48 protein-coding genes and 1 riboswitch are annotated in these 47,258 nt (G+C 38.0%); of the genes, 14 read left to right on the top strand and 34 right to left on the bottom strand.

All coding sequences use genetic code 11. The annotated features are described in order from the left end of the window. Positions 1–155 precede the first annotated feature (155 nt). Positions 156–2,651, bottom strand: coding sequence for an ABC transporter permease (locus J4051_RS17445; RefSeq protein WP_208235167.1), 2,496 nt, complete (start codon positions 2,649–2,651; stop codon positions 156–158). A 47-nt stretch (positions 2,652–2,698) separates the two neighbouring features. Continuing rightward, the gene (locus tag J4051_RS17440; RefSeq protein WP_208235166.1) at positions 2,699–3,388 is read right to left on the bottom strand and encodes an ABC transporter ATP-binding protein; all 690 of its coding nucleotides are present in this window, start codon (positions 3,386–3,388) and stop codon (positions 2,699–2,701) included. 26 nt (positions 3,389–3,414) lie between these two features. Here J4051_RS17440 and J4051_RS17435 point away from each other — a divergent pair, with 26 nt between their 5' ends. After that, positions 3,415–4,161, top strand: a complete 747-nt coding sequence (locus J4051_RS17435) for an arylesterase (protein ID WP_208235165.1) — start codon at positions 3,415–3,417, stop codon at positions 4,159–4,161. Positions 4,162–4,332: 171 nt separating this feature from the next. Here the strand turns inward: J4051_RS17435 and J4051_RS17430 are convergent, their stop codons facing one another. From J4051_RS17430 to J4051_RS17415, 4 genes are all read right to left on the bottom strand, one after another. Beyond that, positions 4,333–5,718 carry an FAD-binding oxidoreductase gene (locus J4051_RS17430; RefSeq protein WP_208235164.1) on the bottom strand — a complete coding sequence of 462 codons (1,386 nt, stop codon included), beginning with the start codon at positions 5,716–5,718 and terminating at the stop codon, positions 4,333–4,335. A 52-nt stretch (positions 5,719–5,770) separates the two neighbouring features. Next, entirely contained in the window at positions 5,771–6,520 is a 750-nt protein-coding gene (gene mddA / locus J4051_RS17425) for a methanethiol S-methyltransferase (RefSeq protein ID WP_208235163.1), read from the bottom strand. A gap of 117 nt (positions 6,521–6,637) precedes the next feature. Beyond that, entirely contained in the window at positions 6,638–7,744 is a 1,107-nt protein-coding gene (locus J4051_RS17420; RefSeq protein ID WP_208235162.1) for a nickel-binding protein, read from the bottom strand. A gap of 155 nt (positions 7,745–7,899) precedes the next feature. Then, positions 7,900–9,090, bottom strand: a complete 1,191-nt coding sequence (locus tag J4051_RS17415; RefSeq protein WP_208235161.1) for a CynX/NimT family MFS transporter — start codon at positions 9,088–9,090, stop codon at positions 7,900–7,902. 113 nt (positions 9,091–9,203) lie between these two features. Here J4051_RS17415 and J4051_RS17410 point away from each other — a divergent pair, with 113 nt between their 5' ends. The 8 genes from J4051_RS17410 (at position 9,204) to J4051_RS17375 (ending at position 17,816) form a co-directional block, all read left to right on the top strand. Continuing rightward, positions 9,204–9,428 carry a hypothetical protein gene (locus J4051_RS17410; RefSeq protein ID WP_208235160.1) on the top strand — a complete coding sequence of 75 codons (225 nt, stop codon included), beginning with the start codon at positions 9,204–9,206 and terminating at the stop codon, positions 9,426–9,428. 107 nt (positions 9,429–9,535) lie between these two features. Beyond that, positions 9,536–10,096: a Crp/Fnr family transcriptional regulator gene (locus J4051_RS17405; RefSeq protein WP_208235159.1), complete on the top strand. Its 561-nt coding sequence runs from the start codon at positions 9,536–9,538 to the stop codon at positions 10,094–10,096. A 550-nt stretch (positions 10,097–10,646) separates the two neighbouring features. Continuing rightward, the gene (locus tag J4051_RS17400) at positions 10,647–12,017 is read left to right on the top strand and encodes a TolC family protein (RefSeq protein WP_208235158.1); all 1,371 of its coding nucleotides are present in this window, start codon (positions 10,647–10,649) and stop codon (positions 12,015–12,017) included. A 19-nt stretch (positions 12,018–12,036) separates the two neighbouring features. Continuing rightward, the gene (locus tag J4051_RS17395) at positions 12,037–12,996 is read left to right on the top strand and encodes an HlyD family secretion protein (RefSeq protein ID WP_208235157.1); all 960 of its coding nucleotides are present in this window, start codon (positions 12,037–12,039) and stop codon (positions 12,994–12,996) included. A 3-nt stretch (positions 12,997–12,999) separates the two neighbouring features. Next, positions 13,000–14,175 (top strand): ABC transporter permease, encoded by a 1,176-nt coding sequence (locus tag J4051_RS17390; protein ID WP_208235156.1) that lies wholly within the window; start codon positions 13,000–13,002, stop codon positions 14,173–14,175. Positions 14,176–14,378: 203 nt separating this feature from the next. Further along, entirely contained in the window at positions 14,379–14,936 is a 558-nt protein-coding gene (locus J4051_RS17385) for an REP-associated tyrosine transposase (RefSeq protein ID WP_208235155.1), read from the top strand. A 247-nt stretch (positions 14,937–15,183) separates the two neighbouring features. Beyond that, positions 15,184–15,873 carry a 2'-5' RNA ligase family protein gene (locus J4051_RS17380; RefSeq protein WP_208235154.1) on the top strand — a complete coding sequence of 230 codons (690 nt, stop codon included), beginning with the start codon at positions 15,184–15,186 and terminating at the stop codon, positions 15,871–15,873. 500 nt (positions 15,874–16,373) lie between these two features. Next, a riboswitch (SAM-I-IV-variant riboswitch) is annotated at positions 16,374–16,471 on the top strand. A 52-nt stretch (positions 16,472–16,523) separates the two neighbouring features. Continuing rightward, the gene (locus J4051_RS17375) at positions 16,524–17,816 is read left to right on the top strand and encodes a Na+/H+ antiporter NhaC family protein (protein WP_208235153.1); all 1,293 of its coding nucleotides are present in this window, start codon (positions 16,524–16,526) and stop codon (positions 17,814–17,816) included. A 60-nt stretch (positions 17,817–17,876) separates the two neighbouring features. Here the strand turns inward: J4051_RS17375 and J4051_RS17370 are convergent, their stop codons facing one another. Then, positions 17,877–18,803, bottom strand: a complete 927-nt coding sequence (locus tag J4051_RS17370; RefSeq protein WP_208235152.1) for a hypothetical protein — start codon at positions 18,801–18,803, stop codon at positions 17,877–17,879. 582 nt (positions 18,804–19,385) lie between these two features. Between J4051_RS17370 and J4051_RS17365 the strand changes: the two genes are divergently transcribed. Further along, complete coding sequence (locus J4051_RS17365) at positions 19,386–20,990, top strand: ATP-binding protein (protein WP_208235151.1); 1,605 nt, start codon at positions 19,386–19,388, stop codon at positions 20,988–20,990. Between the two features lie 69 nt (positions 20,991–21,059). Here the strand turns inward: J4051_RS17365 and J4051_RS17360 are convergent, their stop codons facing one another. The 11 genes from J4051_RS17360 to J4051_RS17310 all read right to left on the bottom strand — a co-directional run bounded on the left by J4051_RS17360 (position 21,060) and on the right by J4051_RS17310 (position 29,748). Then, the gene (locus J4051_RS17360; RefSeq protein ID WP_208235150.1) at positions 21,060–22,145 is read right to left on the bottom strand and encodes a DUF4932 domain-containing protein; all 1,086 of its coding nucleotides are present in this window, start codon (positions 22,143–22,145) and stop codon (positions 21,060–21,062) included. A gap of 316 nt (positions 22,146–22,461) precedes the next feature. Then, a complete protein-coding gene (locus J4051_RS17355) occupies positions 22,462–23,079 on the bottom strand; it encodes a hypothetical protein (RefSeq protein WP_208235149.1) in 618 nt (205 codons plus the stop codon). Positions 23,080–23,241: 162 nt separating this feature from the next. Then, entirely contained in the window at positions 23,242–23,634 is a 393-nt protein-coding gene (locus tag J4051_RS17350; protein WP_208235148.1) for a DUF1398 domain-containing protein, read from the bottom strand. 176 nt (positions 23,635–23,810) lie between these two features. Next, positions 23,811–24,479: a hypothetical protein gene (locus tag J4051_RS17345; RefSeq protein ID WP_208235147.1), complete on the bottom strand. Its 669-nt coding sequence runs from the start codon at positions 24,477–24,479 to the stop codon at positions 23,811–23,813. A 16-nt stretch (positions 24,480–24,495) separates the two neighbouring features. Next, positions 24,496–25,329, bottom strand: a complete 834-nt coding sequence (locus tag J4051_RS17340; protein ID WP_208235146.1) for a hypothetical protein — start codon at positions 25,327–25,329, stop codon at positions 24,496–24,498. Positions 25,330–25,357: 28 nt separating this feature from the next. Beyond that, positions 25,358–26,155: a haloacid dehalogenase type II gene (locus J4051_RS17335; protein ID WP_208235145.1), complete on the bottom strand. Its 798-nt coding sequence runs from the start codon at positions 26,153–26,155 to the stop codon at positions 25,358–25,360. Between the two features lie 36 nt (positions 26,156–26,191). Further along, a complete protein-coding gene (locus tag J4051_RS17330; RefSeq protein WP_208235144.1) occupies positions 26,192–26,851 on the bottom strand; it encodes a DsbA family oxidoreductase in 660 nt (219 codons plus the stop codon). A gap of 66 nt (positions 26,852–26,917) precedes the next feature. Continuing rightward, entirely contained in the window at positions 26,918–27,484 is a 567-nt protein-coding gene (locus tag J4051_RS17325; protein ID WP_208235143.1) for a carboxymuconolactone decarboxylase family protein, read from the bottom strand. A 64-nt stretch (positions 27,485–27,548) separates the two neighbouring features. Further along, positions 27,549–28,112 carry a TetR/AcrR family transcriptional regulator gene (locus tag J4051_RS17320; RefSeq protein ID WP_208235142.1) on the bottom strand — a complete coding sequence of 188 codons (564 nt, stop codon included), beginning with the start codon at positions 28,110–28,112 and terminating at the stop codon, positions 27,549–27,551. Between the two features lie 173 nt (positions 28,113–28,285). Then, positions 28,286–28,828 (bottom strand): carboxymuconolactone decarboxylase family protein, encoded by a 543-nt coding sequence (locus tag J4051_RS17315; protein ID WP_208235141.1) that lies wholly within the window; start codon positions 28,826–28,828, stop codon positions 28,286–28,288. 80 nt (positions 28,829–28,908) lie between these two features. Further along, a complete protein-coding gene (locus tag J4051_RS17310) occupies positions 28,909–29,748 on the bottom strand; it encodes a helix-turn-helix domain-containing protein (protein ID WP_208235140.1) in 840 nt (279 codons plus the stop codon). 90 nt (positions 29,749–29,838) lie between these two features. On the opposite strand from J4051_RS17310, the gene J4051_RS17305 reads away from it, so the two are divergent. Beyond that, complete coding sequence (locus J4051_RS17305) at positions 29,839–30,018, top strand: hypothetical protein (protein WP_208235139.1); 180 nt, start codon at positions 29,839–29,841, stop codon at positions 30,016–30,018. Between the two features lie 198 nt (positions 30,019–30,216). On the opposite strand, the gene J4051_RS17300 is transcribed toward J4051_RS17305, so the two are convergent. The 4 genes from J4051_RS17300 to J4051_RS17285 form a co-directional block, all read right to left on the bottom strand. After that, entirely contained in the window at positions 30,217–30,726 is a 510-nt protein-coding gene (locus tag J4051_RS17300; RefSeq protein ID WP_236027575.1) for a nucleoside deaminase, read from the bottom strand. 180 nt (positions 30,727–30,906) lie between these two features. After that, positions 30,907–32,328 carry an amidohydrolase family protein gene (locus tag J4051_RS17295; protein WP_208235137.1) on the bottom strand — a complete coding sequence of 474 codons (1,422 nt, stop codon included), beginning with the start codon at positions 32,326–32,328 and terminating at the stop codon, positions 30,907–30,909. A 14-nt stretch (positions 32,329–32,342) separates the two neighbouring features. Continuing rightward, positions 32,343–32,933, bottom strand: coding sequence for an ankyrin repeat domain-containing protein (locus J4051_RS17290; RefSeq protein ID WP_208235136.1), 591 nt, complete (start codon positions 32,931–32,933; stop codon positions 32,343–32,345). A 175-nt stretch (positions 32,934–33,108) separates the two neighbouring features. Beyond that, a complete protein-coding gene (locus J4051_RS17285) occupies positions 33,109–33,678 on the bottom strand; it encodes a Crp/Fnr family transcriptional regulator (RefSeq protein WP_208235135.1) in 570 nt (189 codons plus the stop codon). A 535-nt stretch (positions 33,679–34,213) separates the two neighbouring features. Here J4051_RS17285 and J4051_RS17280 point away from each other — a divergent pair. The 3 genes from J4051_RS17280 to J4051_RS17270 all read left to right on the top strand — a co-directional run bounded on the left by J4051_RS17280 (position 34,214) and on the right by J4051_RS17270 (position 37,408). After that, positions 34,214–35,278: a nickel-binding protein gene (locus tag J4051_RS17280; RefSeq protein ID WP_208235134.1), complete on the top strand. Its 1,065-nt coding sequence runs from the start codon at positions 34,214–34,216 to the stop codon at positions 35,276–35,278. A gap of 192 nt (positions 35,279–35,470) precedes the next feature. Continuing rightward, positions 35,471–35,977: a YybH family protein gene (locus J4051_RS17275; RefSeq protein WP_208235133.1), complete on the top strand. Its 507-nt coding sequence runs from the start codon at positions 35,471–35,473 to the stop codon at positions 35,975–35,977. A 57-nt stretch (positions 35,978–36,034) separates the two neighbouring features. After that, on the top strand, positions 36,035–37,408 hold the full coding sequence (locus tag J4051_RS17270) for an FAD-binding oxidoreductase (protein WP_208235132.1): 1,374 nt from the start codon (positions 36,035–36,037) through the stop codon (positions 37,406–37,408). A 264-nt stretch (positions 37,409–37,672) separates the two neighbouring features. Here J4051_RS17270 and J4051_RS17265 read toward each other — a convergent pair whose 3' ends face one another. From J4051_RS17265 to J4051_RS17210, 12 genes are all read right to left on the bottom strand, one after another. Next, on the bottom strand, positions 37,673–38,695 hold the full coding sequence (locus J4051_RS17265) for a serine hydrolase domain-containing protein (RefSeq protein ID WP_208235131.1): 1,023 nt from the start codon (positions 38,693–38,695) through the stop codon (positions 37,673–37,675). A gap of 212 nt (positions 38,696–38,907) precedes the next feature. Beyond that, positions 38,908–39,477, bottom strand: coding sequence for a transposase (locus J4051_RS17260; RefSeq protein WP_208235130.1), 570 nt, complete (start codon positions 39,475–39,477; stop codon positions 38,908–38,910). 15 nt (positions 39,478–39,492) lie between these two features. Further along, on the bottom strand, positions 39,493–40,332 hold the full coding sequence (locus J4051_RS17255) for a class I SAM-dependent methyltransferase (RefSeq protein WP_208235129.1): 840 nt from the start codon (positions 40,330–40,332) through the stop codon (positions 39,493–39,495). 271 nt (positions 40,333–40,603) lie between these two features. Beyond that, positions 40,604–41,035 carry a hypothetical protein gene (locus tag J4051_RS17250; RefSeq protein ID WP_208235128.1) on the bottom strand — a complete coding sequence of 144 codons (432 nt, stop codon included), beginning with the start codon at positions 41,033–41,035 and terminating at the stop codon, positions 40,604–40,606. A 12-nt stretch (positions 41,036–41,047) separates the two neighbouring features. Then, positions 41,048–41,515 (bottom strand): hypothetical protein, encoded by a 468-nt coding sequence (locus J4051_RS17245; protein ID WP_208235127.1) that lies wholly within the window; start codon positions 41,513–41,515, stop codon positions 41,048–41,050. Between the two features lie 145 nt (positions 41,516–41,660). Further along, positions 41,661–42,257 carry a hypothetical protein gene (locus J4051_RS17240; protein ID WP_208235126.1) on the bottom strand — a complete coding sequence of 199 codons (597 nt, stop codon included), beginning with the start codon at positions 42,255–42,257 and terminating at the stop codon, positions 41,661–41,663. Between the two features lie 234 nt (positions 42,258–42,491). Then, entirely contained in the window at positions 42,492–43,382 is an 891-nt protein-coding gene (locus tag J4051_RS17235) for a hypothetical protein (protein WP_208235125.1), read from the bottom strand. Positions 43,383–43,523: 141 nt separating this feature from the next. Continuing rightward, a complete protein-coding gene (locus tag J4051_RS17230) occupies positions 43,524–44,243 on the bottom strand; it encodes an Ig-like domain-containing protein (RefSeq protein ID WP_208235124.1) in 720 nt (239 codons plus the stop codon). A 378-nt stretch (positions 44,244–44,621) separates the two neighbouring features. After that, entirely contained in the window at positions 44,622–44,954 is a 333-nt protein-coding gene (locus J4051_RS17225) for a hypothetical protein (RefSeq protein WP_208235123.1), read from the bottom strand. A gap of 257 nt (positions 44,955–45,211) precedes the next feature. Then, complete coding sequence (locus J4051_RS17220; RefSeq protein WP_208235122.1) at positions 45,212–45,421, bottom strand: hypothetical protein; 210 nt, start codon at positions 45,419–45,421, stop codon at positions 45,212–45,214. A 53-nt stretch (positions 45,422–45,474) separates the two neighbouring features. Continuing rightward, positions 45,475–46,263: a hypothetical protein gene (locus tag J4051_RS17215; protein ID WP_208235121.1), complete on the bottom strand. Its 789-nt coding sequence runs from the start codon at positions 46,261–46,263 to the stop codon at positions 45,475–45,477. 141 nt (positions 46,264–46,404) lie between these two features. Further along, a complete protein-coding gene (locus tag J4051_RS17210) occupies positions 46,405–46,887 on the bottom strand; it encodes a PH domain-containing protein (RefSeq protein ID WP_208235120.1) in 483 nt (160 codons plus the stop codon). Positions 46,888–47,258 lie beyond the last annotated feature (371 nt).

The raw sequence follows: 47,258 nt of genomic DNA, 5'->3' as shown, positions 1-47,258 counted from the left end.
AAATAAGGTGAAGACATGACCAAGAGTTCCATCGGAACGGCATCTACCCCGCAAAAGAGAAAACAATCATTGTCAGCATAACAGTCCATCCCCATCAATCATAGCTTCATAAAGTCTGCTCGTCTTCCCGCAAGGATATTAAAGCGATTACATGACTAAACCTCACGTCGCAACACTTCCAAAGGCGAACTTTTTAACACCGTGCGGATATTGCTTAAGCCAATTGCTAAAACCAAAAGCGTGATCCCCGGAAGGAATACCACAAAAGGAATCAGCGAGGGCGCAAAAGGTTCTTTAAACACGAGCGAAGCCAAGCTCAAGCTGCTTACTAAGGCCAAGAGAATCCCGACCAGACTTCCCAACAATCCCAAAAACACATATTCAAAGGCTGAGATTTGCAAGATCTGTGAGTTTTTAGCTCCTAAGGTCCGCAGCAATACGCTTTCCTTGATCCGCTGATATTTACTGGTCCTTACGGAGCCAATCAAGACAATGATGCCAGTAAGGATACTGAAAAACGCCATAAAATTGATGACCCAAGATACTTTGTCCAAGATATCTTCCACGAGTGTAAACACCTGTCGCAAATCGATAATGGACAGGTTGGGGAACTTAGACACCAGGTCGCGCTGTAATGCTGCTGAACTCGACTCATCCTTGACGGTGGTGGTCAAAACGTTGAATTGTGGTGCTTCTTCGAGCACACCTGCGGGAAACACGATGGTAAAATTGAGCTGCATTTGCGCCCAATCCACTTTTCTGATACTGCCTACGGTGGTTTCCATGAGCACGCCCTGAACGTTAAAGACAATCGTATCGCCCACTGTGACCTTGGCATCGGCCGAGAGGTTATCCGAAATGGAGATGACCACTGGCTCGCCTGGTTGCAATCGCGAAATCCATTTACCTTCCTGCAATTCTTCAGAAGCGGTCAGCGTATCCCGATAGGTAGTCCTAAATTCGTGGTTCAAGATCCAAGACCGTACTTGATTCGTGGTGTCCTGACGGATGTCATTCACCAATCGGCCCTTGATGCTGTGCATCCGCATGGTCACCATCGGAATGTTATTGACCACGGGTAAGTCTTTGGTGATAATGCTTTGGGCTACGGCATCACGCTGTTCACTTTGTACATCGAGGATGATGATATTGGCGTTTTCCGAGGTCTGCCCTACTTCTGTTTTCGCCAGTAAAATGTCTTTGGTAAAATACAAGGTGCTGATCAAAAAAGTCCCCAAGCCAATGGCCACTACCAACACAACGGTTTGGTTGTTTGGTCGGAACAGGTTGAGCAAGCTTTGGCGTGCCGTAAAGCCCCAACGCTTTGGGAAAAATCGTTTAATGGTTTTGATAAAGAGTGCCGCAATTCCCGCTAAAATAGCAAAGGTAATGAGCGTTGCGCCCACAAACGCCAAGGCATAAAGCCAATTTTGGATGAGCCAGAGTGAGAATAAAAATAGAAACACCATAATGGCCGTGAATACAATGATCCGTACTTTCATGGGTTCTTGAACGGCCTCCTCGTCCACACGTAACACTTCTAACGGCGACACGTACCAGGTGCGTAATAAGGGCAAGAGCGCAAATAACACCGACATGAACAAGCCTAAAAATACTCCGATAACAATTGGTTGTGCCGATATGCTAATGTCCAGAGCAAAGGGTAAAAAGTCTTTTAAAAGGTACGGAAACAGGCCTTGCAGCCCAACGCCAATCAGCGATCCGATAAGGCCGCCAACAATTCCAATCCCTGCAATTTGAATGAGGAAGATCAAAAAGCTTTGGAGCCTGGACGCTCCCATACATTTGAGAACCGCAATGGCTCTGAGTTTTTCTTTGATATAGATATGTACGGAACTCGCAATCCCAATACAGCCCAACAATAAGGCGATAAACGCAGCCAGGTTCAAGAACTTCCCCACATTGTCATACCGTCTGCCCAAACGTTTGGTACTGCTGATATGGGTGCTTAAATCAGCATTCTCCGCTTCAAGCTTCGGTTCCAATTGGTCTTTGAGTTGTACTAAATCTAAAGTATCTGAAGTTTTGTAGAAATACTGGTATTCTTTCCTGCTTCCGAACTGCAACAGTTGGGTCGCTTCAACAAACCGGTACGGAATGATGACCGGTGGAGCTACGGAAGTGGAAATCGCCGAGCTCCCCGGGATCGAGTTTAAGGCACCTGCAATAGGCAATGTGAGTTCGCCCACTTTGATGGAATCACCGGGTTTGACGTCAAATTGAAGCATCAGAGTGGCGTCAACCAAAACTCCACCTGACTCTTGATAAGTATCTGCAACAGAGGCGGGTTGTGTTTCTATTTTTCCGTAAAAAGGAAAACCGCCTTCCATACCCCGGACCTGCACCAACTTGGTGCCACCATTCTTGGGAAAGGCAATCATGGATACAAACTTGACTTCTGATGCATTTGGTTTTAACGAGTCGATAATGGCTTGGGCACGCGCTGTTGGTTCTTGTCTGGAGTCGATAATAAAATCGGCTCCCATTAAGACTTTGGATTGGCTCTGGATATTGTCCTTCAGATTTGTGCTGAACAACTGAATGGACACCACGGCTGCAATCCCCAGGATAATGGACGCCATAAATAGGAACAAGCGCACTTTACTGGCTTTGGCATCACGCCAGGCCATTTTAAAAAGCCAAGAGGTTTGTAGGTTGGTTTTTAATGGAGAGTCGTTCACAGTACGGGAGTCAATTGGTTGGTTACTATTTTTCCGCCTTTAAGACGTAAGATTTGTTGGGTGCGGTTGGCTAATTCCAGATCGTGGGTAATGATGACCAAGGTGGTGCCATTTTCCTTATTGAGATCGAACAAGAGCTGGATCACCTTTTCACCGGTGTCGTCATCTAAATTTCCCGTAGGTTCATCGGCAAATAAGATGGAAGGCGCATTGGCAAAGGCTCGTGCCAAGGCCACCCGTTGCTGCTCCCCACCAGAAAGCTGTGAGGGATAATGGTGCACCCGATCGCCCAGGCCTACTTTTTCCAACAACACCTTGCTCTTTTTGACTGCGTCTTTATTGCCTTGCAATTCTAAGGGGACACTCACATTTTCGAGGGCCGTAAGGGTTGGCAATAATTGGAAGTTCTGAAAAATAAAACCGACTTCCTTGTTGCGCAATTGCGCGCGTTGATCTTCGTTTAAATCATTTAAATCTTGTCCGCAGAGTTCCACTCGCCCTGCATTGGGCTGATCCAAGCCTGCACACAAACCGAGTAAGGTGGTCTTCCCGCTTCCCGAAGGACCGACAATTGAAAAGGTTTGGCCTTTCTCCACCTCAAAAGAGATGTCGTGCAAGACCGTTAATTGTTTGTTACCACTGGTATATGTCTTTTCCAACCCGGTAATCTTTAATATCTTTGGCATATACATTTTAATTTAAATAGCGACTTATGTCCAAGGCTCAAAATAAACAAATGCATTCGATTCTACCAACCGTAATAGTTCACAAACTCATAAAGTTTTGTTATTTTATTCTGCCACTCCTGCTATTCTCCTGCGGCGATGGTAAAACGGAAAAAACAACGGACACCCAAAGCACTTCCGAACAAACCGAAGATCTTGTGACCAACGACAACAAAAACAAGACCATTCTGTGCTTTGGCGATAGCATCACCGCGGGCTACGGGCTGGACGATAGTAATGATGCCTATCCGGCGCTGTTGCAACAAAAGATTGATTCTTTGGGTCTGAATTATACGGTGATCAATTCGGGTGTTAGTGGCGAAACTACGGCAGGCGGTAGAAGCCGAATTGATTGGGTGATTAAGCAAAAGGTGGACCTGTTTCTATTGGAACTCGGCGCAAACGACGGATTGCGTGGGGTGGCCTTAACAGAAACGCGTGCCAATTTGCAAGCCATCATTGATGTGGTGAAGGAAAAAAGTCCGCAAACGACCATCATTCTTGCAGGCATGGAATTACCGCCAAATATGGGTCAGAATTACACCACCGAGTTCCGTCAACTTTACGCCGACTTGGCAGAACAGAATGACTTGGAGTTTATTCCATTTATTTTGAAGGATGTTGGAGGGATTGCTTCCCTAAACCAAAGCGATGGCATCCACCCCAATGTGGAAGGTCATAAGATACTGGCGAATACGGTTTGGGAAACTTTAATGCCTTTGGTAACGCCTTAGATTCATGATTATTAGATACGTTAGCTTAAATAATTAATTGAGTGTAGGCATGTAAAGTATTGTTGGTGGAAAACACCAATAATGGCGAAAAAAACAGTAGCCGTTGTTCGCGAAAAACACCAACAACGACTAAGTTTTTATAACGACAGTAGGTTAAAGCATTATGATTGATTAAGCTCTAATGTTTTGATTCACCCGAAATAAGTTCTCAGGATCATAAGCAGCTTTAATCTTTACCAATCTGTCGTAATTATGCTTATAGCTTGCTTTGACGCGGTCTTGCCCTTCATCCATCATGAAATTGGAATAGGCACCGCCGGCAGAATAAGGATGCAATGCATTATAGTAATCTTTACACCAATCGGTAATCTTATCTGCGTTTTTAGGATCAGGATCAATACCAACGATAACACCTGCATATTTCGCATCTCTATAAGCCCAAGGTGTGTCTTCAGCACCTACTCTGCTTGCAGCGCCACTAATATTATACAAATGCATTTGAGATAGTGGTGTTGGGATCTGTGAGCCGAACTTTAAATGTTGTGCCGTAATTTCTGGTGTTAAGGCATCGAAAAAATCTGCTCTCCAATACCATTGCATATCTTTAGGAAAGAAACCATCAAACATACTTTGTAAGGCAGGATAAGGCATTTCGCCAACATGAGCAAATACGGGATTAAGATCTAACACTGTTTTAAATAGAGCATTAAATTCATCAGCATCTCCTGTATAGCACCAAACAATAGCGCAAAACTGCTTGTTGTGTAATTCTGCTGGAAATGGCGATTCTGGAACCACCATAGTCGCTATAAATCCGCTTAATTCTTCTGGTGCATTTTGTATAAATCCATCATACCAAGCCATAATCTCCTCCACACGTTCTATTGGCCAAAAAGTAGGTCCAGCAATGACCGTTTTAAGAGGATGTGCCTGAAATGTAAAGGACGTCACCACTCCAAAATTTCCTCCACCGCCTCTAATGGCCCAGAACAAATCGGTATTCTCTTTAGCGTTTACGGTGACAAAGCTACCATCGGCTAAAACCATATCTGCTTCTAAGAGATTGTCTATGGTGAGGCCAAATTTCCGGCTTAAATAACCAACACCTCCACCAAGCGTTAAACCTCCGACCCCGGTTGAGGATACCATTCCAGAAGGTATGGCTAAACCAAATTCATGCGTAGCTTTATCAACCTCGCTCCAAATATTTCCTCCTCCTACTTTTACGGTGTTATTGGATGTATTTACCTGCACAAACTTAATTCCTGATAAATCTATGACAAGGCCGTCATTGCATATGCCTAAACCTCCGCCGTTATGGCCACCACCTCTAATGGCAACTAATAAATTATTGTCTCTTCCAAAATTGACAGAAGCGATAACATCATCCGCATTTTCACACATAGCGAATAATCCAGGACGCTTATCAATCATGGCATTATACACTTTTCGTGTGTCATTATAGCCATCATCTGATGGTGAAATAAGCTTGCCTTTTAATTGTGATGCGAAGGTTTTAATATGTTCGGGAGCGATGGTTTTGGCTGAATTTTTCATATTTTTATATATTAAAGTTTTAATTGTAATTTGCTGCATAATTCTATTATAATCAACGTTTTACATAATGAGTTGTTTTTAAAAAAGGAATAATCATTGGTACTCTTTGTTGGTAATCTGAATATGGTTTACCAAGTGCTTTACGCAAATCTTTTTCTTCCAAAAACTTCACTGCAATAAGAATATATAAAGTGGTAACAACTGCAAATAACAAATGTCCTGTGGTCATTACCGGTGTTGCCCAAAAAGCTATTATAAACCCAAGCATAAGCGGATGTCTTACTATGTTGTACAAAAAATTAGTTTGAAATGTTGGCGATGGTGTGGTCCTGTTTTTAAAATTGTTGACTATTTGTGTTAAGCCAAATAACTCAAAATGACTAATCATAAATGTAGAAAGCAAGACAATAATCCAGCCGAGAGCACAAATCCCTATCAAGAGCATGGCAATGGTTTTATTCTCTACTTGCCAAACGACTGTATTTATAGGTTGCCATTTCCAAAACAGTAATAGAAGTATTAAGCTTGAAAACAATATATACGTACTGCGTTCGGCAGGTTTTCCAATAATTTTTGTCCACCAAGCTTTAAAAGCTGGTCTTGCCATAATGCTATGTTGAATAGCAAATAAGCTTAATAATGTCAAATTAATTAATACTGCTGAGAACCCTATACTTTCAGTTTCGGAATTAATGGTTTTGGGTACTAAAAAATCACCGACAAATGCAATAGCATAAAGGAAGGAAATTAAGAAAACGACATACGCAAAAAGACCGTAAAATAGGATGATAAACTTTTTCATAATATTTGGTTATTAATGGTTTACATCAAAAGTAGAGTAGAAAATATTTCTATAATCCTACTTTTAGACCAAATAAATGTAATTTTAGATCAAAAGGCATTTAGGTATAACTACTTGTTATACAATGTTTTGATTGTTGGAAATAAAACTTGAAGGGAGGATTCCGTATTTTTTATGGAAACATTTCGTAAAGTAAGTGGGACTACTAAAACCAGTTTGATAAGCAACTTCAGAAATATTATGGTCTTGTTTTATTAATAATTCCAAAGCTTTATTTAAGCGATAATCTCTTAAAAACATATTTGGAGATTTGCCCACTAAACGCATCATGGTTCGGTATAATTTAGATTTACTATAGCCTAGGTTTTCTTCAAAATCATTAACACCTATAGCAGTGTGTGACCAAATTCCTTCTGTATAATGCATAAGATTCATAATAAAATCTTCTTCTTTATTAGTTAGAACGGTAATAGCAGTGTCTTTCGTTAAAGGTTTATTTTGGTTTTCTCCTTCATAAAGCCCCATGACTGCAGTTGTAATAGAAAAACTGCCTTTGGCGATATCACTTAAACAGTCTGAAGTTTTTATAGTGTCCTCAAAAAATCCGTCATTTTTAGTAATTGGAATGCCGGCACTGATGCCTATTTTAAATTCTAAATCAGGTGTAATAACACAATTATGTAGGTCTCTAATTTTTAGTCCACAATGTATCGTGTCAGTAACCGATGTAAATGACATTAAAAATGTAGCGGTTTCTTGTTTTACCAAACTTCCATTATAATTAGCCGTTAATGCCTTTATTGAAGTGGTATAGCCTCTAATTGCAGCTTTTAAAGTATTTATCTCGGTATTTCTTAGGGTTTTATGTTTAAGCTTAACGATCATAAGCGTTCTAAAAGCTGGATCGTTAATAATATTAAGACTCGCATCTTTCGATTTTATAGGATCTTCAATTCGACCTAAAAAAGATTCTACTATAGCCTCGTTGACTTCAAGAATTTGCTGTGGAATTGCACCATGAGCTTTTTGGTGTAAATCTATTACAGCTTGTTTATTGGGGGCTTCCATTAAACAGAAAGCTGTTTGTCGCTCCTCATCACACCAATACGTTAATCCACGACAATTATATTTATGCTCGATTTTTAAATCTTCTTGATGCATTTCAGCAATATCTTTTGCTGTAATACCATTTGGTAATTCATGCAAATCCATAAATATTGGCATAAGGCTATTTTTTAGTAAGATACTAATTTTTTAAAAAAAGATCCTATATTTTAGAGAATTAGATTTTTGATTGTTGACGATTTACGACATTATAACGCGTTGATTTTAATCATTTCCCAAAGAAAAATGGTGTGTATTTGACTTAATCTTGAGGCTTAGACCTTTTTGTTTTTCCCGACGTCAATGCCTAAAATCAGTTTGATAATTGCAATCGCCACCAACAGAACCAAAGCGTAGTTCCATACCTGTGTAAGATCATAAATGACCCCTACAATAAAGGGTCCTGTGGCCGCAATAAAATAGCCAATGGATTGAACAATTCCCGAAAGTTCGGCAGCCGTTTCTGCATCCTTGGATCTAAGAACGATCAGCAATAAGGCCAGACCAAATGTGCCGCCAAGCACCATTCCAATGAGGCCGACCCAAAGCTCAACCATGCCAATTCCCGGGATCATTAATCCAATCAAGGCGATAACTTCAACAATAATTAGGGAAACAATGACCAAGCGTTGGTCTTTTCTCGACCCCGCCCAAATAGGAATTACAATGGCGCCTATGATTCCAGTGGCCTGCGATAGGGAAAGCATCCAGCCGGCGTACGAATCATCATATCCCCGATCGATAAGTAAGGCTGGTAGCCACGCTAAGATCACATAAAACGCAAAAGATTGCAGCCCCATATACAGTGCCAATCTCCAAACCAACAACGAACCACTCAGTTTCTTCATGGCTTCTTTAAATCCTCTACTTGGCGGAGTGCGATTGATGCGTTTGATGTTGGGAATCCAAATGATCAATGCGAACACCGCCAATACGGCCCAAACGGCCAGCGAGCCTCGCCAACCCAAATTGAGTTCAACGGCCAATGGAACACTTAATCCTGCGGCAAAGGCAGCCCCAAGTGACATGATTCCTGAATATAAACTGGTAACAAATCCGGCTTTGTGGGGGAAGTTTCTTTTGATCAATGCGGGAATCAATACATTTCCGAAAGCAATCGCTATTCCCAATAAAATCGTTCCCAGATACAGTTCAAAGATACCTCCTACAGAACGGATGCTAATACCTGCAGTCAGTAGGATCAAGGCTCCTAAAATCGTATTGCCAATTCCAAAGCGCTTAGTGAACAAGGGTGTCATTGTTGAAACGACGCCAAAGGCAATTAACGGCAAGGTAGTGAGCAGCCCTAATAAGGTGTCTGAAAGTCCAACATCCTCACGAATCATGTCGATTAACGGGCCAATACTTGAAAGCGCGGGTCTTAAATTTATAGATACGAATAATATACCCACGAGCAATAATGTTCGTGAGGCTTTATTTAATCCGTTTTTATCTCGTGTTTCCATAAACCTTAAACCTTGGAGGTAGTCAAAAGTCTTTGATACCCATTCAATTCATTATTGCCCATTCGTTCATCTAAAAGAGAAAATGGCAGCAAAAAGACAGCAAAATTAGGCTTTTGTTTTCAGAAGAAGTATTGGATTTAATTGTTTATTATGGATTTGAATCTGATGTGGAGAAATTTGTCACTATTAGGGGCAGCAGGATTCAAACCTACTTCAAGGGGAACGCCGACGGAACGCATTTCATATTTTTGAGATGTTTATATTTGCTGAAGCATCTTGATTCTTTAGCGGTTCACAATGGCTATTATGGCAAGCAAAGTAATGTCGCACAAAAATAATAGATGTGCTTCACATCTTGAACATCATAATTTCATCATTTAGATGGCTTATTCTGTTTTGTATTTTACTTATCTTGTGCAATAATTCAGCCCGATTTACACTATATATGAACATCACCGACTTTTTAAGCACCATAGTTCCCTTTACTGATGATGAGTTGAAAGATATCGTCTCACATTTTAAGAAAGAGACGGTATTAAAAAATCAAACCCTTGTCCGCCAAGGTGAGGTTTGCAAAACCCTCTATTTTGTGGAAAAAGGAATGGGCCGTAGTTATTACCTCAACGAGAACGGAAAAGAAATCACCCAATGGTTTTTTGGAGTTGGGAAGTTCATGTCCAGCGTGGACAGCTTTTTTCAGCAAACTCCAAGTTTGTATTATTTAGAAGTATTGGAAGATGCCACACTTTATTGCATGTCCAAATCAGATATTGATCAGTTATTTGCCAAATATCACAAAATGGAAACCATGGGTCGCCTCGTCACCACAGAGATGCTCACTAAAATGGTCAACAAGCTCAACGCCATCCAATTCCAAACCGCCAGAGAGCGATACGACTATATGCTTGCGGAATTCCCTGATATCGCCTATCGAGTGCCTTTAGGCCATATTGCTTCATATTTGGGGATGACCCAAGAAACATTGAGCAGGATAAGAAAAGGGTGAATTAGTTTTATTAATTTCCCTCAGACCCGCCTACTGGACTTGCTTCACAGATGTTCGCAGAAAGCAGTTTCAATCAAACAATAACACTCTCTTCATAACTCTGTGCAACTCCGCGTTGTCTCCGTTAAACCCTGTTTTACAACTACTAATCTCCCGCAAAATTGTGCAGATATACTCAGATCGCCACTGCGTTCAAATCTCAGCATTCCCTTTGCGTAACTTTGTGCCTCCTTTGTGAAACTCTGTGTTGCGACTATTAATCTCCCGCGAATCCACCTGCCGGACGGGCAGGTTTCGCAGATATAAGCATAATCCTAAATTCATTCTACCTCTAACAGTCGATATCCACTACTGTCTATCCAACTAATCCCTAATCTACTAATCCCTCACCCGCCCGCACCTCGCCGGTATTCATTCGGAGAAGGAAAGATACCGAGCAAGTCCCCCACTACCCACGATCCACTACCCTCTACTCACTATTTGACCTATGTCAAAGGAATTCCCTCAAATTTTCCTCAACTTTGCCTTATATTTATAAAAACCATCAACAATGAACCAAAATACAATCGTCTTAAAGATGTTTCTGGTCCTAGCACTTGCACTGCCGTCGGTTATTACCGCACAGCAACTCGATCCGGTGCTGCAGGACTTAATCCATAAAGGATTGAATAAGAGCCATCAAATAAACTCCAATCGTATTGATGCCGAACAAGCGCAAGTCGATCAGCAGTTGGCCAAATCCGTATTCTTACCAAAAATCACCTTTAATGGGAGCTTTGTTCGATTGGACGATGACATTACTTTTGATGACAACACTCAAAACTTATTGATCGCCACCCAAAAATTGGTTATTAAAGATGCTGTTGGATTGCCGTTCAATTCGCCTTTTCCCGATAATATTCCATTGGAGGCGGTGCCAAACCTTCAAAACAAGAACATCTTAAAATCGTCCGTCGATTTGGATTGGGTGTTGTTTAGCGGGTTTGAGGCCAGTAATGCCCTTAAGGCGAGCAGACATAAGGAAACTTCATTGAATTATTTAGGATTGGCAGAGAGAGACAAAGTCGCCCTACAAATCATAGAAGCTTATGATAAATTGGCCCTTGTTAAAGCATCAAAAAAAGTATTGATTACTTCCGAAAAATATTTAAACGAGCAGATCTTTTATGTCAAAAAGGCCATAGAGAATGGCTTGACCACGCCACTCAGCCGAAAGAAATTAGAGCTTGCCCAACAGCAATTGGCAGCCAAACAATTGGAATTTGATCATAATAACATCATGCTGATTGAATTGCTCCATCAACTCACGGGGGAACCTAAAGCCAACTTGAGACTTCTGGAACCAGAGTTACAGGCGTTTGCTAATACCGACGCCACTACTACAGAAAAACGGAACGAGGTAAAAGCCTTGGAAGAAGCTGAAAAAGCAACGCTCTACCAAGCAAAAATGGCGAAAAGTAATTTCATTCCTAAAGTGGCTGTAAAAGGACATTACGAATTTATTGAGGATGACTTATCCTTATTGGATCCGAAATGGTTTATTGGAGCCGGCATTAAATGGAATGTCTTCGATGGGAACCAATCCCGATTGAAAAGTAAAAAGGCGACCTTAGAAAGTGAGCGCTATAGAGACCAAATTGAAGATGTTGAAGAAATGATTGCATTGAGCATCACCAAAGCAGAACTGAAGTATCAGTCAGCGTTGCAAAACACAAAAATTGTTGAAAAGGAAATTGAATTGGCCAATGATACTTATGAGATGGTCGATAAACAATACCGTAACAATTTAGCATCCATCAATGATGTGCTCGATGCTTTAAATGACGTTGAAAAAGCCAATTTCAAATTACAGGAATCCTATTTTAACGAAAGACGTGCAGTGGCTGAAATGCTTCATGCCAAAGGCGTACTCACTTATTAATCCAACACAAAATCAAACCATGAAAACATATACACACATTCTTATTAGCTTTTTGGCACTAATCACTTTAAATTCTTGTAAAAACGATCAGATCACTCCCAACCGAGGGAAAGTGAAATTTGAAACAATTTCAGTAAGCAGTAAAATTGCCGGTCGGATTGATAAAATTTACGTTAAGGAAGGACAAAAGGTCAAAAAGGGCGATACGCTTGCCTTGGTCAATATTCCTGAAGTGAGTGCGAAATTGATGCAAGCTGAAGGCGCCATTACTGCCGCCCAAGGCCAATTGAATTTGGCTTTTAATGGGGCAACTACAGAACAACTCAATCAGATTGAGGGCCAATTAAACTCAGGAAAAGCACAAATGGAGTTTGCCCAGGAATCGTATAACCGATTGCAAAATATGTATCAAGATTCTTTAGTGAGCCAACAGCAATTTGATGAAGTCAAGATGAAACTCCAAATGGCAAAGGCGCAAGTTGATGCTTTGGAAGCCAAACGCGACGAAATAAGAAAAGGGGCACGCTCAGAACAGATAGAACAAGCCCAAGGCCAATTGGACAGAGCACTCGGTGCCAAGAAGGAAGTCATGTCGGCATCTGATGAACAATACGTCATCGCCCCAGCTGACATGTCGGTTGAGACCATTAGTTTGGAGGAAGGCGAATTGCTGACTCCCGGTTATGCCTTGTTCAACGGCTACAAAACGGATGGTATGTATTTCCGATTCACGATTCCAGAATCACGGATTTATGATTATAAAGTAGGAAAGGAATTGACCTTGGTCAATCCTTATACCAAAGATGAAACAAGGGCCAAAATCGTCGCCATCAAACAGCTGGCGCAATATGCGGATATTACCAGCACCTCACCTTTATATGAGCTTTCAGAATCTATTTATGAACTGAAAGTGGTACCGACTTCAGACACGGGCGATCAACAATTTTATGTTAACGCCACCATTCTTATAAAACAATAACCGATGAAGACTTTTAAGAACTTACTTAAAGTAGAATTTAAGCGTATTTTCTCAAATGGTGTCTTGATGGCCATCTTTTTTGCTGCGCCAATAGGCTACGGGATTATTTTCGGTTATGTATATCAACAGGCAAAAGTCCTTGATTTACCGATTGTTATTGTCGATCAGGACCAAAGCCCAACCACAGACATGATCATTGATGCTTTTATGGATAACGAGGGGTTGTTGGTTAAGGATGTACGATCAACGCCAGGCAATCTATTGGAAGAAATGCCTATTGAGCAATATGCCGCCGTCGTAACCCTCCCTGTAGGGTTTGAAAAAGATGTGCTTCAAAAAAGGCATCCTGAAATTCGGGTGGACCTAAATATGGCCAACATCCTCAACGCCAATACGGCCAGCAACAATATCAATATGGTTTTGATGACTTTAAATGCAGGTATGGAAATCGAAGGTCTTAAAAAGCAAGGCATGCATCCAGACCAAGCCAAAGCTTCTTACGAAACGTTTAAGATCAATTTCAACAAACTCTATAACTCTGCCGGCAACTACGTCAACTTTATGCTCCCGGGCATCTTGGCAGCCATTATGCAACAAATCATTTTTTTAGCGGTGGCTTTAGCATTTTCGAGGGATTTTGAAGATGGTTATTTTGCCAGTTTAGTAGAAAAGAAGAAATCGGCGTTATATCTTATTTTATTAAAAGCAACGCCATTCTTGATCATGTTGCCATTTATTTGGTTCGTAGTTGCCATGTACTTTCCGTATTTCAAGATTACTGCAGATATTTTTAACTTCCCAATGTTGGTATTGACTGTACTGCTGACTTTAGCGTCAATGATGATCGGGATGTTGTTTTCGGTTGCCATTCCAAACCAATTAAAAGCTACCGAATTACTGATGGTCATCTCTACGCCTGCTTTTATATTGAGCGGATTCACTTGGCCTACAGAAGCCATTCCTGGATGGATTACGGGTGTGGCGCAATTCATTCCAGTGACCCAGTTTTTGAGCGGCTTTAGAAGAATTGCTTTTTATGGAGGTGATTTGGCATCCATTGCATCAGAGATCAGGATCTTGTCGCTCATTACGGTTGTTGCCTTTGTAGCGATGGTGTTATTGCTACAATTTAAAGTGAATAAAACGGCTAAGAAGCAAAGTTTGGTTGTGGAGGGATAGGTTTTGTAAGAATTGGTTTGTGTTAGATATAATAATGCTTTTTGCAAATTTAAAACCACCTCGCCTGCCCGACGGAGAGGCGGGCCTTCTGCTTCTCTCCGGAAGCAGAGGCTGGCGCGAGCGTCCCGCTCGTGCGCCTTCATAAGAATAAACCGAACTGAATTATCAGTAATTGTACTATCTTTATTTTTTACCATAATCTCATGAGTAGAAAATATAAATTCCACAATCCTTCGGCGGCATATTTTGTTTCCTTTGCCGTAGTTAATTGGGTCGATGTATTTACCCGTGAAGCATATTTCAAGGTCATTACGGATAGCTTAGACTTTTGCCGAAATAATAAAGGAATGGCCCTATTTGCTTATTGTATTATGCCAAATCATATTCATCTTTTGTTTCGGGATGACAACGAAAATCCTTCGGGATTGATAAGGGATTTCAAAGGTTTCACTTCCAAAAAGATGATTGCAAGCATTTTGGAACATCCCCAAGAGAGCAGGCGCGAATGGATGCTATGGGTGTGTAAAAGAGCAGGAGAAAAGAACAGTAATATAAAAGAATATCAGTTTTGGCAACAGAATAACCAGCCTATAGAGTTATGGAGCACTCATGTAATAAAGGAAAAATTTGATTATATCCATAACAATCCTGTAAAAGCAGGATTAGTTATCGAACCATGGGAATGGAAACACAGTAGCGCCCGTAATTATGCCGAACTCGACGCAGTCATCCCGATTGATAATATTGGATTTCTTGGATAATTTTTTTACGTATTTTAGATTTGATATAATTGTTATGAGAATGCCGGGACACGGGCGGGACGCCCGCGCCAGCAGATGAATCTTAATTCCGAAAAGTCATTCATCACAAAAACAAAATAGCTCTGACGTGTCCAGCCCATGCTAATCTGGCAAATATTAAATTTACCCATCTCAAATTGAGCATTCCATCTAATTCTTTACTAAATTCCCATCCTTTAAATCTCGAAACTCACTGATATCTTCAAAAATGAATAAATATTCCCTAATCATAACATTCTTAGTCATCACGCTAATCAGTTCCTGTGCTCAAAAGCAGGAAAAAACAATAGCCATCGGTGTGATGCTCACACTTCCTGAGGATATGTATCAACAATCCGTTCAACTAAATCGAGCGATATTGGAAAAGCACCCTGACAATATCTCTTTGGACGACCATCATATTCCACACATCACTTTATTGCAGTGTTATGTTAAAGAAAGTGATTTGTCCAAAATTGAGCAAGCATTAAACGGACTTTATAAAACCATAGAAAATGATAGTCTTTGGGCAGATGAGCTACAATATTCTAAAGATAAGACCGAGAGTTTCGCGTCCATTGGCATTAAAAGAAGTCCGTCACTAATGGCACTTCACGAACAAACCATCACGCTTTTAGAACCATATATGATTCCTGACGGCTCTCAAGTATCGTATGTGCAAACTGCAGATGGGACACCCATAGATGATTTTACTCTGGCCTATGTACCCAAATTTGTGAGTGCCCATAGCTATGAGCATTATAATCCACATATCAGCTTGGGCGTGGCTAAGACTACTTTATTGGATAGTTTGGCACAGAATCAATTCCAGTCTAAAAAGTTTCAGGCCGCAGCGATTGGGGTGTATCAATTGGGTGCTTTCGGAACGGCTCAAAAACGCATTTGGGAATCGGAGTAGGTATTTCATATTCAAAGGCATAAGTATAACTGGATTTACTGATAAATAATGATTTGATGTGAGTGGACACGAGCGGGACACTCGCGCCATATGAGATGGAATGGAAAAGAGCCCTTGCGCGGTTGAATAATGCTTTTATCACATTCCGAACCACCTCGCCATCTGCTTCTTTTCTGAAGCAGAAGCCACTCCTCCTTAAAAAGGAGGAGAATTTAGATCAGTTCGTAAATAATAAACCTCCAAATTATCAGAGAATTCCTGCCCTTAAATATTGAGCTTGTTGAAATCTAAATCCCCATAAGCTAATCCCATTCGTGAAATGAATAGTTATCATATAGGTAACAATTGAATTCGTGATAATCCGTGCAAGCCTTCTACATTCGTGAAATGAATAGTTCTTATTTAGTCTGTTTTCAGCAGACAAATGGATTCGTGACAATTCGTGAAATTCGTGTCTCAAAACTTTAGGTTTACCACTCATAAACTCCTATTTTTGCACACTTAATTATCAAGAATCTCAAACAAGAGGTAGCAACCTGCAATAACAAGCAAGGTGCTAAAGCGATAAGCCAAATACTTTGGAAAAAACGTTATCCTTCCTAATTATTTGCGGTCACTTCTTTATTGCGATTCTGAAAACATCAAGATTTATGACCACCATTAAGCCAAACTTTAAAGCATTAATCCCGTTTTTTGTATTTATCATCACCTTTTTGGGTGCGGGCATTGTTCAAGAGGATTTCTATGCGCTCCCCGCCCCTATTGCTGTAATAGCTGGAATTTTTGTCGCTTTTCTTCTATTTAAACAACCGATAAACTCTAAGATCAAAACATTGTTGGAAGGCTGTGGCGACCCTAAGATCCTTACCATGTGTTTGATCTATTTACTTGCTGGAGCCTTTGCCGCCGTCACGAATGCCACTGGAAGTGTCGATACCATTGTGCATTTAGGAATGGACCTCATCAATAACCAATACATTTATGTTGGCATCTTTGTAATTGCCGCATTCCTATCGGTATCAACCGGGACTTCTGTAGGATCCATTGTTGCCTTGGCGCCTATTGTGGTTGGATTTGCAGATACAGGCAGTTTCTCACTTGCCATTCTCTGTGGTGCTTTGCTGAGTGGTGCCATGTTTGGAGATAACCTTTCCATTATTTCAGATACGACCATTGCGGCCACCCAATCTTTGGGCGTTAAAATGAGCGACAAATTTAAAGCCAACATCAAAATAGCCATCCCTGCAGCGCTTGTGACCAGTGTCATCCTTATTTTTGAAGGCTTGCGCTTAGACGCCCATGTTGAAGAAACGGTCGATTATAGCTATTCTGTATTAAAAATAGCACCCTATCTTATTGTTATTGTATTGTCTGTTATCGGACTTGATGTTTTTGTCACCTTGGTTCTGGGCATCATCACAGCAGGGATTTTGGGCTTGTTTTATGCCGATTTCTCACTCATTGAGTTCACGCAATTAGTTTACGTAGGCTTTACGGACATGACCGAGATATTTCTGCTTTCCTTATTGACAGGAGGTTTGGCCGCGTTGGTGGCTTACAATGGCGGGATAGAATATATTTTGGTCAAAATAAAAGCCTTGATCAGAAGTAAGAAAACCGCCCAATTCGGGATTGGCGCTTTGGTATCGAGCATCAATATTGCCATTGCCAATAATACCGTGGCCATCATTATTTCAGGGTCTATCGCCAAAAACATCAACGACCAGTACGGCTTGGACAATAAACAAACCGCCTCCATTTTGGATATTTTCGCCTGTATCACACAGGGACTATTGCCTTACGGAGCGCAAGTATTGATGATCTTAAGTTTTGCTCAGGGCCAGATTTCCTATTTTGATTTGGTTACGAATTCTTGGTATCTGGGCTTGCTTTTAGTGTCTACTACCTTGTTTATTGGACTTAAGCGAGAAGTTAAAAGTTAAGCCGGCCGAACGGACGGGCAGATTAGGGAATAAAAAAACTCTTTAGGTTGAGGAATCTAATTAATCCAACCCAATCACTTCCGTTTCTAAAATCCACTTTCCATCAACTTGAGCACTTCGTGTGACAGTGATCTTATTGCGTCCCGATTTTTTAAAAACGTCGATTAGCTTAAGGTTTTTATGAAAGGCAGTATTGATTATAATAGGCTCAGTGAGTAATTTACCATTGGTGGGATCAAAAACATAGAGGGTTTTGGATGTGGGTTTAATATCCCAAAAGCCAATCTCGTCGGCACCATCGCTATTCAAATCTTTAAGATTCTCCAACTGCGATTGGTAGGCGCCTTCAATTACGATATCTTCTAACTCCCTGTTGTTAAACACAACTACACTGTTGCATCCGCCAACACATTCGACTGTTCCATTTACAGCAGAACTTATTTCTGGAGAGATGACCGTCGCATAGTCTGAAAGGCCATCGCCATCAAAATCGCCAAACAGTTGTCTCGTATTAGCGAGGATGCGAATGTTTTCGCGCGCCTTCGGGAAAATGGGAGCATCAAGATCTTTGGTGTTTTCGGCAACGCCTTCTCGCAGGATTCTAAACACACCATTTTTCATGGTCACAGTTAAATACGATTCGTAATCTGCTTCAATGCCGTCGTAGCTGACGTGTTTGATGAATGTCACAAGATATTTACCTGCATCTTTTGTAATGACAAGTTCATCGTTTAATATGCCTTGGGTATAATCTGGAAATTGTTCAAAAAGTAAAGTTTTGTCTTGCTGCACCTGCACCCTACTGCGCTGTTTTCCGTAGTAGTTGACCATGTCCATATAGTCGCGTGACAGGTAAGCCGACTTTAGTTGTGTATGAGATTCGTTCCATTGTTCTACGAATTTACGCACCGCTCTTTCATCTTTGGAATTGACCTCATTGCACCCAAATAATAGGACTACAAGCAGGCAGGACACAAAATACTTCATAAATCTAATGGGGTTTAGCTTAAATAAGGATTGTAAAGATACAAGATTTTTTATTGATTTTTGGTGCGATGGGCGGTTCTAAAATTGTAAATTTAAAGATAGCTTTATAATACTATATGGAAGACAAGACCTTTTTTAGGATGAGGTTGTGCATGATAATGAGCGATATGGCGACTCGCATATGATCATTTTTGTCATAATTCATGAGCATCTGATATGAGTCAAGGAAATTTTTATAGTCATCAATTAAAGTGGTGTATGTCATTTACTTTTGTAGAGCGATATCATCCACTTGATTTATCTTAAAACCATCGGTCAAAGATCACATAGGAACTTGGAAAGGCCATAAACCATCCATGATCGCGTTCCTGACTATTTTAAATAAATCGTCTTATATACGATATTTATTAATGTAAATATTTTTTCGGTTTATTCCTTTTTAGTCGTAAAAAAGAAAAACTATTTTATGGAAAACCGTCATTATTGTATCGTGTTTTACTTTTTTTATGAATTCCCTTAATACAGCGTTATAGATCACTTCACGTTATAACCTTATTAACCGTTTCAAACAGTACTATTACTATGAATAATCAGGGAAAGAATAAAGAAGAACTTCGCGAAGAGCTGCAGGAATTACAAGACGATTTTTTGAATTCCATAAAAGGTATTGATACCAATAAACGTAGGCAGCTTAATGAAGAATTAGAAAATGCCCTTCACAATATCAGCCTTGAAAACTTAGAAAAAGCAAAACGCGCATCCCAATTGATACTTGCCAATTTGGAGATTAAGTTTCTCAGTGAAGAAAAAGAAAAGTGTGCTGCCGATTTGGTTGCCGCAAATATTGAACTTGTCTACCAGAACAATGAGAAATCTAAGCGTGCCGCAGAATTGAGTATTGCCAATAAGGAACTGCTGTTTCAAAATGAAGAAAAAGAGAAAAGAGCCACCGAACTCATGAGGGCGAACCAAGAGCTTTTATTTCAAAATCGAGAAAAAGAGAAAAGAGCTATCGAATTGATTCAGGCTAAGCAAGTTGCAGAAGACAGTGAGCAACTTAAGTCGGCTTTTTTGGCGCATATGAGCCATGAAATACGCACTCCCATGAATGGCATTCTGGGTTTTTGCGATCTGTTGAAAGAACCGCAGCTTACAGGAGAAAAGCAGCAAGAGTATATTGAAATAATCAAAAAAAGCGGATTGCGAATGCTCAATATCATCAACGATATTATCAGCATGGCTAAGATAGAATCTGGGTTATTGGAGGCCCATTTGCAGGAGGTGAATATCAATTATAAAATTGACTTCATCTACAATTTTTTTAAACACGAGGCAGAGCTCAAAGGTTTAGGTTTTACCACGAAGAAACCGTTAGCAGATAAAGATGCCACTATTAACTCTGATGTCGAAAAGATCTATTCCATTCTTGGCAATCTGGTAAAGAATGCCATTAAGCATACAGCAACAGGAAATATTGAAATGGGATATGTAATCAAAACAGATCAGCAAACTTCTTTGGTCGAGTTCTATGTTAAAGATTCCGGATTTGGAATTCCACAAAACAAACATCTGTCCATATTTGAACGGTTCAGACAGATAAAGGTTTCAAATAATATGGACTTACAGGGCGCTGGTTTGGGCCTACCAATTTCTAAAGCCTATGTAGAATTGCTGGGAGGAAAAATTTGGATTGCTAGTGAAAAAGGCAAAGGTTCAATCTTTTATTTCACACTACCCTATCGCACAGAACAACGCGACAAAACTGGTGGTCAAAATAACGGTAGTTTTAAAAGAAAGCAACAAAGTGCCACTGTCGAAGATTTAAAATTAAAAACATTAATAGTTGAGGATGACGAAGTTTCGAGACTGCTCATCACCACCTACGTCAAAAAAGTGAGCAGTATGATCTTTGAAGCAAAAACGGGTCAGGAAGCTGTTCATGTTCTCAAAAACCACCCTGACATTGACTTAGTTCTAATGGACATCCAATTGCCAGTGATGGACGGCTTTGAAGCCACCCGACAAATACGTCAATTTAATGAAGAGGTGATCATTATTGCACAAACCGCCTCTGGACTTTCAGAAGATAAGGAAAAGACCATGGGAGTGGGCTGCAACGAATATATGTTAAAGCCGATTAAAAGAAGTACACTGCTGGCATTGGTTCAGAAGTACTTCAGCGCATAATGCACTTAAGAATGTTTCATTTTAGTGGTCTATCAGATTATTTAAAAATCAATAGTCTGTTCGCCGTCATTATTCTTCCGATGCCGATTGTTTTATCAAGTTCATACAGGCAATATAAGTCTGTGCAAATGGAATTCCATCTTGAGGTTGGTATGCGCTCAATTGTCTGTAAATATCTTTTCTGACGTCTTGACACTTATTGAGATAAAAATTGTGGCCATCGTCTTTTCCAAATGTTCTATATGAGATTAATTCTTGTAAAGGATAGACAATCAAATGGTCAATCTTATCCTTAATCTCCATGTCGCCACAATCTTCACACATGGACTTGTATTGATTTAAATCGCCAATATGATTTTCTAATAATTCAGTAGTAAACAGATGAGACGCTTCGTGATAAATTTGTCCGCGAATATGGTTTTCCAATTCCATTATTTCGTTATTTCCGGTTGGTTCACTTGGTAAGTCGCAAATGTTTGCCAAAATCATTGCTCTTCTCTTCGGATTATAGCCATCGTAGAAACTGACTGCTTTATTATTAGCGTTGTTTGTCAATTCAACGAAAACAATCAATTCTAAATCCTCCTGTCTTGATTGGTAAAAGTCAAGCACCTTGTCGAAAAGCTTTTCTTCTGAAACTTGACTTTCGAGTTTGGAAATTGCATTGGTGTAATAGTGTTCATTGCTTTTAAAAAACTTTTTAAATTCAGTTGTCGCATAAAAATCTTTCATCAGAGGTATAAGTGTATCAACTGTATTTCGTGTTAGTCCGTAAAATTTTAGTTCTTCAGAGTACCTTTCGTCAAATTCAAAATGCTCAAAATCTTTAAACATCAAGCCAATGGTAGAAAAATCAATTCCTATAGATTCATTATCGTAAATCCAATTGATTAAAGGGTGATTACGATGTTGAAGAAATTGTCCGTTAACTCTTTTTAAATAATCGGTTTCACATGCTTGCAAATCTTCAGGTAAATCATCTATAACTGCTAAATTAAATATGGTGCGTAAAAACTCTGTTCGTTCATCAATTTTAAAAATAACTTTACTCGCATTGTTACATTTAGAATCTAAATTCTCAACTATGTTTTTATCCTTACAGGAGGTTGCTGTCGTTAAAATAAACATGTTAAGTAAAAATAATACCTTTTTCATTGCTCAACTTTAATTTTAAAGATTGCACTTATTGACATATGATTCAGCTTTGGAAATATTGCATTTCATCTCGTTCTAATAGTTTAAACTGATCTAATGTCATGGACTGGATTAAATCTTCTCTCTTCTTGAACTCTTTGACAAGGAGTATCAGCTAAGATAGCAAATCGTTCCACATGACACAATTTAAAAATGGTAACTACTAAAAATCAAAGGGATAGAACTACTTAGGGGAAAACAAGTGGAGCACCAGCAAGGACATTTATAAATAAGCATTTACCAAGACGATAATTATATAAGCTATTCTATATGGATTTTATTCACAAAGAAGGTTATAGTCATCTACTAATTCAATCAGGTTGTTCTGACTGTAAAGCTCGTTATCCAAGTAATACACCATTTTTTCACAATCAGAGAAATATTCTTTGGCTTTGGAAATGAATGTCCCAAAACTATTTGGACCTGCAATTAATTTAGCAACTTCCTCATCTTTTCTTATCAAATAGTATTGGAAGTCATCATAGTAATAACCAGACCCTGTCATATTTGGGGCGCCTATAAATGTATTTTGGAATTTGGAAACAGTTCTTGCATATAGACTTACTTTTCCACTGATTACTTTTTCCAATAAGACATGCTTTTTTGCTTGAATAGGAACATATCCATAATGCACCGTTGCAAACTCCTCATCACCGAAGATTACCTCTTCGACAGTTTCGTAGCCATATCTTTCGGTTTTTCCTTTTTTCTTTAGCTTATATTTAAACTCTGTAGTGCCTATTGATATTAAACCTCCAGAATGTTTAGGGAATTTCACCAAACCTCGGAATGAGGTTCCGTTTTTTAAAATAACTTTTGCAGGAGTCCAATCATATTGCGCATGGACTGTTGAGAAGCATAAGATTGCAATAAGTAGCAGACTGTTTTTTATCACTGAATTTGGTCTTGAAATTGTTCGTATGCTGTTATAAAAATGATTTTAATTCAATCGAAACTCTAATACCATTCCAACTCCTTATGAGGTTAGGTCTTTGGCTACTATGGTTTCACTTTCCTCAATGAAGAACATTCCGCCACTGCTGGTAGTACGTTGTTTTTAAACTCTCGGTACATTTTCAATTAATACTTTGTTTTCAGCCTGGTCATAATAGGTACAAGTCATTTGATCGAGATTCACAACCCACTTTTCAATTCCCGTTTCAGCGCAATGTTTACAAAATGTAAAATAGTCTGTCTCCCCTTGTTGATGGTTTTTTAAGTAGTGACTGAACCTTTCTTTGTTACTCTTGTTGGCTATGGTCAAAACATCATATTGCGGTTTGGAAGTTGTATGAAATCCATTTTCGCCATAATAATTGGTATGACTGTCAGCTACCCAAGTTTCAAATGCAGTGACGCCAATGCCTTTAATTTCCTTGATGTATTTTGGAAAGTCTGCTCCTGATTTAATTTTGCTATGCGCCAATTCAATTGCTTCTATTGTAAACATCGTTCCTGTGATTTTAATCGTTTAATGTATTTTCGTTGATGATTGGCCATGGCTTAGGAATATAAATGTTGCAAAAATCGGAGTATCTAATTTAGCTAAAAAAAACTAAATAGAAGCCCGACAGTCAAGGTTTTTGACTTTAAGGGCTTCTAAATCGGACCTTTGTTCTCGAAAATTTATTTACTGACCACATCAGTTTTCATGAATGCCGCTTCGCTATTTTCATCTTCATCAATGAAGTCTCTATGCACCATATTTATGAGCATTGAGTTGACTATTCTACGCTTATTTGGATCTGGGTTAAGCATGGTTGCCTTATGAAAAACACCTAAGGTTTCTCGTTCTATTGTTGGATTACTATTATTGATCAATACAATGTTATAAGTATCTTTTTTAAAAGGTTCTATCTTGGTGATAAAGGATGAGAGCAACCTTTCGTCATCCTTAAATACAGGCGAGAAGTTTTCAAGATATTCTTTTGGGGCATCGTCACTTTCCTGTGCAAATTTATAATAGTCAGCTAAATACAGCTCACTTTTTATATTGCTCGGCTCGTAGCCTAACATTAAAAATGATTGATCACCTGCATTATCGACATGATACGGCGTGTTCACTTGCTGATCAAAACGTACAAGCCAATGATAGGCCAACTTTTTATTAAACGCCTTTGAAGTATGGTGAGATAGCTCATTCTTTAGGGCTACCATAATAGATCTCAGTTCAGAGGAGTCTATATCTTTTCCTAAGTCAATATGTGCAAAGCCAGGGTGCTCCGTATCGGTTCGAAAAACATTTTCGAAGCACTCTTTGGCGATCTTTTTTAGGTCTACTTCTGATATTTCCATGGCTGCTTTTATAATTCTATTTTTTGAAATCGTCCTTAGTTAAGCCATTGTCGAATGTAATACTAGACCAAGTCACCTCAATCCATGGACCGTCAAGCACTTCAGCATCCCAAGTGGATTTCTTATATTTTCTTTTTGATGGCAACAACATCCCATCAACATTTTCGTATTCGAGAACCATCAAATAAGGTTGCTCCATAACATTAAAATCGGCTACGGTGAATAAAAATTGATCCACTATGGAAGTGTTTTTGTTGATGAATAGCTGATAGGTATCGGTAGCTTCCTTTTCTGAGTCATCAAAAGTGACATTGACAATATCGTAGGCAATGTTATTGACTAAGCGTTCATCTAAATACTCATACTTCAAGCCCTCATCCAACAGTTTGGGCATCATGGTAAACCAATAGAAATTAGTTGGCCGATTGAACTTCACGCCTTTTAAAAGAGCGTCATCGCTTAAGACATCTTCATTGTGCTTTAGCCAAAACTCATGGCCGTCGTAGCCTTGTTCAACCAAGCCTTCAAGTTGAGGAAAAGTTCTTTCATGAATGTTATAAGCGCCATAGGACAACTCTCCGTTAAATAGATATTTTTCTGTAACCACATCCTTTTTGCCATCTGGAGTTTGATAGGTATAGGTGTAAACCACATCTTTTTTGGCAAGAAGTTGATTGTAATCGCCTACTTTATGTGCCATGGTATAGACCAGTTCATGGCCTTTATTTTGAAACTTTGGCACGGTTTCTTCTTGTGATGTGCTTGTGCTGTTAGTGTCAACTGTTTTTTTGTTATCGCCACAAGACAGTAAGAATAAATTTAAGATGATAGCTAATAATGAAATTTTCATGATGTTTTTTATTTAATGAATAGTGGTTTTATTTATAAATTAACAGGATATCTGCAACCTTTTTTATGTCTGATTCTACTATTTCTGATTTCGGTGCCAGAGGAAATTCTTGCTGTCCTGGTCTGCCAATAAATGCAGCGCGCCATCCCGCCCATAGTGCACCTGCAACGTCCCATCCGTGAGCGGCTACAAGCATACATTCTTCAGGCTTTACTTCCATTTTACGAGCAGCCCAGGCGTAAGTGTCAGAAAACGGCTTGAATTTCCCAATCTCTTCAACACTTAACATGTCGTCAAAGTATTTAGTCAATCCCGCATGCTCGAACTGGTTTTTAACGCCTTCATTGGAGGAATTAGTAAAAGACACCAATTTATAACCTGCTTCTTTTAACGACGTCAATGCAGCTTTAACTTCCGGATGTGCCGGTAAGGCTCTGAGCGACTTTAATATGGTTTGGCGCGCTTCTTTTTCTGAAATGGTGATTCCGTTATTTGCTGCCACCATTTGTAATGCCGCGGCGCCTATGTTGCCAAAATGTTCATACTGTCCGCTCGCAGTGGTCACTAAAGAGTATTGTAGCATCGTCGTAAACCATAAGGACAACAAGTCTTCCCTTCCGTTTAATGCTTCACCTACTACGGTTTTCATTTCAGTGAGGTCTAAAAGTGTTTCATTCACATCAAAGAATAAAACTTTTGGTCGTGATTTTTCTAACATATAGTTTTGATTTTCTTGAGTATTTCCGAGAATAATATTGGGCATCATAAGTCCCGTTGTTCCCAAAATGCCCAAGTTTTTAATAAATTTCCTTCTGTTGTTCTTCATTTTGTTGTCTTGACATTCAATTTAAAAATCGAAGGACTAACTGCCCTGTTTTGAAGATTCAAGAATCTCAGTTAACACTTGCTTAAACACCTCTACAGGTTGAGCACCGGTAATCGCACTTTTTCTGTTAAACACAATAGTTGGTACAGAGTTGACTCCTACACTTTGCCAATAAGCTTCCTGGCTTTTGACTTCGTTCCGCACCTTGGCATCGTCTATTTTTGTGAAAGCTTCTTCAGCATTTAAACCAACCTCCAATAATACTTCCTTGAGAACCTCTCTTTTTGACACATCCTTCCGGTCGCTAAAAAAGGCTTTTGTGAGGCCCATTTTTAATTCGGTTTGCTTACCAAAAGCTTTGGCATAGTCTAATAATACGTGGGCATCAAAAGTATTGGCCATGCGCATGTCATCAAAATAGTCGAATGTAAAACCGAGCGCTGCTCCCGCTTCGGCCATGTTTTGTTGTGAGGCCTTTTGTTGCTCTAAAGTAGACCCATATTTTTCTGCAATATGTTCCCTTAGATTTTGACCCTCGGCAGGCATATTCGGATTTAACTCAAAAGGTTGCCACTCAATTTCCACTTGATCCTGAATGCCAAGTTCGTTAATGGCTTTTTCTAAACGTTTGTAGCCTATGGTGCACCAAGGGCAAACCACATCTGAAACGATATCTATTTTTAATTTCTCTTTCATTGTTGTGTATTTGTTGATTGCTGAGCCTTCCACAACGAAGCGGAAGACTTAAAGCAAGTGTTAGTATTATTTGGAAACCACATCGTCCTTAGACCAGGCATATTTTTGGAAAGGCGCATCTACAGGTGTATTTGCAATATGGTTGGTATAGTTACTGATTATTTTTTGAGACAAGCCTAATATGATTTCCAAGACCTGTCTTTCGCCATAACCAACAGCATAAAACGCCTCTAAGTCTTTTTGGGTCACATGTCCTCTATTGCGAACAATAGTTAATGTCAAGGTTCGTAATGCTTCTAATTTCGCATTTTTAAGTGGTGTTCCATTCCGTAAGGCGTCCGTAATAGCATCATCAACCTTCATCATTTTCGCGATTCCTGTATGTGCTGGAACGCAATAGTGACAGGCATGTTCTACGTTTATCGTTTGCCATACCACAGTCAATTCTTCATTGTTAAAAGAAGAATCAATGAACAATTTATGTAGGGCTTGGTAGGCCTCAAGAATACCTGGTGATCCAGCCAATACACCGTGCAATCCTGGGATCATACCGTTTGCTTTTTGAGATTGTTCTAATAATGTTTTGCTTTCAGTTGGAGCAGTTTCTATGTTGTGAATTTTTAAACTTGTCATAATTGTGAATTTTTAATTGTTAAAAAATAACTAAACACTCGTTTAGTTTTGGGATAAAAAAATATTAGAGATTCTTAAATGTATGTTCTATATAGTTTTCTAATTGGATTGCAGTGAATACTCTACTTGCTGATGAAAGACCATACATAGCAATAAGTAAATAGTCGGCTTGTGCTTCAACTATTAATTCATTTTTCTCGGAATCTTGTTTTAAAATAGTGGTAAACAATTGTTTAACGCCATTGGTAAACTGGACTAAAGCTTCTTGAATTTCTACATCTGGAGTTTCACCCAATTCGTTAGCTGCATTCGTAACCAAACATCCTTTGCTAAGTTCATTGTCCTTCGAAAACTCGAGAAAATCATAAAAGTAGTGTTTGATGCTTAGTAGTCCGTCGGAGGAGTTCTCCAACTTGCTCATCAAAGTTGATAGCCTTTGCTTGTAGCATTTAAGACTTTCCAGAAATAAGCCATTCTTACTGCCAAAACTCGAATAAATGGAAAACTTATTAATCCCCATTTCCTTTTCGAGCATTTGCATGGAGGTGTTTTCATAACCATTGCGCCAAAATAGCTCCATTGCTTTTTCGACGACCTCCTCTTCATTATATTCCTTTTTTCTTGCCATTAGTTCTAATTATAGTGCAAAACTAAACAAGCGTTTAGAAACAAGAAAGCGTTTAACATTTATTTCTCATTTAAAATAATAACGGCTCTTTTCTACAAGGAGCCGTTATTCTACTTATCCTGGATGTTAATTCAAGTTTTGTGTTTATGCAATATATTATAGGGCCTATATTTTTAGTTGGTTACCAAAGGGAAATCAACATCAACTTTAGTAAGCGCATAGGCATAATTTGTAAAAGTAATGGCGGTTACTACAGCAAGGAAGTCCATCATAGCCTTTGCATCATAGTCTTGATCGAAAAAAGCTTCTCTCACATCAGCATCAATATATCCTGCTTTCTCAGCCACTTGTTTCGCCATGGTGGTAAGCACTTTTAACTTTGGGTCTGCAATGGTGGCGTTTCTTAACTGGACGGTTTCTTCGTCCGAAAATCCGTGGGATTTAGCAATAGCCGAATGGGCCGATTGACAATAAACACAGCCATTAGCTTGAGAAACGGCAAGCTTAATCGCTTCTATTTCTTTATTTGTGAAACTGCCTTTTCCTGCATTTCCTGAAAAGGATAAGAAGTTTTCCAAGGCATTGCTGGAATAGCCAATGGTGGCATATAAATTAGGAACCATTCCTAATTGAGACTCCATTTGATCAAAAATCTGTTGACTCTTTTCGTTAACATCTGTTCTACTTGGGACGGTAATCTTAGTGACATCTTTCATTTTATACTGTTTTAAAAGTTATTAATTTCTTACAGTACAAAGGTAATGTGGAAGGGCGTTTGGGAGCTAATCAATACTACCTACTTTGTTGGCAATACTTCCCTGTTTCGGAATTTTTGTGGAGAATGGCCTTCTTGTGTGCTGAAAAAACGACTAAAACTTTGTAAGTCTGAAAATCCCAGTTCAAAACCTATTTCAGAAATAGGTTTTTCGGTATAGGTCAACATTCGTCTTGCTTCAAGCATCAACCTATTTTGAATAAATTGTTGCGGTGTTGTATCACCGTATTTTTTAAATAGATTAGATAGTGTTTTTGGAGATTTAAATAACAGATCAGCATAGGCCTTTACCGTATGCTTTGTTTTAAAGTGTTGTTCTACCAGATAATTATACTCCCTAATGGTATCAATACTTTGTGTTCTCAAATTAGACACCAAGTTTTGGTCTTTGTAAATACGTGTACATAAAATGAGAAGGCGTTTGAGCATCATCTGCAGCATTTCCAATTGCAAATTATCTCTCGATTCCATTTCAATATATAACATCTTAAACAAGGTGGTTAAAATATCAACGTGCTTTTCATCAAGACTTATAATAGGAACCGTAGAAGCGCCGTAATATAATATGCCTTTGCAACCTACTTCACTATCGTGATCCACCACACAGTAAAAGGACCTATTCCATTTAATGAAAGTGGCCTCTTGTAGGCTTTCTGCATTGATGGTATGAAATTCGGTCAGACTGATGATATCATTGGTGTTGAAAACATAATCAACCGCATCAATAGTCACTTTATTGTTATCTGCTTTAAACCAAATCAGTGATAACTCACTTTCTTTGGTATCGTTAAGTAGGTTTGCATTCGATTTATTAATCTCAACTAGTTCTATATACTCCTTATTTTGACCTATAAATTTCAAGTTTCTTTCTGTTTTAAATATTTTTATTTTCCCGAGACTCTTGGTTTTAATTGGTTATAACTTATTTGTACCAGTCAAAAACTTAGCTTTATGCCATGGTATGCACAGGATAAAAACAGCTTTGATATTTTAGTGATGACCAGTACAGATACGCATTGGGAATTAACCAAGATAGTAAATTTCAGAAAACTATCGTGTAAAACAGTGTTAGATCGCCCTAAAAGCAGGTTCATACATATCAATTACGGATATGATAATTATGGAAAATAGGCTCCTAACCATTGGTGTTGACATTGTAACGATAGCGATTACTACAAATCAAAGACCTCGGGGTATTAAAACCCAATGGTGGGAATTAAAAGGAATAGGATAATTTGATTAAGGCACGAGCAGAATGCTCGTACCTTAGAGGACTTATTTAATCCTTTATTTATAGAACGAACTGATCTCAAATAGTAATTTGTAAGTTTAATCTTGATAATAACGTTCGTGCATTTGCTGGATCTCTTTAAGCATTTCGCCTTTTCCAGGTCCTTTGATAACTGCATTTTTCATGATGTCTTCAGCAGGGATAAATTCAATAGGTGCAGGACCTACACCCAGAGCACTTAACCATGTGCCCAATTGTTTTGCTGAATGCAAAAAATAAAGTGAACCAATCTCTGCCCAACCGTGAGCTCCGGCACACATCGGACAATGTTCTCCTGTGGTGTACATTATGGTTTGACGTCGCTCTTCAAGACTTAAATTCTCCATGGCCCATACGGCAAGTTCAATTTCTGGATGCGCCAATACATTTTTTTCATTGACTCGGTTTCTGGCTTCCGCTATAATTTCATTATCGGCATTGACAAGAATAGACCCGAATGGCTGATCGCCAGCATCCAAAGCTTCCTCTGCCAGACTCAAGCATCGTTGTAAGAACTTCAAGTCTGTTGCTGTATATTCAGGATCCGAAGCTGTGTTGTTTTTCGACATAATCTCTTGATTTTGATTCGTTAGCCTATTTTGTTGACTGTGGGATTGTCCAAATACAATCGCACTTGTTAATATCAGTCCTAATGTTAATGGGAATAATTTCATAATTTTTCTATTTAATTTAATTCATACCTTAAAAATTCAGCTGTCACTACCTCATAAATCTGGGAAGGCTATTGTTCAATTATAAAGATTTTTTACATCTTGTAGCATTGCGTCCAATTGCGACTTATCATAAACCATTGTTTTCTTTATTAGGTAGTCAATAGCTCTCGTGGCCTTAATATCATCAAGAGGATTGCTGTTCAGGATTAACAAATCGGCTATTTTGCCCTCAGTGACACTTCCGTATTTATCGGAAAGTCCAAAATATTTAGGTCCGTTGATAACCGAAGTTTGAAGCGCTTCCAAAGGTGTTAGACCAGCTTTTTGATAAATTTCAAGCTCGTCGTGCAAAGCAAAGCCTGGATAAATATAAGAGTTTAAAAAACCAGCGTCGGTTCCAGCAATAATGAGCATCCCTGATGCTTTAATTGTAGGTATCAAACTGACGAGTTTTTGGTAATTCTTTTGCCGAGCTTCTATGGCCTCTGACGATGCCTCTTTCGCTCTATTTACACGTCCTTGGTACGTTTTTATTATGCCTGGCCCTATGTATTGCAACTCTTGATCATCACGATGGTCATCTTCATTCCAATAGGAGATTATTCTATTGCCAATTAAAGTGGGCACGATGGCCGTTCCATTTTCAGCCAGTTGTTGGTATTTGTTTAAGGCCGTTGTTTCGTCAAAACTTTGGTTCATTAGAGCACTTGCCGTGCTATAATCTAGCTCTCCCTTTTTATATTTTTCAATAATCTCCAATTCATTGGCTGCGCCTGCTTTCAGCATATATCCCATATGCTCTATGGTGGTCAAGCCCGCTTTCGATACCTCATTAATTGGCAATGCAAAAGGGATGTGACCAGAGGTTTTATAACCTCGTTGGGTGGCTTTTTCAACACTTTTCAAAAACAGTTCAGGCGACAGGGCGTTGTCCGTTATTTTCACAAAATCTACTTGAAGTTTATCTAAGGAATCCAAAGCTGTACTCAATTCTTCCTCGTTTTCAATTTCCATATCACCCGGCCAGATAGAGTTTTTTCCTTCTATTTTAGGTCCTGAGGTAAAGATGGTTGGGCCTATAAGTTCTCCTTTATCGATTTGTTTACGCCATTTTAAGACACTGGGACTTATATCTGCGGCGCAATCCCTTATAGTAGTCACACCATTGGCCAAATAAAGGGACAACATGTTTTTGTTTTCGCTGATTAGGGTGTCCGCCCCAAAATGCATGTGCATATCCCATAAACCGGGAATCACATATTTGTCCTTAGCAATTACAGTTTTATCTGCCGTCCAATTAATTGACTGGTCTAAGGGAGCTATTTTCGCAATGGTGTCGGCGTTGATCCCTATGCTTTGATTTTTTATAAGAGCGCCAGTTTTAGTATTGACGATATGAACATCTTTGATAAGAATATCAAGTTTTAGAGATTCTCGTTCCTTTTTGCAGGCTGTCAAAAGCAAACTGCCAATTAGAAATAAATAGAGTGTTTTCATAAGCTTTTATATTTTTATTTGGCTCCGGCTTTTTCTAAAATAGCTACAATCTCCTTATAGCCACTTTTTTTTGCGTGCTTAAGGGGACTAATTCCGTTTTTGTCTGGAATGTTAACATCACAGCCAGCATTTACCAATAATTGAACAATTTGTGTATGTGTTTTGCCCCCGTTGCCCAGAACAATGGCTTCCATTAAAGCCGTCCAGGTCAGATTATTAATATGGTCTATGGGATAGTCTTCTATTTTTAGTAATTCCTGCACAACTTCTGTATACCCTCTTTCACAGGCAGGAATCAAGGCTGTGCCACCGTATCGGTTCAATACCATATGGTCAACTTTACCTGTAGCGAGACAGGCCTTAAGAATCTCCAAATATCCTCTGGCACCGGCATGAAGGAATGGACTTTCCAAACGATCATCTTGTGCATTGACATCAGCACCGGTTTCGATAAGTAGTTTGGATGCATTTACATGGTTCTCATAAGTTGCCACCATTAAGGCTGTTCTCTTATGAGCATCCATGGCATTAATTGCAACACCTTCTTTTATAAAGTGTTGAAGCTTCTCGGTGTCGTTATTTTTTGCGGCTTTAATAAACTCCATTTCCAATGTATTATTTGTTTTTATTGTTTTTTGAGCACACACGCTTAATGGACCGAATAATGCGAAATAAAATACAACACTAATAGTTTTGATAGTTGACATTTTTCTTAGTTACTTATTATTAGTGCAAATATCATATAGAGAATCCTAAAAAACATTGATATAGGTCAACGTTTTAAAGTTTGAGCTTTGTTCTGCTCAATGTGGAGGGTGACATCCCCAAATAAGAAGCAGCTAGTTTGTTTGAAACCCGTAGCAAAAATTGAGGTTGCATTTTTATAAGTAGCCGAACCCGTTCTAATGCTGTGTAGCCTTGATAACTGTATATTCTTTGCTGATTGTTGATAAAGCTGAATTCGAGAATCTTTCTATAAATCCGTTCAAACTCGTGATACTCATCTACCAATTTGTAAAAATCTTTTCGATTGATGACCAATAATCGCGAATGTTCAATGGCTTGTAAATATTCGTTGGTAGGTTGCTGATCTATAAAACTGGGCAAAGCGGTACAAAAGATGTTTTCAAAAGCGAAAAAACGTGAAAGTTCTAACCCTTCAGAATTAATGGAATATATTCTTACAGCGCCCTCGACAATAAAATAAAAATGATTGCTGACCGCGTTACAGTCTATTAAAATCTCTTTTCGTTTGGCTTTTTGTACAACAAAATGACTTAGAACATGCGAGATTTCTGTGTCTGAAAGTGACGATTTTTGACTGAGGTAATTATGAAGTGTCGGGAACATTAAAAGGTGTTTAGATAAAATAATCGTTTAGTTAAGCTTAAAGATAAATAAGGTTTACAAACATTAGTGTTTAATGTCTTTCAGATAGGATATATTAAGATCTCAATTCTTTTTATGTAATCAAGAACCTCAAAACCCGTCCGACCGACACGGGCAAACAGAGGCCAGCTACTCGGCAATAAAACCAGTAGTGGGACTAAGCCTCTTCGATGTTTTTATTCTTTATAATGCGCGTTCCCAATTCGGGTCAACTAAGATAACAAAATATCAAAAGAAGCGCTTAAAAATATCATTGCGCCCTCCAAGATGGCTTCACACTATCTCAATAACGGATAAGACCATTTATGGACAGTTGTTCCTCTCCTACTGTTAAAACATGATAGTTTGAACTACTGGTATTGCTCTGATCATGAGAATATTTTGACACGGGTGAAATGCTCGCTCCTATACAGCAAAATCCATTGTTATTTTATGCAATACTTTCCTGACAAAAGTTGTATATTAGTGGTTATAAGCTCATTAAAACTATTTCCTTATGCCATTATTCATGGACTTTCATAAAATCGATTCTGATGCTATTACCGAAGAAGATGTATATAGGGCCCATTTACGGGATATAGCAGTTCAAAATAAACACGGTTTGGTTTACAAGAGGTATTATTTAAATCTACAACATAAAACCGCCTTTTGTTTAATGGAAAGTCCTAATAAGGAGGCCTGTATTGAGAGTCATAAAGACGCTCACGGGATTGGTGCTTGCAATGTCATCCATGTCTCACGTGAAAATGAATTTATTCCCTATCTGGGTGAAGGGGATCAAAATGAGCAAGATTTGGCCTTGACTTTATCCGGAGAAATTGATAGTGGATATCGGACTATTATGATGGTGGATTTTTTGGAATTAACCAAAAGTCCGGCATTGACCACCAAGATCATAAACTCCATTAAGAATCACCAGGGAAGTGTTGTCAAAGCGCCTAGCGAGAAGATCATGGCGTCTTTTATTGATGCGTTTGATGCTGTAACGTGTTCGATTGAAATTTCCAGATACTTCGAAACCTTAGATGGCAGCATGATATTTAGTATTGCTATGGCTACCGGAAAACCAGTGGACGAGCATAGCAAGGACTTATTCGAAGCAACTAAGAGAAAGGTCAAACTTATATCAAGACTCGGTTTCCAACTGAGAATATGTATGGACTTGGATACTAAACACTCTGCTTTCAGGAACAAGGATAGTTCCAAAATAGATATTACTGGAATTACTGTGATTAACCCAGCCTCCTATCTTGAAATCCAAAACTTAGATCAGGTATTAGTAAAGAACCTCAATAATTCGGCTTTTAATTGTGATGCTTTCAGCAAGCAGTTAGGACTCAGCAAGTCTCAAACCTATCGTAAAATCTCCTCTTTATTCGGAGTGCCGCCTAATAGGTTGCTCTCTGAATTACGGTTAATTCATGCCATTAGAGCTTTGAAAGAAGGCGGTAAAACCGTTTCAGAAGTCGCCTATGACTCAGGTTTTAATAGTCCGACCTATTTTACAAGGGTCTTTCGGAACAGATTTCAAGTCCTCCCCACTTTGATTGCCAAATCGTAATTCAATTAGCTTCAAAACCTGCCTTAACAAGGATGGAGTGTCGAATTTGTTTCAGGTTTTGGAACAATACTTACATCTTGGCTGTTAACAACTGTTTAGTTTTACAATACTGTTTTAGCAGGTTATGACAACTGCAATTCATAAGCACAGCATAGCTTTCTGAACAGCTATTAATCAATAAAACATAACATTATGAAAACTAAACACAAAATTTTTGTACTCATGGCTTCAGCGTTATTTATCTTAGGATGTAATAATGATGACGATCAAAACAACCCCCGAGCTCCAATTGACCTAATTAATACGCAATACCCTGAAGCGAAGCAAGAAGTGATTGAAACATGGGATGCCATTGAACAGGCCTTGAGAGATGGGGATATGGATAAACTTATTTCCTTTCACGGGTATAGCCCAAAGTTTACCGAATATAAAAACGGAGCAGCAGTAGTTGGTAGTGCAGCCAACGAAGCTTACGAACGGGCTGCATTTGGCGCCGTAACCGAAGTGGTAAAGTTTGATACACAAGATTTAAAAGTCGCCGTTTATGGTGATGTTGCCAATTTGACTTTTCAGTCAGATTTTCATTTGAAGTTTGGAGAGGACTTAGTAATTATCAATGAACAAACCTCCATTTTATTCGTAAAAACAGTCAATGGATGGAAAATAGTCCACGAACATCATTCCCCTTGGACTCCGTAGATGGCTTAAGCACACCGATAAACGAAGTAGCTCAAAAACAACCTAAAAGTAAAACCAATGGATATCGAAATCAAAAAACTAAGAGGTCAATTGCAGGGTCGCATTATTTTACCAAATGATTCGGAATATAAGGCGTCAAAAACCATCTACAATGCAATGATTGATAAAAAACCCGCCCTTTTTGTCAAATGTAAAAATAAGCATGATGTAGCAAAGGCCATTCATTTTGCCAAAGATAATGGACTGGAGGTCTCAGTAAAAGCAGGTGGCCATAACGGCGCCGGACTTGCTTTGGTTGAAAACGGTTTGGTGATTGACCTTTCAGAAATGAAATCGATAAAGATAAATCCAGACGAAAGAACTGCTATTGTAGAACCTGGAAACACCTTGGCAGATGTCGATAAGGCTACCCACGAACATGGTTTGGCCGTTCCCGTCGGCGTAAATGGGAATACGGGAATTTCTGGATTGACTCTTGGCGGAGGTTTGGGGTTTTTGACCCGAAAGGCCGGATTGACCATTGACCATTTGAAAGCTGCTGAAGTTGTTTTAGCATCAGGTGACATTGTCATGGCCAATGAAAATAGCAATCCTGACTTGTATTGGGCCTTGCGAGGTGGCGGTGGTAACTTTGGTGTTGTCGTATCATTTACTTACAGCTTGATTGCTATTAAGAATGTTTATGCCGGGCCAATGTTCTGGCCAATAGAAAAAGCAAAGGACCTGATGCGCTTCTATGATCGCTACACAAAAGACGCTTCAAATGACCTTTATGGCTTTTTCGCTTTTTTGAATGTACCTGACACCGAACCATTTCCTGAGCACCTGCGAAAAAAGAACGTTTGTGCCATTATTTGGTGTTATACAGGAGCTAAAGAAAAAATAGAAGAAGTCTTTGAACCTATCAGACAGTTTGGACCACCAATCCTTGATTTTGTAAGTGACATAGCAATACCAGCGCTCAATAGTATGTTCGATTGGCTCTACCCACCGGGATTACAATGGTATTGGAAAGGGCACTATCTTAATGAATTGACCGATGTTTGCATAGACGAAAATATCAATTATGGTTCTAATCTGCCCACTCCCCGATCTACGATGCATTTGTATCCTGTGGATGGCAAAGCCCATGAGGTCGGTCAACAAGAAACCGCTTGGGCGCATCGGGATATCAGATGGGTTCAAGCAATCATTGGGGTATCTGACGACCCGAATAAAGCTGACTTAATAAGAAATTGGTCCAAAGCATATTACGATGCTGTCATTCCTTATAGTAGCGGTGGCGGATATGTCAACTTTACGATGCAAGATGATGAAGCCCGTGTAAAAGAAAGTTATGGGGTGAATTTTGAAAGACTTCGCAGCCTAAAGAAAAAATATGACCCTGAGAATTTCTTCCGCCTTAACCAAAACATCAAACCAGCTGATTAGAGACGCAATGCCTTGCGTCTCTAATGCATTGCGTTTATAATGCATTGCGTCTCTACTGATATCAAAATGTCACCAATTTCCAATAGGTTCGTTTCGCCATTCCAGTTATTTATTCTTAAGTGCTGGAATTATTCGGTCTTGCAAAACCCTCCAAGTTGACTTTTTTGGTTTATTATTGATATTCCAGCCATTAAATAGGATTATTAAATTGTATTCTGGCGCCATCATTAAATATTGTCCGCCATAGCCATTTCCTGCAAATATTTAGCTTCTACCATTAGATTGTTGAGGAATCCACCATTGATAACCATAGCCTCTTTTGATATTGCTGTCAGGATTCACATCTTCGATTATGGGACTTGTCGATTTCTTAACCCAACTTTCAGATACAATTTGACGGTCATTCCACTTTCCTTTATTCAAAAGCAACGAACCAATTTTAGCCAAGTCTTCAGCCTTAAGATATAATCCGCCTTCGGTGTCAATTTCCCCATCAGGCGTTTCTTTCCAATAGTAATCTGTGATTCCAAGGGGCTCAAATAACTTTTCCTCTGCCCAAAGGTCAATTCGCTTGCCTGTAATAGTCCTAATGATTTTACCTAAAAGAACAGTCCCACCACCATTGTAAACGAAACTTGTTCCTGGTTCAGTATCCATAGGCTTGCTCAAAACATATGCTATCCAGTTGTCGCTTGATTCCAGCCTAAAACAGTCATTTGTAATATCATTATGGTCCGTCTCCTCGTTCCATTTTATACCACTTCGCATGGTTAACAAGTCGCCAATGGTGATACTATCTCTTCGTTTATCCTGAGATTCAATATGATAATCTTTGAACAAAGGCATGACCTTGGTAGTCACATTATAATCCTTATTCAAATCCAACGCAATACCAAACAGGATTGAGGTCATACTTTTAGTGACAGACTGAAGTGTATGCAATTCAGTTTGTTTGTAATAGGGATGCCAGTCCGTACTATTGAAGTTATATTGACGATTGGTGGTATCATACTTTTGAACAATGGTTTCATAATCCTGCACATATTTAAAATCTGCCAATAACGTGTCATTTTGTATGACCATAAAACGATCAATGAGTCCATAGTCACCATTTATGATCTCTGAATTAATAGAATCAATTTCAGCGGAAATTACATTTTGAGAAGCTAATGGATCTGTTTTTTTTGGAGGTACCTTATCCTTAGTGTTTGTATTGCATCCAATAACCGCAACTATTAAAAACAATGAAAATAACAACGTTTTAATTGTACACAATAGTGTTCTCATAATGTTTTGACTTTATCAGGTATAAGGCATTTATACCAGCCCAAAACAAGCACCTATCCAACTATGAGCAGTGGATACAAGCCGTTTTGGCGCTTTTTTATAAAAGTAGGAATACGAATGGAGTGGCACTAAGGTAATATATTTCAAAATAGCATCAAAAAAGAGCATTTCCCCAAGATTGAGATAGTAGTGCTATTAGAATGTCTACTGCACTAATCATGAAATTCGCCAGTCTTCCATTGCAATGGATTGTTGATGATATACCTTTGGATGTTTTTTAATGCCCTGTCATTTCTGATGATGTGATCGTGAAAACGGGATTGCCATGCGAAATCTGGATTTATTTTACGTGCATTTGTGGTCACCCCAATTTTAAATCCACGAATTACCGATGCCAAATTTTTTGATTGTGGGCCGAATTGATTCGTCCCGGTATTCGTAGAGACGCAATGCATTGCGTCTCTACGATGCATTGCGTCTGTACCCGTGATATTATACCGGTTTTCACCAATGCCAATTATCGCATGAAAATGATTGGGCATAACAACGTATTCATCCATTTCCAAATTCATATCCGGACGCATATCAAATGTTTTGATCCATTCTGATTTTACAATGTCACCAATTTCCGATAAATTCATTTTGCCGTTCCTGATGTCACCAAAATAATGTTCGCGATTTTTGGTACAGATGGTTATAAAATACAATCCACTGTTACCATAATCCCACGATTGTAAACGGGCAGACGGTATCCGATATTTGTTATTGAATTTATCAGCCATAATATTTTCTTATTATCAATTGGATTTTTTAAGCAGATAAAAGTTTTCGTTGAGAATCTCTTCTTTGTTGAGCTTTATGACGTTCCCATATTTTGCTGACAAGCTAAAATAGTCTTGATGATCAATCAGTTGATAAGCTGGCTGGGATCGGTAATAGTCATCTTCAATGGTTTGATAATCGCTTTCTTTTGTATTAGAAACTATCTGATTCAGAAGGTCCAGTAATTTTCGAAATGCTAAGCTTTCCTTGAGAGTATCCTGGAAAGAAACACTTCCAATAAAATCGCCCGGCTTTTGAATGGTGTCAAAAAAGTCGAATAACTTATCTGTCTCCTCCCTGTCCAAAAAAAATAATACCCCTTCAATGAGTATAAAGCACGGTTTGTTGTTTTTTATGGAGAATATTTGAGTCAGTAAATCGTGTTTGTAATCCTCACTAAAATCGACGGCAATAAAATGAATGTTTCTTTTGGGGAGTGTGTCGGAGTTTTGCCAATCCGTTAGTTTCGATTTTTTATAATCGATGATTTCCGGTTTGTCAATTTCTATATGTACCAATCGCTCGTCCAATAAAAACGGATACATACTGAAACCACATCCAAAGTTTATCAGGACTTCAACGTTGTTATCATCAACCAGTTTTTTGATCGTATCGAGAAAATATCTGTTTCTTAAACAATGGATATTGATTTCTTCGGAAGAAACCCTATCGAGATATTTTTCAATCCATATATCAGATTTTGGGTTGCGCCATAGTTTTGCAAAATAGTCTTGACTCAGATCTTCATTTAAAGAACGAAGCGTTGAAGTCAAAAACGCTGTCTCATGTATTTCTATGTTTTTTTCTTTTTCCATTCTGCTTTAACACAATGAGTGTCAGCTAAGATAGCAAATATCAGAAGAGAATTTCAAAATAGCATTTCGCCTCTCAAAAGATGGCTTTGCACATCACAATAACGGATATGCCAATTATGGACAATGGCTTCTCTCCTACTGTTAAGAATGGATGCTGGGAAACACTGAGGTGGCTATTGTAGTGAAGGTGGTTGATATCATTTAAAATATAAAGGGTTGGGAAGGCATGAGCGGGAAGCTTGTGCCAGCAGATTTGTGGGGTGCGTCGTATTTATTCTTTACAAATCTTGCCAGTCATCTCCTCCACCCGGTCGTGGTCATTAAACGTCGATTTAAAATAAAAGCAATTCCCTTCAATCTTCACCATTTCAGTTAGAAAGCCATTGTTTTCATTGATGTGCTTTTGATAATCGCTCAATTCCATTTTCGTTTCATCATATTTGAGCCGAGAAGTGCACGCGTCAATCCATTCAATTTTCACGTAAGCAGTTTTATTAAAGTCTGGCCCTAACATATTGTTTGGGTCATCAACTACTTCAATCTGTTCTGTACCTTTTCTAATTATTTTATAGGAAAGAGGCATTTCTTCATCTGCTGGAACGTAGAAGCTTCCCTCCTTAAAATCAATACATGTTAATTGTTGTGCATAAGCGGTTAGGCTGATCAGGAGAAATAGTAAGAATAGAATTTTAAATGGTCTCAATGCAACTACCTTTTAAACCTTATGTAAGTCTAAAGTCTTCTCAAAATTGGTTCGGAGTCGGTTTCTTGAAAAGATACCAAACGAATAATATAAAATCCCCACTAAAATAAAGAAGGATCCTACAATTAAGAAGCGCGTACTTGATCCTGCTGCTATGAGAATAATGATGCCAACCAATACTGAAACTATGGAAGCAACGGACAACATGGTATTGGGTCTGATGTTCAATTTTATCAGTGTCCCTTTTCCTGATTTTAAGATCTCTCCTTTTAAATACGCCGACTTCCTTTTGAAATTCGGTACGTACCACGATATAACCGACAATTTATCATAGGCTGCAAACTCAGTCTGACTGGTGAAATTGCCAAAAAAGCTTATCGCAGGTCGCTCAAAGAGGTCTTCAATCTTTTGCTTTAAATTATCGCCGTTCAAACTTGATGCGTAATTTAGTTCCTTAATATTCAGAATTTTATCAATCATTTGTTTTTAGTATAGTTTTATTCCTACCAATAGGTTTTAATACCACGAGGAGCCTTGCTAAGATAGCGAATTTCAAAACACGAGCGTATAATATAATAGTGACGTCACCAGCGGAATGCTTGCGCCAGCGGAAATAAAGCGTTTTTTACTCATCAAATTTCATTTCGAATATCACATAGTGTTTTATTCCAAATTCTTTTCCCCAATTCTCAACGTCTTTTCCGCTATCATCGACTGCACACCAAAACTTAAATCCGTCTTTTTCATAGGGTAGAATATATGTAAAAGCATAAAAATTCTTTCCATATTTAATAGTCTCATTAGTTCCAGTGTCTCTTAAACTGTAGTCGTCAGACATCATAGCATCATACTTCTTGTTTATTCCAAATTTTGGAAATCTAAACCATAATTTCAATTTCGGTTCTTCTGTTCGTTTGGCAATAACTTTTAATCTTAAAGTATCTGATTTAGATTCAGACATTTTTGGATATTTTGAAGTGTCAATTATAGTGTCGGTGCTTTTTAATTTTCCATCCCACATTTCTTTGGCTATCAGCACAAAATTCTTGTCAGATATATTTTTTCCAGTAAATTTCACTTTATAGAAGTCAATATTTTCAAATTTAAGCAAGTCGGATAAATCTTGATTTTTAGATGAATATTCTGTAGTCATTTTCACGTCTTGACCATAAATTAAATTCGTTAGAAAAATGAAAATCAGAAAAGGTTTTATTCTATTCATTAGGTTTTGTTTTAGCGTTCATTAAGGCATATAGTTTACAACGTTGGATGCTTGGAACGTAGCGTATAAATTTAGAATAACTTTCGGATTGTCGCTTAGTCAATCTTTGATTTGGAACGACTCTTTCAATATTACAGCCAAATCTTAGATTTTACAGACATTATTAAGGGTCAACTGCCATTGCGCCAAGCTAGAACAAGATATATTATACCCGTCTTTGTTGTCAACTGGCTTTTAATCTAAATCATATTTTGCAATTATTTTATTTCGAGTTTCATCATCAGCCATTTCAAATCCAAATCCACTTTGTGAACCAAAAACTTGATAACCGTATTTTAATCCATAATAGCGGTCGATTAACATTTTAAGAGGTGTTTTGTCTAATTCGTTATGGTTAACTGCTTGATGAACAATAGGTAAATATTTCTCCATCATTTCAGGATTTGAATGTTGAATTACAGCCCACATAACAAATTCAAATTCCTTTCCAACCAGAGTTTTTCCAATATATTGTTCGTGGACATTATATAATGAATCGATGAGTTTTTGATTCACTTTGTCTAAATTAGGTTGTTTAGTCCTATATGTTTGTTCGTCAGAATCTCTGTATTTTACATCATTAAGATTAATTGTCTTTATTAATTTAACTAGAGAAGTATTGAGTTTATTATCTCTAATATAGTGTTCAATATCCAGTTCTTTCGCCTCTGGTTTATTACTGCAAGAGACGTAATATTCATTGTATAATTCAGGAATTTTGTCGTCAAATTTAATTTTGTCCTTAAAAGATGTCACGTATTTACAACCGCCTTCTGAATTGGCCATTTTAATAAAAACTAATTTCAAATTCTCCTTCGTTTCGTCAAGTTTGTCGAAGGCGGTGGTAATATTCCAATAGTGGGCAACATTATAATGTCCTTCTTTATCGTTGACTGATTTCTTGGTTTCAGAAATAACAAATTGAGCCCATTCAAAATCTTTGTCAGAAACATTGTACCTCTTAATGGGTTCATATCTAAGGAACTCCGATTCAAAGTTTTTAACCGTAAATACAATTTCATGAGATTGTGCTTTGCTAATACTAAAAGTCAAAAGAATTAATATAATGAAATGAGGTTTTTTCATCTGTCGATTTTTTAAAGCTTGTTGCTAACTTATTTATACCAGATCTTAAATTAATAAAATCACTTTCGGCTAAGCACTTATCCGCTATTGTGTTTATGCAATATTACAGCACGTATGTTGTGTCTGATATTTCATTTTTTTCTAATACTCAAACGAGAAGGGATTGATCTCGTTGATATTGAAAGGAATATCAGCTGTAAAACCATCAGTTTCGATGCCGTTTTTTTTTATTTGCCATCGGAGTTTAAAATCTTCAGATGTTTCACGTACACTATAGTACACAATCGAATTTACATCCATTCCAGTCCAGGAGGTTTCCTCATAAGCACTGAAACCACCACCACCTGGAAGCTGTTCTGCTGGATGGTATGTATTTTCTACACCAAAATTTTCAATTCCAGTTCTTACTACATTAGAAAGTCCTGCAAAAAAATCAATTTTAATGAAATCATTTTCGTCAAATGAATTCGTGTTTTTCACAAGAATTTTAAACTTAACAAACTTATCAGTTTCTATAATCAGAGGTTCATCCATAAAATAGTTTCTATATATGCCCGAGCCATAATAATCTTCATCTCCTTGATATGTTACTGTGATAAATGCACCTGCATCAGTGACTAACCTAACTGAAAATTTTCCATTCTCATCTGTTATAACTTTTTTTTCGTCCAACACTCTGGTAGTTGAGAACATACCAGAACCGGTAGATTTTCTTGTCATTACATTTACTGATTGATTTGCTATTCCATTCCCATTTATCGCCCGTTGGACTTTGCCCTCGATAGTAACAAAATCAAGATCGTTAACGGAACAACTTGCTATTATGAAAAAAATCGGTAGAATAAAATATAATATTTTCATAATCACTGTTTTTATATGTGCCGTAACTTATTCATACCAACCCAAAATCGGACTAATAGCCAACTTTAATAATCGCATATCAGCAGCTTTAGCGTTTTTGCTTAAACAGTACAGATTCGAATTGAGCCTCACTAAGATAATAAATTTCGAAACACGAATGTATAAAATAGCAGTGCTCCAATGTTGAGATGGCATTGCAATGATGGTGAGGATGTTTGCTATAATTTAAGGTGGATGGAATGGTTTGTTGGTGGCATTAGCGAGACACACGCGCCTACAGAGATACTTTACGATTAGAATCAATCCGGTTTTACTGGTTTTCAGGCCGGTTCATTGTTGTCATTTCTTATTTTTAAAGGGGATTGAAATGACTTTATTTTATTTATATTCTTGAAATCCGTAGGCCATTATAGCATCTAAATCATTTTTATTCACTTTTAAAATAATCCGCTTGCCGGTTAAACAACCACATCCGAAACAGGCTTCTGGTGTTCCTTTGTCATCAATTTTCAAATTGGAGATAGCAATATTTTCTGACGCGAAGTAGGTACTTATTTTGTCAACTAATTCTCTGTTGTCATCGATAGACTCCCATGGATCACTACAGTACGTTTGGTTGTATAGGACAAAAACAGCATCTGTTGCATCATCATCTGTTGAGCATCCTAAAGCGATTAATCCAATTAGTAGAAAGAATAAGTATTTTTTCATGTTGAAGTATGTTCTGTAATTACAAGATGTATTCATCACCAAGATAGTAAATTTAGAAACATGAGCGTATAAATTGGCATTACTGCTCAACAAACATGGCTTTGAGGCTGTAGCAAGGGTGTTTGCTTCAATATAAAATGAATTGGATGGTTTATGAAGGCACGAGCGGGAAGTTCGCACCGGCTGGGGAGTATTGCTTTCGTCTGAATAAGAATTCCGCAAAATGGTTTTTCAATTACGTTTGGGGAACAATTTCATCAATTTTTTTGTTTATTTTCTTTTTCTTCTTTTCTTTTTTTCCAAAGATTTAGAGACCAAAGCAGGGAACCTACTACCAAAAAGAAATCGCCTAAACCGTAAGCGTTTTTAAGTATATCGATATAAAAGAATTTTTGCGATAGAAACGAAATGACTCCAATAAATAAAACTATGGTAGCGATGATTTCTAATCTATTGTTTTTTTTCATTTCTATTCTTATTAGTTTCTTATCAATTTAGATGTTTGTATTTTGTTCAATGCTCATTTTTTATATGTCGTATTGGCAATAGTTTTTGGATATTCATTCTCAATTAGTTTCATTATATTTTGAACATTCGTAATCGAAATTTGATAATAATTTATTTTATATATTCTAAACCACAGTATTTCGGAAATTAAAAATCTAAATTCTTCATCATTTTTCAACTTTTCATTATTTATGGGAATATAGCCAATTATCTGCTTTATTCCTCCTCCGAAATTTCTTGGATATGTGATTTTTAATGAATCTCCTAAATACAAATCATATTTAATATTTTCATTTCTATTAATTTTGAAATTCTTTTTATAATATGGATTCAAATAGTTACTAATATCTGGATGCATACTATTTTCTTTAGTTATTCTTGGGAAGTAATTGTTATAAACTAAAGTTATTAAATTCTTTAAAGAGTCATTTTTTATAATGCTAATTCCTGTGTTTTTCAAATTCTCAAAAGCAGATGTGTTCGGGAAAATATATTCATCTTTACTCGCCCAATAAAAATCCATCATTAATGAATCATTGCTGCTGATTTCTTGATTATCTAAATACTCTTGAATTTTTAATTGACTTTTTAATGAGTTTCTATGAATTTCAATATCATTTTTTAAGTCAACTAAATTGTCTCCTAATTCAAAATAAATTTGCGAAATTATTTCTTTTTCAGTCTTTCTTTTTTCAATTTCATTTCCCCAACTTGTTAAGTAAAATGCAATTAAAACACCAATGACAATTATGACAATTTCAATCAGATATTTATAAACTTGTGTTTTTTGTGGTTTCTTCATTTTAATAATTGCCAATGTCTATATAAGCTGTTGCCTGTCTCGACATGAGCCTCTCCAAATCAAAACTGGATTTGGAAAATCCGTCCTGCAACGCTTTCGGGCGTTGAGGATTTTCCAAGTAGGCACAGACCAAGCCATAATTTATTCTCGCTGTTGTAAAACATTCTTTATATCATTGATCAAATCTTTTGGTCTTTCAGAGCTAATCGTATATTTCTTATCATTTGTTATAATTCGAACCATATTTTTTCTGTCATTTACCATACTTATTGAGTCGTCCATAGTATTTCCAACATACCCAAAGACACCCTTACTTCCGTAAGTCATTGATAAATTTGAAAAGTCCAGTTTTTCTATTTTGATAATATCAGAAAAAGGTATTTCTATTTTTCCTATATTTTTTTTAAGAGTTAGATAATTTTCTCCTATTAGTATATTTCTAAGTGAGTTTGCGTAAAAATAAATCAGAGCACTTAAAATAATTATGGAAATAATAATTCCGCCTATTATTCCGTATGTTTCGTTTAGAGTCAAGATTGAGAAGACAACAATTCCCATCACAATCACAATTCCGACTGTAATTAATTTAACACTAAATGAGCTTTTACTATTGTAGTTTTTCATATTTCACTCCTTTTTTTTCAATTATTTTGCAACTTACGTTTACAAACACCAAGAGTAATCAGATCTCCCCTCTCAGTGTGCCAATACGATCAACTTTAGTTATCTAATACTTATCAATCCAAATTTGCAACCTCTAATCTACCATCTTTCCCTAAACTTTCCTATAAATAGAACGATGTATTTTTGAAACTATTCTCAGGGATATAGTGGCCGATAATTATTGTGAGCACGAGAGGGATGCTCCTACCAGCGGGGCAACAAGCTCACAAAACACGCCTTTGCTATAGCCAAATTGGGATTGATGTATGATGCCAATAGAATGGCATTAGTTGAAAATGAATACATTTTACTTTTTTTCAGAACAGTGCTTT

Origin of the sequence: Gelidibacter pelagius (genome assembly GCF_017581925.1) — a bacterium.
In the GTDB taxonomy this organism is placed as follows: Bacteria; Bacteroidota; Bacteroidia; order Flavobacteriales; family Flavobacteriaceae; genus Gelidibacter; species Gelidibacter pelagius.
Note: the sequence above shows the minus strand (reverse complement) of the source record. Positions and strands in the feature narration are given on the sequence as shown.

Bases quoted from the DNA above. Each gene is read 5' to 3' on its own strand.
- J4051_RS17340 (WP_208235146.1), bottom strand. From the start codon at position 25,329: ATGAAAATTTCATTATTAGCTATCATCTTAAATTTATTCTTACTGTCT.
- J4051_RS17290 (WP_208235136.1), bottom strand. From the start codon at position 32,933: ATGGAGTTTATTAAAGCCGCAAAAAATAACGACACCGAGAAGCTTCAA.
- J4051_RS17215 (WP_208235121.1), bottom strand. From the start codon at position 46,263: ATGAAGAAACCACAAAAAACACAAGTTTATAAATATCTGATTGAAATT.
- J4051_RS17315 (WP_208235141.1), bottom strand. From the start codon at position 28,828: ATGAAAGATGTCACTAAGATTACCGTCCCAAGTAGAACAGATGTTAAC.
- J4051_RS17210 (WP_208235120.1), bottom strand. From the start codon at position 46,887: ATGAAAAACTACAATAGTAAAAGCTCATTTAGTGTTAAATTAATTACA.
- J4051_RS17350 (WP_208235148.1), bottom strand. From the start codon at position 23,634: ATGTTTACAATAGAAGCAATTGAATTGGCGCATAGCAAAATTAAATCA.
- J4051_RS17305 (WP_208235139.1), top strand. From the start codon at position 29,839: ATGCCATGGTATGCACAGGATAAAAACAGCTTTGATATTTTAGTGATG.
- J4051_RS17395 (WP_208235157.1), top strand. From the start codon at position 12,037: ATGAAAACATATACACACATTCTTATTAGCTTTTTGGCACTAATCACT.
- J4051_RS17375 (WP_208235153.1), top strand. From the start codon at position 16,524: ATGACCACCATTAAGCCAAACTTTAAAGCATTAATCCCGTTTTTTGTA.
- J4051_RS17245 (WP_208235127.1), bottom strand. From the start codon at position 41,515: ATGATTGATAAAATTCTGAATATTAAGGAACTAAATTACGCATCAAGT.
- J4051_RS17275 (WP_208235133.1), top strand. From the start codon at position 35,471: ATGAAAACTAAACACAAAATTTTTGTACTCATGGCTTCAGCGTTATTT.
- J4051_RS17225 (WP_208235123.1), bottom strand. From the start codon at position 44,954: ATGAAAAAATACTTATTCTTTCTACTAATTGGATTAATCGCTTTAGGA.
- J4051_RS17440 (WP_208235166.1), bottom strand. From the start codon at position 3,388: ATGCCAAAGATATTAAAGATTACCGGGTTGGAAAAGACATATACCAGT.
- J4051_RS17295 (WP_208235137.1), bottom strand. From the start codon at position 32,328: ATGAAAACACTCTATTTATTTCTAATTGGCAGTTTGCTTTTGACAGCC.
- J4051_RS17345 (WP_208235147.1), bottom strand. From the start codon at position 24,479: ATGGAAATATCAGAAGTAGACCTAAAAAAGATCGCCAAAGAGTGCTTC.
- J4051_RS17300 (WP_236027575.1), bottom strand. From the start codon at position 30,726: ATGTCGAAAAACAACACAGCTTCGGATCCTGAATATACAGCAACAGAC.
- J4051_RS17285 (WP_208235135.1), bottom strand. From the start codon at position 33,678: ATGTTCCCGACACTTCATAATTACCTCAGTCAAAAATCGTCACTTTCA.
- J4051_RS17390 (WP_208235156.1), top strand. From the start codon at position 13,000: ATGAAGACTTTTAAGAACTTACTTAAAGTAGAATTTAAGCGTATTTTC.
- J4051_RS17430 (WP_208235164.1), bottom strand. From the start codon at position 5,718: ATGAAAAATTCAGCCAAAACCATCGCTCCCGAACATATTAAAACCTTC.
- J4051_RS17235 (WP_208235125.1), bottom strand. From the start codon at position 43,382: ATGAAAAAACCTCATTTCATTATATTAATTCTTTTGACTTTTAGTATT.
- J4051_RS17435 (WP_208235165.1), top strand. From the start codon at position 3,415: ATGTCCAAGGCTCAAAATAAACAAATGCATTCGATTCTACCAACCGTA.
- J4051_RS17255 (WP_208235129.1), bottom strand. From the start codon at position 40,332: ATGGAAAAAGAAAAAAACATAGAAATACATGAGACAGCGTTTTTGACT.
- J4051_RS17365 (WP_208235151.1), top strand. From the start codon at position 19,386: ATGAATAATCAGGGAAAGAATAAAGAAGAACTTCGCGAAGAGCTGCAG.
- J4051_RS17325 (WP_208235143.1), bottom strand. From the start codon at position 27,484: ATGACAAGTTTAAAAATTCACAACATAGAAACTGCTCCAACTGAAAGC.
- J4051_RS17360 (WP_208235150.1), bottom strand. From the start codon at position 22,145: ATGAAAAAGGTATTATTTTTACTTAACATGTTTATTTTAACGACAGCA.
- J4051_RS17220 (WP_208235122.1), bottom strand. From the start codon at position 45,421: ATGAAAAAAAACAATAGATTAGAAATCATCGCTACCATAGTTTTATTT.
- J4051_RS17405 (WP_208235159.1), top strand. From the start codon at position 9,536: ATGAACATCACCGACTTTTTAAGCACCATAGTTCCCTTTACTGATGAT.
- J4051_RS17240 (WP_208235126.1), bottom strand. From the start codon at position 42,257: ATGAATAGAATAAAACCTTTTCTGATTTTCATTTTTCTAACGAATTTA.
- J4051_RS17420 (WP_208235162.1), bottom strand. From the start codon at position 7,744: ATGCCAATATTTATGGATTTGCATGAATTACCAAATGGTATTACAGCA.
- J4051_RS17320 (WP_208235142.1), bottom strand. From the start codon at position 28,112: ATGGCAAGAAAAAAGGAATATAATGAAGAGGAGGTCGTCGAAAAAGCA.
- J4051_RS17400 (WP_208235158.1), top strand. From the start codon at position 10,647: ATGAACCAAAATACAATCGTCTTAAAGATGTTTCTGGTCCTAGCACTT.
- J4051_RS17385 (WP_208235155.1), top strand. From the start codon at position 14,379: ATGAGTAGAAAATATAAATTCCACAATCCTTCGGCGGCATATTTTGTT.
- mddA (WP_208235163.1), bottom strand. From the start codon at position 6,520: ATGAAAAAGTTTATCATCCTATTTTACGGTCTTTTTGCGTATGTCGTT.
- J4051_RS17380 (WP_208235154.1), top strand. From the start codon at position 15,184: ATGAATAAATATTCCCTAATCATAACATTCTTAGTCATCACGCTAATC.
- J4051_RS17335 (WP_208235145.1), bottom strand. From the start codon at position 26,155: ATGAAGAACAACAGAAGGAAATTTATTAAAAACTTGGGCATTTTGGGA.
- J4051_RS17270 (WP_208235132.1), top strand. From the start codon at position 36,035: ATGGATATCGAAATCAAAAAACTAAGAGGTCAATTGCAGGGTCGCATT.
- J4051_RS17230 (WP_208235124.1), bottom strand. From the start codon at position 44,243: ATGAAAATATTATATTTTATTCTACCGATTTTTTTCATAATAGCAAGT.
- J4051_RS17370 (WP_208235152.1), bottom strand. From the start codon at position 18,803: ATGAAGTATTTTGTGTCCTGCCTGCTTGTAGTCCTATTATTTGGGTGC.
- J4051_RS17330 (WP_208235144.1), bottom strand. From the start codon at position 26,851: ATGAAAGAGAAATTAAAAATAGATATCGTTTCAGATGTGGTTTGCCCT.
- J4051_RS17445 (WP_208235167.1), bottom strand. From the start codon at position 2,651: ATGGCCTGGCGTGATGCCAAAGCCAGTAAAGTGCGCTTGTTCCTATTT.
- J4051_RS17260 (WP_208235130.1), bottom strand. From the start codon at position 39,477: ATGGCTGATAAATTCAATAACAAATATCGGATACCGTCTGCCCGTTTA.
- J4051_RS17280 (WP_208235134.1), top strand. From the start codon at position 34,214: ATGCCATTATTCATGGACTTTCATAAAATCGATTCTGATGCTATTACC.
- J4051_RS17265 (WP_208235131.1), bottom strand. From the start codon at position 38,695: ATGAGAACACTATTGTGTACAATTAAAACGTTGTTATTTTCATTGTTT.
- J4051_RS17415 (WP_208235161.1), bottom strand. From the start codon at position 9,090: ATGGAAACACGAGATAAAAACGGATTAAATAAAGCCTCACGAACATTA.